Below are 56,454 nucleotides of genomic sequence, written 5' to 3'. Positions count from 1 at the left end.
CGCCCGCACGCAGCCGTCGCAGACGAAAACGCCCGGGCCGGCGATCAGCCGCTCGACCTCCTCCGCGGTCGCGCCGCAGAACGAGCAGTCGCCGACCTTGAGCCGTGGCTTCCAGCCCTCGGTGCCGCCGGCCTCGTCGATCATCTGGTGCACCCGCTGGTGGCTGATGTCCAGCGCCTCGGCGATCTCGCGCAGCGAGGCCCCGGCCAGGTGCAGCCGCCGCACCGCGTGGTGGTAGTCGGCCTTGGCGAGTTCGGTACGCTCCTGCGCCTCGGCCCACTGGTCGGCGGCCGCGCGGGCGTCCCGCAACAGATCCCGGTCTACCGGCATCTGTCTACCGTATCTAGACGACGTGAATTCGTCTAGCATGACTGGACATGTGGGGGAAGATCGCGGCGTGCTGGTGCGCGCTGTTCGCGGCACTGCACGTGTACTGGGCCCTCGGCGGCGACATCGGGCTGGCCGCCTCGGCCGGCCCGGACCTCGCGGCACAGCGCCCACTCTGGTTCGTCCTGTTCGGACTGTGGGGCGTGGCCCTGCTGTTGGCTGCCGGAGCCGCGTTCTGCCTGCTCCGGCACCCGTGGCAGCGGGTCGGTCAGTTCGCCGGGGCCATTCTGTTCGCCCGCGGCGTGCTGATCGAGTTCCTGCTGCTGACCGGCATCGCCGAGGTCAGCGCCGAGGAACGGTTCTGGAGCCTGGTGCTGTGGAACCCGTGGTTCGCGCTGGGCGGCGTGCTGTGGCTGCTGGCGTTCAACCGATCGCCTCGACGGCGTCGGCGAGCGCGAGCAGCCGGCGGGCGTCGTCGACGTGCAGGTTCTCGATCATCCGACCATCCACGGTGACCACGCCGTCGCCGCGCCTGGCGGCCTCCTCGAACGCCTCGATGATCCGGCGGGACCGCTCGATCTCGGCCTCGGACGGCGCGAACGCCCGGTTGCACGGATCCAGCTGGCCGGGGTGGATCAGCGTCTTGCCGTCGAAGCCGAACTCGCGGCCCTGCCGGCACTCGGCGGCGAACCCGTCGAGATCCTTCACGTCGTTGTAGACGCCGTCGAGGATCTGCTTGCCGTACGCCCGCGCGGCCAGCAGGCAGAACGACAGGCTGGCCAGCAGCGGGGCGCGGCCCGGAACGTGCTGCGCCTGCAACTCCTTGGCCAGGTCGTTGGTGCCCATGACCAGCACGGTCAGCCGGCTGCTGGCGGCGGCGATCTCCTTGGCGTGCAGGATCGCGACCGGCGACTCCACCATCGCCCAGATCTTCGTGCGGTCCGCAGCGCCCTCCTGCTCCAGCAGGCGTTCGACCACATGCACGTCGGCGGCGGAGTTGACCTTCGGCACCACCACCGCGTCCGGGCCCACCTTGGCGGCGGCGCGCACATCGTCGTCGTGCCAGGGCGTGTCGCAGCCGTTGACCCGGATCGTCAGCTCGCGGTGGCCGTACTCGCCGGAGGCGACCGCGGCGCAGACCCGCTCGCGGGCGGCCGGCTTGGCCTCCGGCGCGACGGCGTCCTCCAGGTCGAGGATCAGCGCGTCGGCCGGCAGCGTCTTGGCCTTCTCCAGGGCACGCTCGTTGGCGCCCGGCATGTAGAGCGCCGACCGGCGCGGTCGCAGGTCAGTCATCGGTCGCCTCCGCGTACGCCTTCGCCAGCTCCGGGTCCTTCGCCGCCAACGCGTCGGCCAGCTCCGCGACCACACGGCACTGTTTGACGGTGGCGTCGTCCTGCATCTTGCCGTCGATCATGACCGCGCCGGTGCCGTCGCCCATCGCGGCGATCACCTTGCGGGCCCACGCCACCTCGTCCGGCGCCGGCGAGAACACCCGGCGGGCGATGTCGATCTGCGCCGGGTGCAGGCTCCACGCGCCGACACAGCCGAGCAGGAAGGCGTTGCGGAACTGGTCCTCGCAGGCGACGACGTCGCGGATGTCGCCGAACGGCCCGTAGTACGGCAGGATCCCGTGCGCCGCGCAGGCGTCCACCATGCGCGCGACCGTGTAGTGCCACAGATCCTGCTGGTAGGTCTGCCGACCGGCGGTCAGGTCGTCACCCACCGGATCCGTGCGCACCAGGTAGCCGGGGTGGCCGCCGCCGACCCGGGTGGTCTTCATCCGGCGGCTCGCCGCCAGGTCGGCCGGGCCCAGCGACATGCCCTGCATGCGGGGGCTAGCGCCGGCGATCTCCTCCACGTTGGCCACGCCGCGGGCCGTCTCCAGGATGGCGTGCACCAGGATCGGCCGGGTCAGGCCGGCCTTGGCCTCCAGCTGGGCGAGCAGCCGGTCGACGTAGTGGATGTCCTCGGCGCCCTCCACCTTCGGCACCATGATCACGTCCAGCTTGTCGCCGATCTCGGTGACCAGGGTGAGCAGGTCGTCCAGGCCCCACGGCGAGTCCAGGCTGTTCACCCGCGTCCACAGCTGGGTGTCGCCGAAGTCGGTGGCCCTGGCCACGGCGACCAGGCCGGCCCGGGACGCCTCCTTGCGGTCGGCCCGGACCGCGTCCTCCAGGTTGCCGAGCAGCACGTCCACCTTGGGTGCGAGGTCGGGCACCTTGGCGGCCATCTTCTCGTTGCCCGGGTCGAAGAAGTGGATCATCCGGGACGGCCGGAACGGGATCTCCCGCAGCGGCTGCGGCGCGCCGACCGCGAGCGGTCGGAAGAAGTCCTTGGCGGAGCGCATGGCCGATCATCGCTCCGGACGGTCGCCGGTGTACACGCCGAGTGGTCGAAACCTCAGTCCCGGTTCCCGGTACTCCTCGATGGCGTGGGCCAGCCAGCCGGCCGTGCGGGCCAGCGCGAAGATCGTCTCGCCGGCGTCGGGCCGCAGGTCGTAGGCGTGCATCAGGGCGGCCAGGGCCAGGTCGACGTTGGGGAACGAGTCGGCGGCGATGATCACCGTGTCCACCGTCGGCATCACCGCCGCCGCGTCCGGATGCCCGCGCAGCAGCCCCAGCAGCACGTCGGCCCGGGGGTCGTGCTGCTGGTAGATCCGGTGCCCGAAGCCCGGGATGCCGCCGGCCCGCTGTCTTTCGGCGATCGCCCGCAGCGGGTTGTCCATCGCCTCGGCCAGGAACCGGTAGGCCAGCGTGCTCTGCACACCGTGATACCGGCCGTCGACCGCGCCGAGCCCCGCCGACACCACCGCGTACGGGTGGGCCCGGGCACTGGCCGCGACCCTGGCCGCCACCGTCGACGCCGCCAGGTCATGGTCGGCCAGCAGCACCAGGGCGATGTTGAGCAGCGCGATGTCGATGGGGCGACCCCCGAGCTTCCCGGCCAGTCGCTCGGCGATGAGCACGCCGTCGTCCTGGTCATCGCCGGTCCGACCAGCTCCGCCACCGGCATCGTCCCGGTCACTACCGGCCGGACCGATCTCGGTTCTCCCGGCTTCGCCGTCGCCGGCTGTACCCATCCCGCCGCGCGGCAGGGCGTCGACCAGCACGCTGATCAGCTTCTGGCCGACGCGGACGACGGCAGGGGTGGACAGGTCGAACCGGAGCGGATCGACGGCGCCGAGCACGGCGACGGCGACCTTCATCGCGTCGATCATCCCGGTTTCCGGCGGCAGTGCGGCCAGCGCCGTGCGGACGGTGTCGACGAGCTTGGGGTAGCGGTGGAACGCGCGGGTCCGGTCGAGTTCGCCGGTCCAGAGCAGTCCGGCGACGGCCTCGAAGCTGACGGTCAGGGCGAGTTCACCGACATTGAGACCGCGGTAGAAGAGCAGGTCGTCGTCGAGCATGGTGAGTTCGGTGCGGATCCGCTCGACGGCGCCGGAGGGCTGCCGGCCGTCGCGGCCGTTCGCGACGAACTCGTCGATCTCGTCCTGTTCGAAGAAGCTGCCGCGGCGGCCGGGCAACCGGGTGCTGCGCAGCATGCCACGGCTGGCGTAGGCGTAGACGGTCGCCGTCTTCACGCCCAGCCGCCGCGCGACCTCGGCGGTGGTCAGGTAACGCTCGTCACTCCCGCTCGCCACGACCTGCGGCTCCTCGCTTCATCTTGACTGTATCAACATTGACAATAGTTGATTGTCAAATCGACAGTGGACCAGTCGAGATGGAGGTTGTCATGGATGTACCGGCTGGTCTACGTGACGTCGTGGTCACCACGACCGAACTCGGCGACGTGCGCGGCGCCGAGGGCTTCTATCACTACCGCGGCTATTCGGCGATCGACCTGGCCAGGACTCGCACACTGGAGGACGTCTGGTTCCTGTTCGTCGAGGGCCGGCTGCCCGACGCCGACGAACGGCGGGAGTTCGCCGAACAGGTCGCCGCGCTCCGGCCGCTGCCCGACGAGGTCCGCGAAGTACTGCCGGCGATCGCCCGCGCCGGGTCGAGGTTCAACCCGCTAGCCGGACTGCGGACGGCGTTGTCGCTGATCGCCGCCGCCCGCGACCTGCCGCCCGTCTGGGATGCGACGCCGGGGCGTCGCCGGGCCGACGCACTGCTGGTCAGCGCGGTCACGCCGACGATCCTCGCCGCGCTGCACCGGCTGCGCGCCGGTCTGCAGCCGCTGGAACCCCGTGCGGACTTGTCGGCCGCGGCGAACTGGCTGTATTCCGTCACCGGCGAGATTCCCGACGAAAACCAGGTCTCCGCCGTCCAGAGCTATCTCGTCGCCACCGTCGACCACGGTTTCAACGCGTCCACGTTCACCGCCCGGGTCGTCGCGTCCACCGGCTCGGACGTCGTCTCGGCCGTCGCCGCCGCGATCGGCGCGTTCGTCGGCCCGCTGCACGGCGGCGCCCCGGACCGCGCGCTGGACAGCCTCGACGAGATCGGCTCCCCCGACAAGATCGACGCGTGGGCCCGGGCCAAGGTCGCGGCGGACGACCGGATCATGGGCTTCGGCCACGCCGTCTACCGCACCGAGGACCCGCGGGCCCGGATGCTCCGGGAGATCGCCCTTGACCTGGCGGCCCGGGGCTTCGCGCCGGAGCTGGCCGAGTTCGCCGTCACCGTGGAGCAGCGGATCGTCGACGTCCTGGCCGAGCTGAAGCCGGGCCGGCAGCTGTACGCCAACGTCGAGTTCTACGCCGGCGTCGTGATGGAGCAGTGCGGGATCCCGCGGTCGATGTTCACGCCGACGTTCGCCGCCAGCCGGGTCATCGGCTGGTCCGCGAACGTGTTGGAGCAGGCCGGCGGCGGCAAGGTCATCCGCCCCGCCGCCCGCTATGTCGGCCCGCCGGCACCGCTGCCGGTGCCGGCGGCCTGACCCTGGCCGCCAGCGGACCGGCCACCAGCGGACCGGCCGTCAGCGGGCGCGCTGGGTCAGCACCACGCAGCCAAGCACAACGGCCGCGACCACCACCGTGACGACGTCGACGTGTTCGCGCAGCAGGAACGCCGACCACGTCAGCGTCAGCACCGGCTGCACGGCCTGGACCTGGCCGATCCGGGCCACGCCGCCGCGCGCCAACCCCGCGTACCAGGCGAAGAAGCCGAGGAACTGCGAGATCACCGTGAGGTAGGCGAAGCACAGCCACGCGATCACGCCGGCGGCGGCCAGCCCGTGCGCCGTGATGACGGCGAGCGGAACAGTCACCGGCAACGCCAGGACGAGCGCCCAGCAGATCGTTCGCGCGCCACCCAGCTCGCGGGCGAGGGCGCCGCCCTCAGCGTAGCCGAGTGCGCACACCACAACCGCGGCGAGGAACCACAGGTCGGAGGCTCGGAAGCCGCCGACCATCCCGCCCGACACCGCGACGAACCCCAGCACCGCCGCGAATCCCGCGCCGGCGGCCAGCCAGAACCGTGCCGACGGCCGCTCGCCGCCCCGCACCACCGCGAAGACTGCGGTCGTGGCCGGCAACAGCGCGATGACCACCGCCCCGTGCGCCGCCGTCGCCTGGGTCAACGCGATCGACGTGAACAGCGGAAACCCGATCACCACGCCGACGGCGACCACGACCAGGCGCCTGAGCTGGGCAACCGTCGGCCACGCCCCACCTTCGACGGGGCTGGACCGCAGCGCTCCGGCCGCTTGCCGACGGCTGGATAACACCAGGTAGCCCGCCGAGAGGATGCCGGCACCGGCGGCGCGGCCGAACGCCACGAACCAGGGGTCGAGAGACTCGACGGCAAGCCTGGTCAACGGCAGCGAGAGGCTGAAGGCCAGCACACCCAGCGAGCCGAGCAGGACTCCGGCCGTTACTCGACTGGAGGCAGTAACGTTATCCTCTACTCTCATGAATGAGGATAACGCGGAGCAGGGTGTTATCCGGCTGCTTCGTGCCGCGGCTCACGGCGTGGGACCGGGCGGGCGGCTGCCGTCGGTGCGGGCGATCATGCAGGAGCTGCGGGTGTCGCCGGTGACGGTGCAGCACGCGATGCGCCGGCTGGAGGCCGAGGGCGTCATCGAGGTCCGGGCCAGCAAGGGTGCCTTCGCCGGCCGCAGGCAGCCGACGCCCGAAGTCCCGGATCTGGAGTGGCAGGCCGTGGCGCTGGGGGCGAAGCCTGCGGGCGAGGAGTCGCTGCGGGACCTGATGGCCATGCCCAGCCCGGAAATGGTGCCGTTGAGCGGTGGTTACCTGGATCCGGAGCTGCAACCGGTGGCGGCCCTCGGGGCGGCGCTGGGCCGTGCGTCACGCAGGCCGGAGGCGTGGGCTCGGGGTCCGGTAGAAGGTCGGGAGGAACTCCGGGCGTGGTTCGCCCGCCAGGCGGGCGGCGCTTTCCGGGCGGCGGACATGGTGGTGTGCCCGGGCGGGCAGGCGGCGTTGTCGACCGCGTTCCGAGCACTGACCGCGCCGGGCGACGTCGTGCTGGCCGAGGCCCCCACCTATCTCGGCGCGATCGCCACCGCCCGCAGCTCCGGCCTACAGGTCGTCGCCGTTCCGGCCGATGCGGACGGCGTTCGTCCCGATCTGCTCGACGCCGCCTTCACCCGCACCGACGCGAAGGTCTTCTACTGCCAGCCGCTCTACGCCAACCCCCACGGCGCAGTGCTGTCGCCCGAGCGCCGGCCAGAAGTCCTAGCAGTGCTAGCGAAACACGGCGCGTTCCTGATCGAGGACGACTTCGCCCGCGACATGGTCATCGACGGCACTCCACCGCCGCCGCTGGCCGCCGACGACATCCATGGCCATGTGATCTACCTGCGCTCACTGACCAAGTCCGCCGCACCGGGCCTTCGCGTCGCCGCCATCGGCGCCCGCGGCGCCGCCGGCGCCCGTCTCCGCAGCGCCCGGGTCCTCGACGACTTCTTCGTCGCCGGCCCGCTCCAGCTAGCAGCGCTAGAACTTCTGTCCTCGCCAGCCTGGCAGCGCCACCTCAAGGCCCTCCGCCCCGCGCTCAAGGCCCGCCGGGACGCCCTGCTCACCGCCCTGGCCACCGAGCTCCCCCAGCTCCGGCCCGTCACCGTGCCCTCCGGCGGCATGCAGGCCTGGGTCCGCCTCCCCGACGGCGTCGACGACCTCGCCCTCACCGCCTCCGCCGCCGCCCACGGCGTCGTCGTCTCCGCAGGCCGCCCCTGGTACGCCACCGATCCGCCCGCCGCCCACCTCCGCCTCACCTTCGCCGGCGCACCCCCCGAGGTCCTGATCGACGGCATCCACCGCCTCGCCAACGCCGCCACCGCCATCGGCCTGCGCCCCGCATAGCCGGCCTCGCCCGAGATACCGATCAGCGGCCCACGCCGGGTGGCTGGCGCCATCGGCCCATCGGACGCACCGGAGATTCGAAGGTGTCGAAAGCAATCGAGTCGTCCCGCATCGTCCGACATATCCGAATGTTTCCCCTGCACACCGGTGAACCGGGAGGTGGAGTCGCCACGTAGTGCTCACAGGAAACTACCAGGGAGGATCCGGCGATGACAGCAGCGGACACCAGGGACGGATTTGCGGTCGTGCGGGCGGGCGGAGAATTCAGGCTCGTTGCGTTGCGGGAATTCGCGGCCGGGAGTCGTCTATTCGCGGTGGACGGCCAAGTCACCGAACGGCCCACACGCTATTCGGTGCAGGTGGGCTCCGGAATTCACCTCGACCTGCCGGGCGGGCACGCGCCGGAGGAGATGATGGACCGCTTCTTCTGGCGGTTCACCAACCACAGCTGCGCGCCGAACGCGCAGCTCCGGGGCCGGGAGTTCTTCGCGCTCAAGGCGATCGAGCCGTGGCAGGAGATCACCTTCCACTACGACACGACCGAGTACGAGATGGCGGAGCCGTTCGACTGCCGGTGCGGGACGGCCAACTGCTTCGGGCGCATTCAGGGATTCCGGTTCCGCACGGTGGAGGAGCGGGAGTCGCTGCGCCCACTGCTGGCCGATCACCTGCAGGCAATGGTCAATGTCGTCCACCGCTGACCCGACGGTCCTACCGGAGTTCCTGGCGCGGGCGGCGGAGCGCTGGCCGGACGCGGTGGCGGTGGACGTGCCGCCGTCGGCGAGCCGGCCCAACCGCGACACGCTGACGTACGCGGAGCTCAAGCACGAGTCGGAGCTGCTGGCGGGGGTGGTGCACCTGGCGGTGGGCCGGGGCGCGGTGGCGGCCATCATGTTGGGCCGCACCACGCCCCGCCTGTACGTGGCCCAGATGGCGGTGCTGCGGGCGGCCGCGGCCTACGTGTGCGTCGACCCGGCGTTCCCGGACGACCAGGTGACGCACATCCTCAGCGACTCGAAGGCGCGGGCGCTGCTGACCGACGCGGCGGGGGCGGAGCGGGCGGCCCAGATCGGCTACCCGGGCCCGATCATCCGCGTCGACCTGCCGCTGACCACGCCAGCCCTGCCGCTGCCCGAGCCACCGGGCCCGGACGCCGTCGCGTACATCATCTACACGTCGGGCAGCACGGGCCGACCGAAGGGGGTGATGATCCCCCACCGGGGCGCGGCGAACCTGGTCGGCGGCGACGTCCGGGAGTTCGACCTCGGGCCCGGAGACCGGGTGGCACAGGGGTCTTCGCCGGCCTACGACTCCTCGGTGGAGGAGATCTGGATGGCGCTGGCCACCGGCGCCACGGTGGTGTCGATGGACGACGAGACGGCCCGGCTGGGTCCGGATCTGGTGCCATGGCTGCGAAACGAACGCATCACGGTGCTGTGCCCGCCGCCGACGTTGTTGCGGGCCACGGGATGCGATGACCCGCGCACGGAGCTCCTGCACCTGCGGCTGCTGTATGTCGGCGGTGAGGCGTTGCCGAACGACGTCGCCGAGCGCTGGTCGCTGGGCCGTCGCATGGTCAACGGTTACGGGCCGACGGAGTGCACGGTCACCTGCATGCGCCAGGACATCGTGCCCGGCGAGCCGGTGGCGATCGGCAGGCCGGTGCCGGGCATGCGGGCCTGGGCGCTGGACGACAAGCTGGAACCTGTTGCCCCGGGGGAAAAGGGCGAGCTGTGCATGGGCGGGGCCGGGCTGGCAGCGGGGTATCTGAACCAGCCGGAGCTGACGGCGGCGAAGTTCGTCGAGCACCCGAAGCTGGGCCGGATCTACCGCACCGGCGATCTCGTGCACGCCGAGCCGGACGGAACTTTCTTCTATCACGGCCGAATCGACTCGCAGGTGAAGCTGCGGGGCTACCGCATCGAACTGGAGGCGATCGAGGCGGTGCTGGCCCGCTGCCCGGGAATTCGCGAGGCGGCCTGCCGGGTGCAGGGCGAGGGCGCGACGGAAATGCTGGCCGCGCACGTGGTTCCGGTCGACCCGCGGAAACCGCCGCGGGTCGACCAGCTCAAAGCCGAGCTGCGCAAGGCACTTCCGACCTACATGATGCCGGGCGCATTCGGCATCATCGAGGAGCTTCCCCGCACCGCGGGCGGAAAACTGCGCCGTAGTGAACTCCCCATCCTCAGGTCGCAGCGTTCACGCAAGCAGGGCCCGGGTTCCGCGCCGACGGACCCGATCGCGTTGTTCATCGCGGAATCCGTGCAGGCGGTGTTGCAACTGCCCGAACTTCCGGGCGCGCAGGACGACTTCTTCACCGATCTGGGCGGCAGCTCGCTCAACGGCGCGATGCTGATCACCAAGCTGCGCACGAATCCGGCCACCGCGTCGATCACCGTCCGGGACCTCTACGAGACACGCACGGTCGGCCAGCTGCTGCTACGGGCCGTGCCGGACACCGGATCCACCGGTAAGCAACGGGAACGGCACGCCGTCGAGGTTTTCGGCGCGACCGTGGCCCAGGCGCTGTGGCTGGCGCTGGAGCTGTTCCTCGGCTCGATCGCCGCCTACGTCGGCGTGTTCTGGGTGATCCCGTGGCTGTCCGACCACATCGGACTGACCGGGCTGATCTTCATTACGCCGGTGGCGCTGAGCATCATCCGGCTGGCGATCACGCCGCTGTCCATCGAGGTCGCCGTACGCGCCAAGAAAATGCTGATCGGGCAGTACACCGCGGTGCGCACGCCGGTGTGGAGTCCCTTCCACGTGCGGATCTGGATCGTCCGACAGTTCATGCGGTTCATCCCGTGGGGCACGATCGCCGGCACCGAGTACACCTCGGTCGTGCTGCGCAAGCTCGGCGCGCGGATCGGCGAGCGGGTGCACATCCATCGCGGCGTCAATCTCCAGCAGGGCGGCTGGGATCTGCTGGACATCGGCGACGACGTGACGGTGAGCCAGGACGCCTCGCTCGGCCTGGTGCACCTGGAGCAGGGCCAGGTGGTGATCGGCCCGGTGACGATCGACAGCGGCGCGACCGTCGACATCCGGGCCGGCGTCGGCCCGCACGCGCGGGTCGGCCGCAACTCCTGGCTGTCCGCGTTGTCCCATCTGTCCACGGGCAGCACCATGCCCGAGGGCGAGCGCTGGGACGGCGCGCCGGCACGACCAGCCGGCCACGCCCAGGATCCGCCGGCCCTGACGGTCAAGGGCATGGTGCTCTCGCCCAAGGCGCACGGACTGGCGATGATTGTCAGCCGCAACCTGGTGAGCCTGGTGCAGTCGCTGCCGTTCGCCGTCGTCGCCGCCTTCGTGGTGAACAAGCTGAACCTGACCTACGACAGTCTCCTCACCGCGCTGTCGAATCCGCTGGACCACCTGGCGCTGCTGACGGTTCTCGGCCTCTGCGCCTGTCTCGCGCTGGTGTACGAGGTCGCGTTGGAGGCCATCACTTGTCGGGTGCTCGGACCGGTGCAGCCGGGCGTGATCAACCGGTACAGCCTGGGCTACATCCGGGTGTGGCTGAAGACCGGGCTGGTCGACTCGGCCGGAAAGTGGCTGTCCGGCGGCATCTTCTGGCCGGTGTGGCTACGCGCCGCCGGCATGAGCCTCGGACCGGACTGCGAGATCAGCACGATCATCGACGTGGTGCCGGAGCTGATCCGGATCGACGGCGACACCTTCTTCGCCGACGGCATCTATCTCGGCGGGCCGCGAGTGCAGCGCGGCACCGTGACGCTCACCGAGGTCTCGTTGGGCACCAACACGTTCCTGGGCAATCACGCGGTGATCGCCGCCGGCCAGCGGCTGCCGTCGGACATCCTGATCGGCATTTCCACGGTGGCCGACGACCGGCTGGTCCGGCCGGGCACGTCCTGGTTCGGGCACCCGCCGTTCGAGCTGCCGCAGCGGGAGATCGTCAGCGTCGACCGGTCGCTGACCCACGAGCCATCGCTGATCCGGGTGATCAACCGGAACTTCTGGGAATGGCTCCGGTTCACGCTGCCGATCGTGCCGCTGATCGCCGTGTCGCTGTGGACCTACGGAGTGGAGAAGGCCGACGAGTACCTGGACGTGCCGGCGCTGCTGCTGCTCGGCGTGCCCGCGGTCAGCTTCCTCACCGGCGCGTTCCTGTGCCTGGTGATCCTGGTGATGAAGTGGGGCCTGCTGGGCCGGGTCCGGGAGGGCATCCACCCGCTGTGGTCCTGCTGGGCCAGCCGCTGGGACTTCCTCTACGTGGCCTGGGGTTTCATCGCCGGCAAGCCGCTGTCGGCGCTGGAGGGCACGCTGCTGCTGCCGATCTACCTGCGCTGGATCGGCGTGAAGATCGGCAAGCGGGTGGCGCTGGGCGAGGGTTTCGCCCAGATCGTCGACCCGGACATGCTGGAGTTCGGCGACGGCTCGACGGTGAACGCGATGTTCCAGGCGCACACCTTCGAGGACCGGGTGCTCAAAATCGGTCACGTCAAGGTGGGCGCGCACTCCACGCTGGGCGACGCCACGGTCCCGCTGTACGGCGCGGTGGTCGGCGAGCACACCACGGTCGCGCCGCACAGCGTGATCATGAAGCACGAGCACCTGTTGCCCGGCCTGCGCTACGAGGGCGCGCCGACCCGGCGGCGCGGCGACGAGGAAGCCGAGCCGGTGGGCATCGGCCGCCACGAACTGGAGGGTCCACTGTGGACTGTCCAGCCGGTGCTGGTCGGCGTGGCCCGACACCGGATTCCCCGCGCCAAACCGAACAAATCAGCCCAGAGGTGAGGCGCGGGGAAAGGAAGCAGCGGAAAGGAGCTGGCCAGGCCGAGCGGGTCAGCTCATCGGCGTGGAGCTGTCACCGGCCAGCACCAGTTGCGGCACCTGGCTGAACGCCCAGCCGGAGCCGCTGCGGGTGAACACCCACACCATGTCGAAGCGACTGTCGGCCCAGGCCGACGGCGGCGTCGGCGTGACCGGGCCGAGGTTCGAGACGATGTCCGGGATCGCGCTGTGCTCCCAGCAGATCAGCGTGGTCCCGGTCCGCTTGGCGACCTCGGCGGCCAGGCCGGCCTCATTGCCTTCGGAATAGGCGGTGTTGAGCGGAATGCCCAGTTTCCCGGACAGCGGCGTGACCGTCTGGGCCATCCGCAGGTGCTTGCCGCCACTGTTGTCCACGGCGTAGATCGCGTCGGGCACGCGGACCTTGGCCCCACTGCTGAAGAATCCGGCCAGCGCGCCGGCGCGCTGCCAGCCCTGGACGATCAGCGAGGAGGTGTCCTTCGTGCCGTCGGCGGTGACACCGTAGGGCTTTCCGGAGTCCGGCGGCTTCTCGCCGTGGCGAATGATCATCACGACGTCGGGTTGGGCGGCGCCGACGGTGGCCGGCAGGGCGGCCGCCGCGCCGCCGACGGTCAACAACCGCAGCAGGGTTCGACGAGTTGTCTCCACGTTGATCAACGGTATTTGCCTTCCCCGGCAATACCAAGACGCGTGTCCGGTGTACGAACTAAAGTCACGATGTGTCGCAACGGAGAACTCTGGGCGTTTTGGTGGCCGCGCAGATCGCCGGCAGCATCGGGATCGGCGCGTCGGTGTCGGTCGGCGCGGTGCTGGCCGCGGACCTGTCCGGCTCGGCCGCGTGGTCCGGCAGCGCGTCCACGATGAGCACGCTCGGTGCGGCGCTGTGGGCGTTGCCGCTGGCCAGGGTCGCCGCCGCGCGCGGGCGGCGGCTGGCGCTGAGCCTGGGCTGGGCGGTGTCGCTGTTGGGAGCGGTGCTCGTGATCGCCGCGGCCATGGCGCGCTCGTTTCCGTTGACACTGCCGGCGATGCTGTTAATGGGGGCCGGCAACGCGGCCAATCTCCAGTCCCGGTTCGCCGCCACGGACCTGGCCGAGCCACGCCACCGCGGCCGATCGCTGGCCCTGGTCGTGTGGTCGTCGACGATCGGCGCGGTGGCTGGGCCGAACCTGACCCGACCGGGCGCTTCCGTCGCGGAGTTCCTCGGCATTCCCCCGCTGGCCGGCCCGTTCGTGTTCTCCGCGGTCGCCGCCGCCGTCGCCACCGTGGTGCTGTTCGTCGCGCTGCGTCCGGATCCCTTGGCCAGCAACGGGTCTCGCGGCCGCAACCTGCGCATCGGCTGGGAGGTCGTCAAATCCTCGCCGCAGGCCCGGTTCGGCGTGGCCACCGTGGCCTTCTCGCACACCGTGATGGTGTCGCTGATGGCCATGACTCCCGTGCACATGCAGGAACACGGGGCCACGCTGACCATCGTCGGCCTCACGATCAGCCTGCACATCGCCGGCATGTACGCGCTTTCCCCGGTGATGGGCTGGATTTCCGACCGCTGGGGCCGGGTCCGCACCGCCCTGACCGGCCAGGCGATCCTCGTGCTGGCCGTGCTGCTCGCCGCCGTCTCCGGCGATTCCATGACCGTGGTCACCATCGCCCTGATCGTGCTCGGGACGGGCTGGTCGATGTCCACCGTCGCCGGCTCCACCCTCGTCGCCGACTCGGTCGAACTGGCCCGCCGCCCGGCCGTGCAGGGCGTCTCCGATCTGCTGATGAGCCTCACCGGCGCGATCGGAGCCGCCCTGTCCGGCGTGGTGCTGACGCTGATCACCTACACCGGCCTCAGCCTGGCCGCCGGCCTGCTGGTGCTGCCGGTGATCGTGTTCAGCCTGACCGTGCCGGCCCGTCAGAACCAGGGGTTGGACCAGCCGAGGTAGTGGCCGCCCCACTTGCTCTCGATGGTGGCGATGGTGGTCTGGCTCAGCTTGCCGGCGGACACGATGTCGTTGGAGACGAACTCCCCGCCGCCGATGGAGATCATCACGTGGCCGTAGCTGCTGCCGGGGATGCTGAAGAAGGCCAGGCCGCCGGCGGGCACGGTGGTGCCGGTGTGCTTGTACTGCGCCGGCATGGAGCTCCAGTGCTGGGCGGCGCTGGCGTGGCCGCTGGCCGAGCGGCCGTAGGCCAGGGCGACGACGTGGTCGCAGCGGTGGTCGTAGTCGGAGCTGGTGGCGCCGATGTGGGCCTTGGCCCAGGACACGGCCTGGGCGCAGGTCTTCGGGTTGCTGGTGGCGGGGCTGGCGCAGGTGGCGGCGGCGGGCGCGGCGACAGCCGGCGCCGCGAGCGCGACGGGGGCGCCGAGGGCCAGGAGCGCGGCGGCGACCAACAGAGCCTTCATGGTTATCCTCCCAGTTTCGCGGCAACGTCCTTGCGGAGCTGCGGCAGCATCTTGTAGAGCACGTCGCCGGGGCAGTCGGTGTTGGAGTAGTCCCGGTGGCCCTGGATGGCGTTGGGCGAGATCGAGTACTGGTGGCAGACGTACGCGCACAGCGTCACCAGCGAGTCCCACAGCTTCGCCGGCGGCTGGGCGGTCATGTAGTTGCCCTCGTTCTCGATGCCGATGGCGATGTCGTTCTGGCCCGGACAGTGCGCGGCCCGCACGATCTCGGTGCCGCCGCGCAGGGTGGACAGGCTGTTGTGCCGGCCCTCCAACACGAAACCGCCGCGGGTGTTGGTGAAGTGCTGGCCGGTGTCGCTCCAGTGGTTGTCGTCCATGTGGTGGTTCTGGATCGACCGGGCCAGCTCGTAGGCGTGCGCCTGCGAGTAGTCGGTGCTGTTGGGCGTGTCGGTGTGGTGCACGAGGATCCGCACCGGCTTGTGCGGCAGCACGGTGAGCGGGTCGGCCGGCGGCCGCGCGCCCCAGGTCGCGCAGCCGGTGATGGCGGGCACGGTGACGGCGGCCGCGGAGCCGACGCCCAGCGCCAAACCGCCGAGCGCGATACCGGAGAGTGCGGCCGTCCGCAGCAGGGTTCGCCGGTCCAGGAAGTCCAAGGGGGAGCTCCGTTCGTCAGGTGCTCACAGACTTCTGGCCGTCGCCGCCAAAGGTCAACGAAAGGTCCCGAAAAGTCCCGGTCGGTCAACTGTGAAACCAGCGGCGACCAGCGGTGAATGGCACCATTCGCCCATGACGGAGCAGCTCACCCGCCACCGGTTGCCGGTCCGGGTGCTGGTCGCGGCCAGCGTCGGCAACGCCATCGAGTGGTACGACTGGACGATCTACGCGACGTTCAGCATCTACTTCGCGAAGGTGTTCTTCCCGGCCGGCAACGACGTGCTGGCCCAGATCAACACGGCCGCGACGTACGCGCTGGCGTTCTTCTTCCGCCCGCTGGGCGGATACCTGCTCGGGCGGTGGGCGGACGTGCGCGGGCGCAAGCCCGCGATGATCGGCACGATCCTGCTGATGGCCGGCGGGTCGCTGCTGATCGCCGTGCTGCCGGGCTTCGAGCAGGCGGGCTGGCTGGCGCCGGTGCTGTTGCTGCTGGCCCGAATCGCCCAGGGGTTGTCACTGGGCGGTGAAGTGTCGAACGCCTCGGCCTACCTCGGCGAGATCGCGCCGCCGGACCGGCGCGGCCGCTACTCGTCGTTCTTCTACATATCAACGGGTTCGGCCGTGCTGCTGGCGTCGGTCCTCGGCTATCTGTTGGCGCACACCATGTCGACACAGGCGCTGACCGACTACGGCTGGCGGATCCCGTTCGTGGTCGGCGGCGTGCTCGGCCTGGTCGGCCTGGTGCTGCGCAGCACGCTGCACGAGACGGAACCGTTCAGACAGAACAAAACCAGGGTCCAGCACCCGCTGCGCACGACCCTGCGCGACCACCCGAAGTCGGTGGCCTGGTTGGTGGGCACGACGGCGGTGTCGACGCTGGTCTACTACACGTACTTCAGCGCGCTGACGCCGTTCGCGGTGACGAGCCGGCACGCGGCGGCGCAGGACGTGTTCCTGGCGCTGTCCATCGGCACGGCGCTGTTCGTCGCACTCCAGTACCCGGTCGGCGCACTGGCTGATCGGTTCGGCCGAAGACCGCAACTGCTCGTCTTCACGGCGGCGACGGCACTGCTCAGCGTCCCGCTGTCCATGCTGATCGGCCCGGGGCTGGTCGGCCTGACCGTGGTGTTCTGCGTGGGACTCGGCCTGTACACGGCGCAGACCTCGATCGCACCGGCGCTGCTGAGCGAGCTGTTCCCGACCGCGGTCCGGGCCCTGGGCATCGGCGCCTGGTACAACGTCACGGTCGCGCTGCTGGGCGGCACGGCGCCGCTGGTGATCAACGCGCTGGCCGCGGCCGGGCTGTCGACGCTGTTCTTCTGGTATCTCACCGCGGTCGCGGCGATCGGCTTCCTGGTGGTGCTGACGCTGCCCGAGACGAAAGGCAAGACCCTCACGTAGTTTTCACTCTGGCGTCGGGGTTTGAGATGCGCGCGGTAGCCGGCCGTGACACGTCCGTGTTGCAACACAACGGTATCAGCCAGCGGAGATGACCGGCCGTGGGCCGTTTGGGGCATTGCCGGCAAAATCACCCGGACAGCCGCTGGGCCCCCGGGCGGACCAACGGTTGCCGCCGTTTCGGCTACCGTGCGCAGCGCGCGGCGGCGATCATCGCGGCAACCAGGACCGGCGCTGTGCCGGTCGGGTCGCCGAACTCCGTCGGTTCAAGAGGATTTCGCGTGAAAGTCGCCTCTTCCCGCCCCGGGTACGCTGCCGGGCGGGTGGATCGTCGGCACGAGGAGGCTCACCATGGGAAGTGTTCCTGCATTTCCCCACGGTAGGCCGCTGACGCGGGCGGACCTGGAGGCGATGCCAGATGATGGGCACCGCTACGAACTCGTGGACGGGACGCTCGTCATGAGCCCGTCGCCCCGTCCACTGCATCAGCGCATCGTCGCGCGACTGTTGATCGCGCTGACGATGAACTGCCCGGAGCACCTGGAGGTGCTGCCGGCCCCCGTCGATGTCGTGCTGTCCGACAACACCGTGTTCATCCCGGACGTGGTGGTCGGCCGGCGCGAGGACTTCACCCCCACGCATCTGGCCGGCGTGCCGGAGCTGGTGGTGGAGGTGCTGTCGCCGAGCACCCGGCTGGTCGACCTGAAACTCAAGCGGGCCAAGTACCAGGAGGCCGGCTGCCCGAACTACTGGCTGGTGGATCCGGGTCTGCCAGAGCTGCGCTGCCTGGCCCTGCGGGACGGCGTGTACGTCCAGGTCCTGTCGGCCGTCGGCGACGAGATCGTCGAGGTGCACGAGCCGTTCGCGACGCTGCTCAGCCCCGGTCAGCTGGTGGCGCCGTACGGTCGCTGACCGTCTCCGGCTCTTCGGCGCGGCGCGGTTGCCTGGGTTGCCTGCGGTCGAACAGGCGGTGCAGGTAGATCGTCTTGCGGGTCGGTTTCTCGGCGTCTTGCGGTGCTGCCATCGCTCCATGATGCCCGTGTCGATCTTGGCTTCGGCCCGGATCGTGACGCTCGGCGACGACCGGCCCGCGACCGTCGCCGAGCGGCCGGGCGCCGATTCAGTCGAGCCGATCAGGACGAACGGCCATATCTGCCCCAGGGAACCCGGCTCCGACTTGACGGGCCGGCGCCGCCTCTCGTAGAAGAGAGGGCGGCTCGCCAGCGGCTCCGCCCCGCCCGAGCGGTTACGACACCGCCCCAGGACGGAGTGCACGCGTGCGCCTCACCGAACGCCGGCTGACAGCCGGCTTTGCCGTCGCCCCATTGGTTTTCGCGGCCTTGGCCGCGCCGGCCGCCCAAGCCCAGGCCGCCGCCGCGCCCGATGTGCGGCCGGGCGTCTACGCCCTGCCCACTGGCGATCACGTGCGGATTCAGGGCGAACGGGCCGACTTCATCCCCGCTCCGGGGCACAGCCCGGCCGCCATCACGACGTGGCTGGACGGCCGCCCGACCGTGGTGCCGGTCAGCGCCATCGGGCACATCGACTCGCTGGACGCCTTCCAGGTCGGCGGCGCGCGGCCGGCGGCCGCGCGGCCGAACTACGCGATGGCCCCGCTGCACGTCACGGCGCTGGACCACGAGGGCAAGCCGGTGTCGGCGGCGGAGATCGTGGTGATCAACACCGACGACCCGGCCCGTGCGCAGTGGGACGGCCTGATGTTCGACGGCGACTCGCGGATCTCCGTGCCGGCCGGGCACTACAGCGTCGCCGTCGCCGCGTTCGAGACGGACGCCAAGGACAACCCCACCGAAACGGAACTACTGTCAGTCACCGACGTCACGGTGCCGGCCACCGGCACCGGCGTCGCCCTCGACGGCCGCACCGCCGCGCCGGTGTCGTTCACAACCCCGTTGCCCAGCGTGGAAAGCGCCACCGTGGTCGGCTGGAGCCGGGGCGTGGGCACGAAGTTGGCCACCCTGGACATCGGCGCGATGGCCGGCACCCGGTTCTACGTCGGTCAGGCGGCCAAGCCGAAGTACGGGGTGCTCCAGTACTCCGTCGCCGGCCGCCGGGTCTCCCCCGCCGCCGCGGTCGCCCCGTACAGCTACGCGCTGGTGGTGCCGAAGACGGACTCCATCGCGGCGAAACAGACATATGCCGTCGCCGCGTCGAGCCTGGCCACGATCGACAACACCTTCGTCACCGACCAGCCCAGCCAGGACGCCTACACCTGGGACTCCTTCACGCTGCACAACCAGGGTGCGAGCAACCCGGCGCTGCCCGAGGTGCCGTATGTGCCGGTGCACGCGCCGTCGTCCGACCGGCGTTACGTGTCGACCGACGCCTCGTTCGACTACGACGGCCTCTTCGATCCCAACGGCAGCTACGTCGACAACCTCGAACGCACCGTGCCGCTGAAGGCCGGCCAGCATGTGGCGCTGACCTGGCGTGGCGGCGTGATCACGCCGGCGCCGGCCACCACCGACGGACCGTGTTTCCTCTGCCGGGACGGCGACACGCTGCACGGCATCGGCGTGATGGACACCGACGCCTCAGGCGACATCGGCCAGTGGAGCGACGGCCCGACCACGATTTCCCAGGACGGCAAGCAGATCTACAGCGGCGGCACCATGGGCTACGAGTTCGACCAGAAGCTGGCCGCCGGCAAGCACCGCTACGTCTACTCGATCGACGCCACGCATGACACCAGCGTCAGCGCGCTGTCCACGCACAGCCAGATCGCCTGGGGCTTCGACTCGACCACGTCGACCGGCCCGGTGCCGATCCTGTTCGCCGGCGCGGGTTTCAGCGAGGACAGCCACGACAACATCGCGCCCGGCAAGGCGACCGTCGCCCTGACGTTCCACCACCAGGCCGGCGCGGCCGACCCTGACGTCACCACGGCCACGGCCGATGTCTCTTACGACGACGGCAAAACCTGGCAGCCGACGACCGTCACGCTGACCGACGGCCACCACGCGACCGGCGCCTTCACCGTGCCGGCCGACACCAAGCCCGGGTATCTGGCGCTGCGGTTCCACGGTGTCGACAAGGCCGGCAGCACGGTGGACGAGACCGTGCACAACGCCGCCCTGGTCAACGCCCCCAAGGGCATCGCGACGGCGTCGTCCGGCGGTAGCGACACGCCTTCCACCGAGGCACGTCCGGTCTGCGCCACCGCCGAACGTGGTCACGCCCGCTGCCTCGCGCTGGCCACGCCGGCCAAGTGGCAGCCGTCGGCGGGCAAGCTGCCGGACGGCCTGGGGCCCAAGGACCTCCAGGCTGCCTACAACCTGCCGGCCACCGCCAAGAACGGCACGGTGGCAATCGTCGACGCCGGCGGCGACAAGACCGCCGAGGCCGACCTGGCCGTCTACCGCAAGACCTACGGCCTGCCGGCCTGCACCACCGCCAACGGCTGCCTGACGATCCTGAACCAGAGCGGCAAGACCTCGCCGCTGCCGCCGGTGAACCCGGACGACGACTGGACCGACGAGATCTCGCTGGACCTGGACATGGTCAGCGCGACCTGCCCGGCCTGCCACATCGTGCTGGTGGAGGCCGACAGCTCCGCGACCGAGGACCTGTCCAAGGCCGAGACGGTCGCGACGGCGTCCGGCGCGGTCGCGGTGTCGAACAGCTTCGGCGGCGACGAGGACACCACGTCCATGGCCCACGCCAAGGACTTCAGCAAGGCGGGCGTCGCGATCACCGCCTCGACCGGTGACCACGGCTTCATCGAGGCCAGCTGGCCGGCGTCGCTGAGCACGGTGATCGCCGTCGGCGGCACCAGCCTGGCCAAGGCGAGCAACGCCCGCGGCTGGACCGAGACCGCGTGGAGCGGCGCGGGCTCCGGCTGTTCCGGTTACGTGGCCAAGCCTTCGTGGCAGAAGGACCAGGACTGTCCGATGCGGACGATCGCCGACATCTCCGCGGTGGCCGACCCGGCAACCGGTCCGGCCGTCTACGCCAGCGGCGACTGGGGCGTCGCCGGCGGCACCAGCGCGTCCTCGCCGATCATCGCGGCCATGGTCGCGCTGGCCGGCAACGCGGCCAAGCTGCCCACCGCCCAGTACATCTACCAGCACGCCACGGCGTTGAACGACGTGACGTCGGGCAGCAACAAGCACTGGGACTGCGGCGGCGACTACCTGTGCACCGCCGGCAAGGGCTACGACGGCCCGACCGGCCTCGGCACCCCGAACGGACTCGGGGCCCTGTAAGGAAAAAAGCTGTGAGAAAACGCGGGTGGCGCGCTGTCAGCGCCACCCGCGTTTCTCATCACCGCACGACCTGAACCACGTCACCCGGTTGCAGGGTGGCATAGAACTTGGCGGCCGCGGTGTGCGACAGGTGCACGCATCCGTGCGAGGGCACCGACAAGCTGCCCTCGTGGAACGCGTCACCACCGTTGAAGAACACCGAATACGGCATCGGCGCGTTGTTGAAGATGGTGCTGCGGTGGTGCAGATCCTTGAACGTCACACGGAACGTGCCCGGATCCGTCGGCGCGCTCGCCCTGCCGGGCATCGCCGGCACCGGTCCATAGGTCACGGCTCCGCCGCGCATCAGCCACGCCTGGTGCGTCGACAGGCGGACACAGGCCCGCGTGGCCGCGGAACACGGGGCCGACGGCGCGGCCTGAGCCGGCGCCGCCAGCGCCCAGACGGCACACCCAGCGGCGATCGTCGCGCCCACAGCCAACTTCGCTGTACTGGTCATCAGTTTCTCGCCTCCGTCCTCAACGGAGGAGCTACCCGCCGGCCCGACGGCCCAAACGCAAGGACATGGCCGCGCGCCCCCGACCTGCGCGCGGCCACACCCTTGACCCGCATCGGATCCGGGATGCCCACACCGGGCAGCGGATAAACCACGAAGAAATTTCCCGCTGCCGTCAAGTGCTTTGACCACCGGGGTTCAGACGTCCATAAAGGACACAGCCGGCCTACGCACTGCACGGTCGGGAACACGGCGCTAGCGTGGCTGACTCAACTCCAACGACGTCGAACGGAGATTTCCATGCTCACGCTCACGCCGACCGCCGTGGAGGTCGTGCGCAGTCTGACCAGCGACGACGGCGTGCCCGAGGGAACCGGGCTGCGCATCGCCAACCAAGACGGCCGACTCGCGCTCGCCCTGGTCCCCCAGCCGGACGACGCCGACCGCGTGATCTCTGGTGAGGGCGCGCGACTGTTCCTCGACGACTCAGCCGCCGCCTACCTGGACGACAAGATCCTCGACGCTGCCGTGGACGACCAGGGCAACCCGACGTTCACGCTGGCCACCCAGCAGCCGCCGACCGCGACGATGTAGCGGCCGGTGCCCCGGACACACGAACGCCACGTGCGCGGCCCGAGGGCCGTGACACGTGGCGTTCGTGTGTCCGGGGGTCAGTGCCGGTCGGAGCCCATGTACGGGGCGGCCACCATCAGCGCGCACATGGCGCTGATGCTCAGCACCACGATGTGCAGGATGTGGTCGCCGATGTTCAGGCCCAGCGAGTCCGGGATCGCCACGCCGTAGCAGAACAGGCCGGAGAACACCGCGAACTGGAGCATCGCCCAGATCGCGGTCAGCTGGCGCACGAACGAGGTGAGCACCCCGACGACCCCGAAGATCACCAGCAGCAGGCTGTGCAGCGGGCTGAGCTGCAGGCCGATGAAGCTCGCGGTCGGCGTGGTGTCGCCGAGCGAGCCGCCGTGCCCGAGCACCAGCCCAGCGACGCCGATGACGGCGACGAGCACGCCCACCACCGCGAAGATCAGTCGCGGCACGCGCGAGTGGTCGACCATCTCCTCCGCCTTTCGGGACATCAGTGGATCTCAGTCGGGGATCCTCGCACAGTCCACATGGCCACTTGTGCCGACCCCGCCATCCACCGATCGGTTGACCCCGGTCTGATCACCCGGTCGATCCCGCGGCAGCGCCGGGAAAGCGACGCTTGTCCCATGGACGTCATCGAGGTCGAGCACCTCCACAAGCGTTACCGGGATCACGTCGCCGTGCAGGACGTGTCGTTCGCCGTCCAGAAGGGCGAGATCTTCGGCGTGCTCGGGCCGAACGGCGCCGGCAAGACCACCACCGTGGAATGCGTCTCCGGCCTGCGGGTGGCCGACGGCGGCACGCTGCGGGTGCTCGGGCTCGACCCGCACCGCGACCACGACAAGCTGACCGGCCGGGTCGGCGTGCAGCTGCAGGAGAGCCAGCTGCCGGACAAGATGCGGGTCAAGGAGGCACTGCAGCTCTACGGCTCGTTCTACCCCGATCCGATGGACTGGCGGCAACTGCTGGACGACTGGGGCCTGGTCGAGAAGGCCAACGCCCAGTTCGGCAAGCTCTCCGGCGGCCAGAAGCAGCGGCTGTTCATCGCGCTGTCGCTGATCGGCAGGCCCGAGATCGCCATCCTCGACGAGCTGACCACCGGCCTGGACCCGGCCGCCCGCCGGGACACCTGGGGGCTGGTCGAGGACATCCGGGCCCGGGGCGTCACCGTGTTGCTCGTCACGCACTTCATGGCCGAGGCCGAGCGGCTGTGCGACCGGGTCGCCGTCATCGACCGCGGCCGGGTGGTCGCCCTGGACAGCCCGGCCGGGCTGGTCTCCTCGATCGCCGCCGAGCAGCGCATCCGGTTCAAGCCGAGCGTGCCCGTGCCCGACGGCCTGCTCAGCGACCTGCCCGAGGTCACCTCGATCCGCCAGGTCGGCCCGCAGCTGGAGGTGTCCGGCACCGGCGACGTGCTGCAGGCCGTCACCTCCGTGCTGGCCCGGCACCGGATCGTGGCCGCCGACCTGCGGGTGGAGCAGGCCAGCCTGGACGACGCCTTCGTCGCGCTGACCGGCCAGAAGCTGGAGGAGACGCACTGATGGGCCCGCTGCTGGCCGCCACCCCACGACCGACTTGCGAGGAGACCTGCCGATGAGCGCCCAGCTGCGCATCGCCACCACCGAACTGCGCCTGTACCTGCGGGAGCCGTTCGCCGTCGTGACCACCCTGATCGTGCCGCTGATGATCATCGTGGCCTTCGGCTCGATCATCACGCCGGGCGACTCGGACCCGATCCTCACCTACTTCCCCGCGCTGGCGATCTCGTTCTCGCTGGCCATCCTGTCCATGAACCTGATGCCGTCGATCCTGGCCGGCTACCGGGAGAAGGGCATCCTGCGCCGGCTCTACACCACACCGGTGCACCCGTCCAAGGTCCTGATCGGACAGTTGCTGGTCGGCGGCGCGGTGGCCGTGACGCTGGCCGCCATCGTGATCGGCGCGGCCGCCGTCATCGGCTTCCCGATGCCCGGACAGCCCCTCGGTTTCGCGCTCGCCTTCGTGCTCGGCTGCCTGTCGCTGTTCTCGCTCGGTCTGCTGGTGGCGGCCATCGCGCCGACCGGCCGGGTCGCCAGCGGCGTCGGCAGCTTCCTGTTCTTCGTCAGCATGTTCCTCGGCGGCGTGTTCACCCCACGCGAGGTGCTGCCCGGATTCCTGGGCCAGCTCGGCGACTACACGCCGCTGGGCGCGAGCATGGCGGCCATGCGCGACGCGTGGGGCGGCCACTTCCCACAGCCGCTGCACCTGGTCGTGATGGCTACCATCACGGTGGTGTTCGGGCTGGCCTCGGCCCGGCTGTTCCGCTGGGAGTAGCACGGCATGACCGAGAAGGACCGGCTGATCTTCTGGGCCAGCGGCTACGTGCTGCTGGCCCTGTCCACCGTGCTGGCGCTGGCCGTGCCGCTCGGCGCCCACCAGGCGGCCTGGGTCACGCTGGTCCTGGCCGGGGTGACCGCGGTGTGGCTGCTGCGGACCCGGCTGGGCCTGCCGCGGTGGCCGATCCTTCAGTACGTCGTGCTGCTGGCGCTGACCCTCGCGCTGCAGTGGAGCAACTCCTGGTTCTCGATCTTCGGCGCGATCTGCTTCGGCCAGGCCATCAACCTGCTGCCGACCCGCTGGATCGCGGTCGGCGTCGGCGCCCAGACCGTGCTGTCGGTGCTGTTGCAGCAGTCCGAGAGTCCGATGTGGTCGGTGCTGGCCAGCGTGATGCTGCCGATGATCTACGCCGGGGTGATGATCGGCCGGCAGAGCGAGAAGCACCGGCGCACCAGCGAGGAGCTGGCCGGGGCGCTGGCCGAGAACAGCGGCCTGCACGAGCAGCTGCTGGTGCAGGCCCGGGAGGCCGGCGTGCTGGACGAGCGGCAGCGGATGGCCCGGGAGATCCACGACACGCTGGCCCAGGGCCTGGCCGGCATCGTCACCCAGCTCCAGGCGGCCGAGCAGACCGGCGACCAGGAGCACCTGGACAAGGCCGCCCGGCTGGCCCGGGAGAGCCTGGCCCAGGCCCGCCGGTCGGTGCAGGCGCTGCGGCCGGAGCCGTTGGAGGACAACAGATTGGTCGACGCGGTGGCGGAGCTGGCGGAGAACTGGTCGCGGGAGGCCGGCGTGCCGGCGACGATGTCGACCGACGGGCCGCCACGGCCGGTGACGCCCGACCAGGAGGTGGCGCTGTACCGGGTGGCGCAGGAGGCGCTGGCCAACATCGCCAAGCACGCCGACGCGTCCCGAGTGGGCGTCACCTTGTCCTATTTGGACGACCAGGTGGTGTTGGATGTGCGGGACGACGGCCGGGGCTTCTCCCGTGGCCGGGACGGGGGATTCGGGTTGACCGTGATGCGCCAGCGGATGGACGGCGTCGGCGGCACCCTGGCCGTCGAGTCGGAGCCGGGGACCGGCACCGCGATCTCGGCGAGCGTGCCCGGTGAGTGACCCGATCCGGCTGCTCATCGTCGACGACCACCCGGTCGTGCGCAACGGCCTGCACGGCATGTTCGCCGGGGACCCGGAGTTCGAGGTGGTGGGCGAGGCCGCCGACGGCGCCGAGGCCGTCGCCTACGCGCAATCGCTTGCGCCCGACGTCGTGCTGATGGATCTGCGCATGCCCGGCATGGACGGCGTAGCGGCGATACGGAAGCTAGCAACGCTAGCGATCCGGTCCAAGGTCCTGGTCCTCACCACCTACGACACCGACAGCGACGTCCTCCCGGCCATCGAGGCCGGCGCCACCGGCTACCTGCTCAAGGACACCCCCCGCGCCGAGCTGCTGCGCGCCGTCCGCGCCGCCGCCCGGGGCGAAGCCGTGCTGTCCCCCACCGTCGCCACCAAGCTGCTCGGCCAGGTCCGCGCGCCGGCCAAGGACGACCTGAGCAAGCGGGAGCTGGAAGTGCTGGCGCTGATAGCCAAGGGCGCGACCAACCGCGAGGCCGCCGCCCAGCTGTTCATCAGCGAGGCCACGGTCAAGACCCACCTGCTGCACCTGTACGCCAAGCTCGGCGTCTCCGACCGCGCCGCCGCGGTCGCCACCGCCTTCGCTCGGGGGTTGCTGCGGTAGCCCTCCGCTAGGGTGAGTCACACCTGTAACACGTGAGGAGAGCTTCACCATGGCGCTGGAAAAGCCCATTGTCGACCCGCACGACGGCCCGGCCCCGGCCGACCTGGTCATCGAGGACATCACCGTTGGCGAGGGCCCGGAGGCCACGGCCGGCCAGCTGGTGAACGTGCACTACGTGGGTGTCGCGCACTCGACCGGTGAGCAGTTCGACGCCTCCTGGGACCGCGGCCAGGCCTTCCAGTTCCCGCTCGGCGGCGGCCGGGTCATCCAGGGCTGGGACCGCGGCGTGGCCGGCATGAAGGTCGGCGGCCGGCGCAAGCTGGTCATCCCGCCGCACCTGGGCTACGGCGACCGCGGCGCCGGCGGCGTCATCAAGCCGGGCGAGACCCTGATCTTCGTGGTGGACCTGCTCGGCGTGAACTAGGGCGCGTGCTGGGCGGCCTTCTGTCCGGCCGCCCAGCGGGCCAGGGTGTCGAAGTCCTCGTCGCGGAGCCCGAGGCGCGGGTCGACCCAGTGCAGCAGGGCCGGACCGTCGTGGTGGGCGGCGACGAACTCCCGGTCGGCCGGCCCGATCTCGTCGTCCACCCAGGCGAACGGCCGCCCGCCGGTCCACTCCACGATGTGCCGGGTCTTCCAGTGGATGCCGTCCGGATCGGCGATGTGCTCCTGGGGCCAGTCCAGCCACGGCAGTTCGGGCAGGTGCAGCGGTGGCCCGATCCACTCGTTGGCCTCGTCCTTCCACGTGGTGGCCCACACCAGCTCGTAGGGCAGCGACAGCAGCCGGGCCCCGTGCGCGACGTTCAGCCACACCCGCAGCGGCCGCACGAAGGCCTCGGGCCGGTGCGAGTTGGCGGCGATCCACGATCTGGGTTTGGTCCGATACGTGCTGTAACCGTCGGGTCTGCGGTGCGGCTTGGCCATGTACGGGTTCAGCGGCCCGTCCACGTCCAGCAGCAAGACCGGCCGGCTGGCGCCCACCCCGACGACCCTAGGCATCCCGTCACCGGATGCCTAGGGCTGAGCGTGGGTCACGCCTGCTGTTGCTGGTCGGCCGGCTCGCTGGTGTCGTAGTCCAGGTAGGCGGCGATCAGGTTGAGCAGCAGGTCGGTGTCCACCGGCTTGGTCACGTAGTCGTTGGCCCCGGAGGCCAGGCTCTTCTCCCGGTCCCCCTTCATCGCCTTGGCGGTCACGGCGATCACCGGCAGGTCCGCGTGCGCGGACATGTCGCGGATGGCGGCCATGGTGGCGTTGCCGTCCAGCTCCGGCATCATGATGTCCATCAGCACCAGGGCGATGTCGTCGTACTGCTCCAGCGCCCGGATGCCGGCCACGCCGTTGTCGGCGAACACCACGTGCAGCCCGTGCAGCTCCAGCACGGTGCTCAGGGCGAACACGTTGCGCAGGTCGTCGTCGACGATGAGCACCTTCTCACCGTGGAACCGCGGCGCGGACGAGCTGAGCGCGACCACCGCCGGCAGCGGGTCCTCGACCAGCACGGCCTCCTCCAGCTCGTCCACCTCCGGCAGGTCGGGGGCGGCGGCCAGCAGGGCCGGCGGCGGGTTCACCGGCAGGCACAGCACGAAGGCACTGCCCTGGCCGGGGGCGCTGCGCACCTGGAGCTCGCCGCCGAGCAGGTGGGTGAGCTCCCGGCTGATGGACAGGCCCAGCCCGGTGCCGCCGTACTTGCGGCTGGTGGTGCCGTCGGCCTGCTGGAACGCCTCGAAGATGACGCCGAGCTTGTCGGCCGGAATGCCGATGCCGGTGTCCTCGACCGAGAACGCGATGCGGGCCGGCGCCCCACGCAGCGTGGCCCGGCGGACCTGCCCGGGCTCTACCTGCCGGATGGTCAGCCGGATGCTGCCCTCCTGGGTGAACTTCATCGCGTTGGACAGCAGGTTGCGCAGGATCTGCTGCAGCCGCTGCACGTCGGTGTGCACCTCGTCGGGCACGTCGGCGTCGACCACGACCGAGAAGTCCAGGCCCTTCTGCCCGATCAGCGGCCGGCACAGCTTCTCCACGTAGTCCACGAGGTCGACGACCGACACCGTGGTCTGCTCCAGCTGCAGGTGCCCGGCCTCGACCTTGGCCAGGTCGAGGATGTCGTTGATCAGCTGGAGCAGGTCGCTGCCGGCGGCGTGGATGGTGCGGGCGAACTCGACCTGCTTGTCGGAGAGGTTGCCCTCCAGGTTGTCGGACATCAGCTTGGCCAGGATGAGCAGGCTGTTGAGCGGCGTGCGCAGCTCGTGGGACATGTTGGCCATGAACTCGGACTTGTAGCGGGAGGCCAGGGCCAGCTGCTGGGCCCGCTCCTCCAGCTCCTGCCGCCCCTGCTCGATCTCGGTGTTCTTCAGCTCGATGTCGCTGTTCTGGCGGGCCAGCAGGGCGGCCTTCTCGGCCAGCTCGGCGTTGGACCGCTGCAGCTCCTCCTGCTGGGCCTGCAGTTGCTCGGACCGGGCCCGCAGCTCCTGGGCCAGCCGCTGGGACTCGGCCAGCAGCGCGTCGGTGCGGGAGCTGGCCTGGATGGTGTTGACGGTGACGCCGATGGTCTCCCGCAGCTGCTCCAGCAGGTCGCGGTGGACCTCGGTGAACCGGCCGACCGAGGCCAGCTCGATCACGCCGAGCACCTTGCCCTCGAACTGCACCGGCAGCACGATCACGTCCGACGGCGGCGCGACGCCCAGCCCCGAGGTGATCCTGATGTAGCCGGGCGGGGCGGCCGACATGCGGATCGTCTTCTTCTCCACGGCCGCCTGCCCGACCAGCGACTCGCCGAACCGGAACCGCGGGCTGCCGCCGTCGCCGGTGGGCACGCCGTAGCCGGCGGCCATGGCCAGCTCCTCCTCGTCGAGCAGGAAGAACAGGCCCTGCTGGGCCGACACCAGCGGGGCCAGCTCGCTCATCATCAGCGAGGCCAGCTCGGCCACGTCCCGCTGGCCCTGCATCAGGCCGGACAGCCGGGCCAGGTTGGTCTTGAGCCAGTCCTGTTCCCGGTTGGCGGTGGTGGTCTCCATCAGGTTGCCGATCATTCGGTTGATGTTGTCCTTCAGATCGGCCATCTCGCCGCGGGCCTGCACGGTGATCTGCCGGGTCAGGTCGCCCGCGGTCACCGCCGTGGCCACCGCCGCGATGGCCCGCACCTGCGTGGTCAGGTTGCCGGCCAGCTCGTTCACGCTCTCGGTGAGCCGCTTCCACGCGCCGGTCACGCCGACGACCTCGGCCTGGCCACCCAGCTGCCCCTCGGTGCCGACCTCACGGGCCACGCGGGTCACCTCGTCGGCGAAGCCGGACAGCTGGTCCACCATGGTGTTCACGGTGTTCTTCAGCTCCAGGATCTCGCCCCGGGCGTCGACGTCGATCTTCTTCGACAGGTCGCCGCGGGCCACCGCGGTGGTGACCTGGGCGATGTTGCGGACCTGGGACGTCAGGTTGTCGGCCATGAAATTGACGTTGTCGGTCAGGTCCTTCCACGTGCCGGCCACGCCGGGCACCCGGGCCTGGCCGCCGAGCATGCCCTCGGTGCCGACCTCGCGAGCCACGCGGGTCACCTCGTCGGCGAACGCGCGCAGCGTGTCCACCATGCCGTTGATCGTCGCGGCCAGCGCCGCGACCTCGCCGGCCGCCTCGACCACGATCTTCTTGGACAGGTCGCCGTCGGCCACCGCCGTGGCCACCCGGGCGATCGAGCGCACCTGGCCGGTCAGGTTGTGGGCCATGACGTTGACGTTGTCGGTCAGGTCCTTCCACGTGCCGGCCACGCCGCGCACGGTCGCCTGACCGCCCAGCTTTCCTTCCGTGCCAACCTCTCGGGCGACACGGGTGACCTCGTCGGCGAAGGCGGAGAGCTGGTCGACCATCGTGTTGATGGTGTTCTTCAGCTCCAGGATCTCGCCGCGGGCGTCGACGGTGATCTTCTGCGACAGATCGCCCTTGGCCACCGCCGTGGTCACCTGCGCGATGGACCGCACCTGCGAAGTCAGGTTGCCGGCCATGAAGTTCACCGAGTCGGTGAGGTCGCGCCAGGTGCCGGCGACGCCGGGAACCGTGGCCTGGCCACCCAATCGGCCCTCGCCGCCGACCTCCCTGGCGACCAGGGTGACCTCCGCCGCGAACGAGGAAAGCTGGTCCACCATGGTGTTCACGGTGTTCTTCAGCTCCAGGATCTCGCCGCGCGCGTCCACATTGATCTTCTGCGACAGATCGCCCTTGGCCACCGCCGTGGTCACCTGCGCGATGGACCGCACCTGCGAAGTCAGGTTGGCCGCCATGAAGTTCACGTTCGCGGTGAGGTCGCGCCAGATGCCCGCGACGCCGGGAACCGTGGCCTGGCCACCGAGAATGCCCTCGGTGCCGACCTCCCTGGCGACGCGGGTGACTTCGTCGGCCAGCGCGGAGAGCTGGTCCACCATGGTGTTCACGGTGTTCTTGAGACCGAGCATCTCCCCGGAGACCTCGACCGTGATCTTCCGGCTCAGATCGCCGTCGGCCACCGCCGTGGTCACCTGCGCGATATCCCGAACCTGGGCGGTCAGGTTGCCCGCCATCAGGTTCACGTTGTCGGTCAGATCCCTCCAGATGCCAGCGACTCCGGGCACGACAGCCTGGCCACCGAGCTTGCCCTCGGTGCCCACTTCACGGGCTACCCGCGTCACCTGCTCGGCAAACACTGAAAGTTGTTCGAGCAGTCCGTTGACCGTTCCGCACAGCTGCGCCGCCTCGCCGCGCAGCGGTTGTCCGTTGCGGTGCGAGGCCATTCGCGGCGACAGGTCGCCCTCGGCCACGGCCGCGAGCACGCGGCTCAGCTCCGTGGTCGGGTGCAGGAGGTCCTCCAGCACCAGGTTCACCGACTGGCGGGCCACCGCCCAGCCGCCGGTGAACGGCTCCGTCGACAGCCGCTCCCCCACGCCGCCCCGCAGCGTGGACAGCTCGCCGACCAGGTCCTGGTTGCGTTCCACGATCTCGTTGAACACCTCGGCGACGCGGGCGGCCGTGCCGTCGCCGACCGGCGTCAGCCGGCGCCGGAAATTGCCGTCCCGCACATCGCGCATGGCGCTGAGCAGGCGGTCTAGGAACGCGTCTTCGCCGGCGGACTGCCTGGTCCCGACCGGCAGCGAGGTTGCGTCCACGTCGGCCTCCCTCGAATCGGCTGCCATCGAATAGCGTGTCGGTGACAGTTAGCCTGCCACGAGACGAGTGATGGTGAGCAGTCGAGTGTGCCGGGCTAGTCTGAAAGCTCATCCGGCCAGGAGTCTGGAGGTGCCGCGGTGGTCGACCGACGCTCCGCACCTGGGATTCCCGTGCCGACCAGATCGGGATCGACCGGAACGGAGTTGAGCGGAGTACCGCTGAGCAGGCAGGAAACCGTCGGCGCCGCCGTGTGGCAGGCGCTGCTGGACGCTGCCGACCGGGCGGTGGTGGTGCGGGACGGCCGCGGCCTGGTGCGCGTGGTGAGCCGTCGTGCCACCGAGCTCTTCCCCGAGCTGCGGCCCGGCGACCAGCTCGCCGGTGTGGCCGGTTTCACTGGTTCGGAGCAGGGCCCGGTGGAAACCACCTGCCAGGGACTGCCCTGGCTGTGGACACCCACTCAGTTGGACGCGGACCACGTGGCGTGGCATGGTGATCCGGCCGAGCCGGAGGAGCCGTGGTGCGAGAAGTGCGCGCAGTCACGGTTTCTGGCCAACAGCAGCCGGCTGCTGGGCAGTTCTCTGCGCCGTGACGAGACTCTGCGCAGCATCGTCCAGCTGGCCGTGCCGACGCTGGCCGACTGCTGCGCCGTGGTGCTGCCCTCGCGGCGGGGCCGCGTCGAGTGGTGGCGGTACACCCGCGGCGGCGACACCGAGCACGGCCGGGTCGGTCAGCACGTGCTGCGGTCGGTCACCACGCTGGCCGAGGCCTTCTCTGGTTCGACCACCCGGCCGCTGCCCGGGCAGCCGGTCCCCGGCGCGCGGCTGGATTGGTTGGTGGCGGCCAACTCCGCCGTCCCCGACGCGGTGACCGTGGTGCCGCTGCGGCACGAGGGCCTGGACGCGGGCGCGTTGGTGTTGGCCGGCAACGGTTCCCACAGTGTCGATTCCCATGGGGCCGATTCCCATGGGGCCGATTCCCATGGGGCCGATTCCCGTGGGGCCGATTCCCGTGGGGCCGATTCCCGTGGGGCCGATTCCCGTGGGGCCGATTCCCGTGGGGCCGATTCCCGTGGGGCCGATTCCCGTGGGGACCAGCTCGACGTCGTGCGCGACTACGCCAGCCGGGCGGCGGCCGCGCTGAGCTCCGCCCACTCCTACAGTGAGCAGGCCCGGGCCACCGAGGTGCTGGAGGCCAGCCTGCTGCCCGCCGAACTGCCCGAGACGCCCGGCGTGGCCTGGTCGGCCTGCTACCGGCCGGCGCAGAGCAGCATCCGCGTCGGCGGCGATTTCTACGACGTGTACCCGGAATCCGACGGCCGGGCCCTGTTCCTGCTCGGCGACGTCTGCGGCAACGGCGTCGAGGCCGCCACCCTGGCCGGCCGGATCCGCCACACCGTCGAGGCGCTGCGGCTGGTCGAGACCGAGCCGACCAAGCTGCTGCACCTGTTGAACAAGGCCATTCTCACCAGCGCCGACAACCGCTTCGCCACCCTGGTCGTCGGCGCCCTGGAACGCCTCGACTCCGGCGCCGTCCGCATCCGGCTCGCCTCCGGCGGCCACCCCTCCCCCGTCGTGCTGCGGGCCTCCGGCGCCGTCGAGGAGGTCGCCGTGCCCGGCACCCTCGTCGGCGTGCTGCCCGATCCCCACTTCGGCGAGGCCACCGTCACCCTCTCCGCCGGCGACGTCTGCCTGCTCTACAGCGACGGCGTCACCGAGGCCCGCGGCGGCTCCGACGGCAGCGAGCAGTTCGGCGCCCACCGCCTCACCGATGCCCTCGGCTCCGGCGCCGGCCTGCCCGCCGACCACCTCACCCACCACGTCGAGCGCCTCCTCGACGCCTGGCTCGCCGGCCGCGACCACGACGACGTGGCCCTCCTGGCGTTGCAGGCTGTCTGAAAAGATTCAATGGCCAGCATCGGCCAGCCACTCGTCGGCGCGTCCCGCGCTGCTGCGAGCGGCTCAGGTTTACGCCTGAACGATGAGGATGTCCACGCGCACAGTTGTCCTGACGGCGGTGGCAGTGTCTGCCACGATCTTGGGAATGTCGGTGCCCGCGGCCGCGGCCGCGTCGCCCGCTCCCCCGCACACCAACATCATCGGTGGTCGCAACGCCACCGAGCCTTACTCCTTCATCGTCGCGCTGAGCAACAGCTGCGGCGGCAGCCTGGTCGCGCCGCAGTGGATCGTCACGGCCAACCACTGTGGTAGAGCCTCCACCGGTCGGATCGGATCGATGGACAGCAACTCCGGTGGCGAGGTCGGCAAAATCGACAAGGTCGTCAGCAAGCCCGGCACCGACCTGGCGATGATGCGTCTGAGCAAGGCGGCGCACTCCACCCCGGTCAAGTTGCCACAGAGCAACCCCGCGGCGGGTACCGCGGTGCGCTTGCTCGGCTGGGGCTGCACGAGTTGGCCGGCATGCGCGACGCCGCACACCCTGCAACAGATCGACTTGACGGTGCTGTCGAGCAGCAAATGCCTGGCGGGCGGTGGCGGTATGGGCGATGTGTGCGTCTCCGGTGACCGGACGCACTCGGCGTGTCACGGTGACTCGGGCGGCCCGGCACTCGTCGGCAGCACCGGTGACTGGACACTGGTCGGTGAGACGACCGGCCCTGGCGACAATGGCGGCGAGTGCGCGACAAGCACACTGTCCACCGGTATCGCCCAGCACCTGTCCTGGATCGAGCAGCAGATAGGCAGCCAACGAAGTTGACGGCGGGGCACCACGACGAGTCCCGCCCGGCCGAAGTCGAGCGAACCTCACAAACCAGTGGCATGGTCGGCCGAGGGCGGGACTCGCGGGTCACTGCTGGGCCGAGGACATTGCCGAGGCCCACTGCCACGGGGCCGCGGCGCCTCCGGGCTGGGAGTTGAAGTACTCCCAGCCCGCGACGCCGCCGAAGTCGGAGTGCGAGGACACCAGGCTGCGCACGGTGCTCTGCACGGTCTCGACCGGCACGAAGCCGCTGCCGTTGTCGGAACTGGTGAGCGTGCCGGCGACGAGTTTGCTCGCGGGCACCAGGCCGCGGCCGAGGATCGACTCGTAGTCGTCGGTCGTCGCCATGCTGCCGAAGCCGCTGTAGAACTGGGCATTGAGGAAGGAGATGGACGAACCCCGGTCCTGCATCAGGGAGTCGTAGCTGAAGCCGGACAGGTTGCCGCCGCCGTTCAGCGCGCTGGCGACCGGCGCGAGCGCGATGTCGAAACCCGAGCCGAAGTCGGAGCGCAGTTGGTCGACCAACCGCTCCATGCCGGCGAGCGACATGTCCTCCTCGACGTCGAGATCGACACCGTCGAGGTGGTACGTGGTGATCAGGTTGTGCAGCAACGGGTAGTAGGTGTCGAACTGGGTGTCCAGCCGCTGGAAGCTACCCTGCGCGGCGCCGCCGACCATGGCGAGCACGTGCACGCCCTGGGCCTGCATCGTGGCCAGGTCCTGCCACATCTGGGTGAACTTGGCCGCGTCGGGCGGATCGTCGTTGAGGTGCACGACACTGTTGTCGTCGAGGTGGATCGCCGCGACCTCGACGTCGGTGACACCGGTGTTGTTGGTGAGCAACGGCAGCGGCGACACATACGCGCCGTTGCTGTACTGGGTCTGGTAGTAGACGACAACGCGCTTGTCGGTGGTCGCCGCGGCCGCCGGCAGGGCGAACGCCACGGACAACAGAGCAGCGAGCAGGATCGACAGACTCCGCATTGACGGAGCGTAGGAATGCCGCTACGGAAGACTCAAGCGAACTGGCGGCTTTTGTCATTGACCCTTGACTGCTGGTGATGCGTGGCAGGTGCCGATACCGGCGTTTCGAGTGGACGTCTAGCTGGCGCGGCGGCGGCGGATGCCGATGTAGATGACGGCGGCGAGGACGACGAGCAGGGCCAGCACGGCGAGGGCCGCGGTGAGGGAGAAGCCCGGTTCGGACTGGCCGGAGGCCAGGACGTGCTGGGACTGGGCGGGCGGAGCGGGGGTGGTGGTGAGGGCGGGCTTCACGGCGGTCGGGTCGGCGTCGACGAGTTGACCGACGGGCTGCGCGCCGGTGGCCTTGAGGGCGAAGCCGTAGTCCATCATCGGCTGGGACTGGGCGTACATCTGGGTCACCGGGCTCATGGTGCCGCGCATGCCGACGAAGACGATGCGGGTGCCGTCCCGCTGGGCGGCGTTGATGTAGGTGTGCAGGGCGTCGTCGGTGTAGCCGGTCTTGCCGCCCAGGTCGCCGGGGTAGTTGTAGAGCAGCGGGTTGTCGTTGGCGACGATGAAGCCGGGCTTGTTGCCCCAGCCGGGGAACTGCAACTGCTGGGTGCCCACGGCGTCCGCGAAACGCTTGTCCTGCATGGCAACCCGGAACAGCACGGCCAGGTCGTAGGCGGAGGAGACCATGCCGGGCCCGTCGAGGCCGGCCGGCGAGGCGGTGCGGGTGTCCAGTGCCCCAAGGCTTTTGGCCAGGGCGTTCATCTTGGCCACGGTCTGCTCGACGCCGCCGAGCTGCGTGGCCAGGGCGTGCGCGCAGTCGTTGCCGGAGTGCATGAGCAGGGCGTGGAAGATCTGGTCGTTGGTGTACTTGCCGTCCGGCCCGATGCCGACCCGGGTGCCGTCCTGGTTGGCGTCGTCCGTGGTGCCGGTGACCACGGTGTCCATCTTCAGCTCACGCATGGCCACCAGCGACAGCAGCACCTTGATCAGCGACGCCGGGCGCTGCCGGGCGTGCGGGTCCTGGGCGGCCAGCACCTTGCCGGTGTCGAGGTCGGCCAGCACCCACGACTCGAACTGGTTGGCCGGCGGCTTCCCGGCCCCGGTCGGGATCACCGGCCCGCACTCGGCCATCCGGGAACCGCCGACGGGCGTGGCCGGCACCGGCAGCGGGGCCGGCGGCTGCTGGCCCGGGGCCGGCTTTTCGGACGCGTCGACGGCCGGCGGCGGCGCGGACCGGAACTCGCAGCCGGCCGGGTCGGCCGCCGCTCTCGGGGCGCCTGTCGTGCAGATGAGGACGAACAGGGCAACCAACAGGCGCAGCAGTCGTCGGGGCACACAGCAGGGTAGCCGGAAATCCGGTCAGCCCGGTGTCAAGACCGCTCGTATGTACGCCGCCAGCCGACCCGCGGCGGCCCCTCGGCGCGCACGCGCAGCAGCACGGTCGGCTCACTGACGTGGGGAACCGTGGACTCCTCGACGTCGGTCACGGCGACGGTCGCCGGATCGGCCCCGGCGTGCACGGCGGCGGCCCGCGCCTGCTCTTTCACCCGATGGCGGATGTCGTCGCCGTGCGGGCTGGTGGCGCTGAACATCCGCACCGCCTCCCCGCCGACGGGGGCGAGGGCGACACCGACCGCAACGGCGGCGTCCGCCCGCGGCGGGCAGCACACCAGCGTGGTGCCGGGCAGCGGCCCGGGCAGGGTGTCCACGAGCTTCTCCGCGCCCGGCCCGATCACCAGCAGTGGCAGGTCCCGCGGCGAGCCCTTGGCCCGGTCCACGGCCTCGGCCAGCTGCGGCAGCCCGCGCCCGGTGCCGCCGATCGGCGGATGCGTGGGCACGAGGGCGACGGTGCGCAACCCGGTCCGCAGGCCACCGATCATTGTGGAGCTGGCGGCGAGCTGCGCCGAGCCGGCGGTCACCGAGCACACGGCCGTCGGCGCGCCGTCGACGTCGGTGAACGCGACCAGCGCCTCCGGCTCGCCGGCCAGCAGGGCCGCGCCCCGGGCGCCGGTCGCCGCTGTGGCACCGTGCAGCAGCAGCGGCCGGGTCAGGGCGTAGTCGACGGTCATGATCGAGCCGTCGTTGCGGGCCAGGAACGGCTCCGCGTGGGCCAGGCCGCAGTCCACGAGTGAGCGGCGCAGCCGGTGCGCCGCACCCCAGGCCCGGCGGATCAGCGCGGCCTGCAACACGGTGGCGTTCTCCCGCTCCAGCAGCCCGGAGCCGCCCATCTCGTGGGAGAGCAGGATCGGCACGGAGTCGCCGAGCTCGGCCCGCAGCAGCCCGGCGGCGGCCAGCTCGTGCCCGGGGGCGACGGAGGCGAACACGCTGCTCACCGCGACGGCGTTGACCCGGCCGGCGATCTTGCGGGCGAACGCCACCAGCCCGGCGGTGTCCAGCGGCTCGAAGTCGCTGCCGTCCAGGCGGGCCCCTCCGGCCAGGCAGGTCTCGGCGATCGAGACCGTGGCCCGCAGCGAGTCCGGCCAGCCGGCCAGCGGCGGCATGGAGGTCGTCGCCGCCCCGAGCCGCACCACCGCGACCGGCCCCAGCTGCCCGGGCCAGCGCCGCCAGGCGGGGTCGGCGCCGGGCAGGCCGGCCAGGCCGTCGACCTCGCTGACGCCGATCATCACCTGCTGGATGTGCTCCAGGTCGACGCCGCGCGGCCCGGCCTGGGCCATCAGCTCCTCGAGCAGCACCGGCAGCACGGCGGTGACGGCCGCGGTCGGCGTCGGCCGCTCGACCGAGGCCAGCACGGTGCCGTCGCTCTCCACCACGGCGGCCGCGAACCGGTCGCGCTCCATGGAGATGCCGATGCGGCAGCTGCGGTCCGGGGTCATGACGCGACCACCGGCCGGTACGGCAGGTCCAGCCCGAACGCCGCCGGGCCGGCCAGGTCCAGCCCGGCCGGTGTGCGCCACACCTCCGGGCACGGCAGCGCCAGCGCCACCACCCGCTGGCCGTAGCGCAGCTCGCCGGCGCCGAGCGTTTCGCCGGTGTACGTGTCGAAGACGGTGATGATGTCCGGCACCGTGGCGATGGCCTGGCCGTCCTCGATGACGGCCAGGTGCTCGTCGCCGACCTCCAGCCGTAGCCGGCGGCCGAGGTCCGAGCCGGTGCCCTCGATGGTCGCGGAGGTGTGCCGCCCCGGTTCCGGCAGCGCGGCGGTGACTTTGCCCTCGGCGATCAGCACGCCGTCGAACTCGGCGGCGATGGCCCGCGCCGCGTCGGCAACCGACGCGGCTTGGCCGATCAGCTCGCCGATGCGCAGCGCCTTGCTGACGGAGCCTTCGATGACCGCGCCGGCGACCTGGTCCACCGTCATCACGTACTCGCTGCTCACGCCCCGGTCGCCGAAGCCGACGACCACCGAGCGGGCCATCCGCTCCGCCCAGACGCCGCCGGCGTGCACCGCCACCACGCGATCGTGCTCGTCGGCCAGGAGCACCGGCTCCGGGGCGACGCCGGCCAGGTGCATCGACACCAGGGACATGCCGGGGAAGGCCCGCCCCATGCCGTCGGCGTCCAGCAGGGGCAGCCCGGCGTGGGCGGCCAGCACGACCGAGATGCCGCCGTGGATGCCGCCGATTCCGTTGCACAACATGGCCACGACCGGTTGCCCGAAGTGCCGCTCCAGGTGGCCGCGGAGGGTGGCGGCCTCGCGGCCGGTGCCGATCCGCTCGGCCCCGATCGCCGGCGCGCCGAGGAACGAGCACGGCATCACCAGGCCTTCGGACGGCAGCTCGCCGACCTCGACGACCTGCACCGGGCCGGTCTGCTCGATGGCGTGGGCGGCCAGCGGCAGCGCGTGCCGCGCCTGGCTTCCGCCCCCGCCACCGAGCACGTCGCAGCCCCGAGCGAAGTCGCGCAGGAGTCCCCCGGCCAGGTGCATGCCGCGATGGTAATCACCCGGCGACGCAGCGCCAGTGTCAGGCGGCCGATCGGGTGGCGATCGGGCGACGGCGCAACGAGGTCTCGCTGATCGCCCGCGGCGTGTAGAAGGAGTCGCCGGCGTTGATCGCGGTGCCCGGCGCGACCACTTCGTCGATCCGGTCCAGCACGTCGTCGTCCAGCCGCACCGCGGCGCCGGCGACCAGGTCGTCCAACTGCTCGCGGGTGCGCGGGCCGATGATCGCCGAGGTGACGCCCGGGTGCGCGACGGCGAAGGCCATCGCCAGGTGGACCAGCGAGACACCGGCGTCGGCGGCGATCTTGACCAGCTGTTCGACCGCGGCCACCTTGGGCGCGTTGCCCGGCAGCGACGGGTCGAACTGGCTCGGCACCATCGCGGCCCGGCCCTTGGTCAGGTCGACGTCCTTGTGGTACTTGCCGGACAGCCAGCCCATGGCCAGCGGGCTCCACACCAGCACGCCCATGCCGTAGCGCTGGGTCGTGGGCAGCACCGCGGACTCGATGGCGCGGTTGAGGATCGAGTACGGCGGCTGCTCGGTGCGCAGCCGCTCGTAGCCGCGCTTCTCCGAGGCCCAGTGGGCCTCGACGATCTGCTCGGCCGGGAACGTCGAGGAGCCGAAGGCCCGGATCTTGCCGGCCCGCACCAGGTCGGTCAGCGCGGACAGGGTCTCCTCGATGTCGGTGTCCGGGTCCGGCCGGTGGGCCTGGTAGACGTCGATGTAGTCGGTGTCCAGCCGGCGCAGGCTGTCCTCGACCGCCCGCGTGATCCAGTGGCGCGAGTTGCCCCGCCGGTTGACGCCCTCGCCCATCGGGTTGTGGAACTTGGTGGCCAGCACGACGTCCTCGCGCCGGCTCTTGATCGCCTTGCCGACGATCCGCTCCGACTCGCCGGCCGAGTACACGTCGGCGGTGTCGATGAAGTTGATCCCGGCGTCCAGCGCGGCGTTGATGATGCCGGCCGCGTCGTCGTGGTCGGTGTTGGCCCAGTTGCCGAAGTTCATGGCGCCGAAGCAGTACGCACTGACCTTGATGCCAGTGCCACCCAGAACACGCATCTGCATCGCGTAAGTCCCCACTAAGGTTGGAGTTGCAACACCAATGTAGCCACTTTGACGGAATGCGCAACCGTGATGTCGCCAACTACCATGGTCACGTGACCCGATCGCTGCGCGCCGACTCCGAACGGACGGTGCGCGCCATCCTCGACGCCGCCAGGCGGGCGCTGGCGCGGGATCCGGCGGCCACGCTCCAGCAGATCGCCGACGAGGCCGGCGTCGCCCGCACCACCGTGCACCGGCGCTTCGCCAGCCGCGAGGCGCTGCTGGACGCCCTGATGCAGGACATGCTGGAGCAGATGGAAGCGGTCCTCGACGACAGCCGGCCGCAGACCGCGCCGCCACTGGTCGCGCTGCACGAGATGACCGCCGGCTACATCCGCGTCAAGGCCGCCTGGCGGTTCCACGACATCGGGCCCTCGGCCGCGCACGAGGACGTGATCGGTCGGCTCATGGCCAAGAACCGGGCGATGTTCCAGCGGCTGGCCGACTCCGGCACGATCGCGCCCGACACCGACCTGGACTGGGCCGTGCGGGTCTACTTCGCGCTGCTGCACGAGGCGATCGAGCGCCGGGCCGACACCGGCAACGAGCCGGACACGCTGGCCGCGCTGGTGACCCAGACTTTGGTCGGCGGACTGCGCGGCATGTGACCGCCGCCGTACAGTGCACCCAGGTCGGGGGACGAATTCTCGTCTAGGGGGCTCTACGTGCGGATCATCTCCGTTGTCGCCTGCGCGCTGTTAGCGGGCCTGGCTCTCCCGCCGGTGACGGCGTCGGCGGCGCCGGCATCCGGAACCGGCAACGGTTTCACGGCCGTCACGCCGAACCGGGTGCTCGACACCCGCGTCACCGGCGGTCCGGTGCAGTCCGACTCGACGCGGGTGCTGGACCTGTCCGGCAGCGTGCCGGCGGACGCCACCGCCGTGCTGCTGAACGTGACGGCCACCGACGTCACCGCCAACACCTTCGTCACGGCGTGGCCGGACGGAGGCCAGCGGCCGATCACCTCGAACCTCAACCTGGTGCCGGGCCGGGACATCCCCAACGCCGTCACCGTCGAACTGCGGGCCGGCCACAAGATCGATCTGTACAACCACTCCGGCTCCGTGGACCTCGTCGCCGACCTGGAGGGCTACTACTCGCCGTCGGCCAGCACCGGGCTGGCCGCGCAGAGCCCGGCGCGGGTGCTCGACACCCGCAACGGCATCGGCGTCGTCGGCGACAACGCGACGTACACGCTCGACCTTTCGGGCAGCGTGCCGGCCAACGCGACCGCCGTGGTGCTCAACCTGACCGGCACCAACGCTTCCACCAACACCTTCGTCACCGCCTGGCCGCACGGCGTGGCGCGGCCCAACTCCTCCAGCCTCAACCTGACTCCCGGCGTGGACACCCCCAACGGCGTCACGGTTCCGTTGGGCGCGGGCGGCAAGATCGACCTGTACAACGCGCACGGCTCCGTCGACCTGATCGCCGACCTCGCCGGCTACTACGCGCCCACCGCCCCGGCGACGTTCAGCACGATCTCGTCGTCCCGGGCGCTCGACACCCGGTCGTCGGTCCCCGTCGGCCCCGTCGCGACCACCGTCGACCTGTCCGGGCTGATCCCGCCGACCGCGACCGCCGTGGTGCTCAACCTGACCGGCACCGACGCCACCACCAACACCTTCGTCACCGTCGCCCCGCACGGCGCGTCGCGGCCCAACGCCTCCACCCTCAACCTCGTCGCCGGCCAGACCGTGTCCAACTCGGCCACCGTCGCCGTCAGCCCCGACGCCAAGATCGACCTCTACAACGCCCACGGCACAACGGATGTCATCGTGGACGTCTTCGCCTACTTCGCCCCGCCCTTCACCTGCGCCCAGGGCTGCGTGTACGGCTGGGGCAGCGGCTACCTGGGCACCCGGCGCAACACCACCAGTGCTGCCCCGACCCCCACTCCGGTCTTCGGCCTGGACAACATCGTGGCCACTGACAGCATCGCCGGCTTCGGCGGCACCTTTGCCCTGCGTAATGACGGCACTGTCTGGGCATGGGGCCCGAACCCGTATGGGGAACTCGGCAACAACGCCAGTTGCGCCGCGACGGCCAACTACCCTGGCAGCGACTGCTACTCGGACGTTCCGGTGCACGTGCTCGGCCTCGACCACGTCACCGCTCTCTCCACCGACGGATACTCCGGGTTCGCGCTGCGCGACGACGGCACTGTCTGGGAGATCGGCCCGTCGACCGCCCAGGTGCCCGGAATCTCCGGCGTCACCGCGATCGCCGGCAGCGGCATGACCGACTACGCGCTCAAGTCCGACGGCACTGTGTGGGCGTGGGGTTCCAACTCCAGCGGCGAACTGGGCATCGGCACCACGACCGCGGACGGCACCACCACTCCGGTGCAGGTGCACAATCTGACCGGCGTGACGGCGATCTCCGCCTATACCGGCGGCGAGGCGCTCCGCGGCGACGGGACGGTGTGGGTGTGGGGCCCGAACGCCAAGGTCTACAACACCGGCGACCAGCTCGCGGGAGATTCAGCTCTGCCGGTGCAGGTGGCCGGGCTCACCGGTGTCACCGCGCTGTCCGGTCAGCACGCGCTCAAGTCGGACGGCACGGTCTGGTCCTGGGGCACGAACAACAGCGGCGACGTCGGCAACGGCTCACACAGCACCGATCTCCAGCCGACGCCCGTGCAGACCACGGTCACCGGGACCGCCGCGCTGGCCCGGCACATCCCGGCCGTTGTGCTGGGCGACGGCACCGCCCGGATCTGGGGCGACAACCTGTTCGGACGGCTCGGCACCGGCCACACCGGAGGTGAGGCGGACTCGCCGATACCGCTCGCGGGCTTGACCGGCGTGACCGCGCTGTCCGGCAACTACGAGCAGGCGTACGCCCTGACCGCCCACTGACCCGTTCACCCCAGAGTCGCGAGGCCCCGCCGGTGCCTGGACTGTCGCCGGATTTCGATCGCCGCACCCCGACGCAACCCACCACCTGCGCCGACGCGGCGATCGAAGTCCGGCTAAGGAAGGCACCGGTCACGAGGGGCCGAGCCCCGCGCGGAACGCGCGGCAAAAAAACCTCAGCCCTGGGTGATGTACTGCTCCAGCTGGGCCTGCTCCTCCTGGAGCTTGCTGATCTGGCGCTTCACCACGTCGCCGATGCTGACGATGCCGACCAGCCGGCCGTTGTCCACCACCGGCACGTGCCGGATGCGGCGTTCGGTCATCAGCACCGACAGGGTCTCCACGGTGTCGTTGGACGTGCAGGTGAACACCGAGGTGGTCATGATCTCCGAGACCGGCCGGGCCAGCAGCTCCGCGCCGCGCTCGGCCAGCCGGCGCACCACGTCGCGTTCGGACACGATGCCGGTCACGCCCTCGGGCGTCAGCACGACCACCGCCCCGATATTGTGTTTGGCCAGCTCGGCGACCAGTTCGGTGATCGTGGTCCACGGTGGCACGGTGGCCACGCTCGACCCTTTGCTCCGCAGGACGTCCGCGATACGCATCGTGCTCGCCTCCGATCGGTGCAGGGGCAGCCTGAAATGCCCAGGCTAGTGGCACACGTCACAAATCGCGCGGGGCTGCCAGCCATGTTTCGATCAAGTGGGCGCCGATCGAGTCCTTGAAGCGGGGCAGGTGATGGGCCCTGACCTGCTCGGGAGTGAGCCAGACGGCCTCGGACAGCTCGTCGCCGTCGACATCGATGACATCGGACAGCGCCTGCGCCCGGAACGCCACCATCAGGCCGGCCGGGAACGGCCACGGCTGCGAGCCGACGTAGCGCACGTCGCCGACGGCCACGCCGGCCTCCTCGGCGACCTCCCGCCGCACCGCGTCCTCCAGGCTCTCGCCGAGGTCGACGAAGCCGGCCAGGGTGGAGAACCGGTCCGACCGGACGTGCCGGCCGAACAGCGCCCGGCCCTCGTGCTCGACGAGCACGATGACCGCCGGCTCGATCCGCGGGAACAGCTCCTTGCCGCAGCCGAGGCAGTCTCGGACGTTGCCGCCGTGCCGCGGCCGGGTGCCGCCGCCGCAGGCGCCGCAGAACTGCTGGTTGCGGTTCCAGTGCAGCAATGCCTTGGCGTACACCAAAGTGGCCGACTCCTGGGCGCTGATGTCACCGAACAGCGACCGCACGTCCACAGTGGATGCCGGTTCCTCGGCCAGCTCCACCGCGAACACGCCCTCGCCGTCCGCGACGCCCAGCAGCACCTCGTCGCCGACCGGTTCGCTGTCGGGGGCATAGCGGTCCCGCCAGAACGGCAGCAGCCGCGCGCCCGGGCTGGCCCGCAGCGAAGCGATCCAGTCCGGGTCGGAACGGCGGTCACTGGCGCGGTCGAGCCGCAGCCCGCTGTAGGGGATCACTCGTCCGATCGTATGGTCAGGGGCATGCAGCTGAGCACACGCGTGCAGACCATCGCGGAGATCCTCGTGAGCCGTCGTGGCCGGGTCTGTTTTCTCGACGTTCTGCTGGAGCTCGGCTGGGTGCACCAACGCAACGTCGACCGCTGGCAGCGCGGGGAGCTCGACCCGCTCGCCACGGCCATCTCCGTGGACGACGACAAGCTGCTGGAGGCGGTGGACGCCTTTCGGCGCTGGGGCGGCCAGCGGTTCGCGCTGAGGACCGACCCCCACCTGTCGGCCACCCGCGACCGCCGCCCGCTCCGCTTCACCGCCGATCGCGACAACCGGTGGGTCAACCTCTCCTTCACCAAGGTCGGCCTCGACCCGGCCACCATCGACAAGAAGGTGCCGGACCTCGTCGTGCTGGAGGCGCGCGAGGAGTTCGAGTGCGAGGAATGCGGCGACGGCGACAAGTGGCTGATGATGGACGCCGGCTCGGCGATCTGCATGAGCTGCGCCGACCTGGACCACCTGGTGTTCCTCAAGGCCGGCAACGCGACGCTGAGCCGCCGTGCCCGCAAGGAGAGCGGCCTCACCGCGATCGCGGTGCGGCCGGATCCGGGTCGCCGCGGCCGGACCTGGCGGCTGGGCATCCTGGTCGAGCCGGACGCCCTCGACCGGGCCGAGCAGCAGTGCTTCGACGACGAGGAGCTGCGGGCCCGCCGTCGGGTCAAGGACGCCGAGCGCCGGGCCCAGTGGGACGAGAACTTCGTGGGGCAGTTCACGACCGAGATCCGGTTGCTGTTCCCCAGGATTCCGGCCGAGCGGGCCGAGGCGATCGCCCGGCACACGGCGTTGCGGGGCAGCGGCCGGGTCGGGCGGTCGGCCGCCGGCCGGGCCCTGGACGAGCGGGCGGTCCGGCACGCCGTCGTCGCTTCCGTACGCCACGAGGACACCGACTACGACGCCCTGCTGATGAAGGGCGTGCCCCGTCAGGAGGCCCGGGACCAGATCTGGCAGCGCATCGACGAGATGCTCACAAGCTGGTCATGAAGGTCCTGGTCACCTCGTCGGCCGGGAAGAACGACTCGATGACCAGCTCGGCCACGGTCACGTCCAGCGGCGTGCCGAAGGTGGCGATGGTGCTGAAGAACGACAGTTCCACGTCGCAGCGCCGGATCCGCAGCGGCACCACCAGATTGTCGCCGGCCGGCATCAGCTCGATGTCCGGCCACGCGTCGGCGCACGGATAGTCCCGCAACTCCTCGTACAGCGCGGTCAGCTCCGGATCGGCGACCGATTCGAGCTGCCGCCGCAGCTGGCCGAGCACGTGCGACCGCCACTCCCCGTGGTTGATGATCTGCGGCGCCATGCCCTCCGGGTGCAGTGCCAGCCGCAGCACGTTCGTCGAGGGCCCGGTCAGGTGCTCGGCCGCGCCGGCGGTCAGGAACGACGCGCTGGAATTGGCGTCCAACAGGTTCCAGTGCCGGTCCACCACCACCGCCGGGTACGGGTCGTGCCCGGTCAGGATCTGCCGGACCGCCTCCCGCACCTGCGCCATCTCCGGCGAGTCCAGCGCCGTCCTGGTGTAGACCGGGGCGTAGCCGGCGGAGACCAGCAGCGTGTTCCGCTCCCGCAGCGGCACCTCCAGCCGGTCGGCCAGGTGCAGCACCATGTCCCGGCTCGGCGTGGACCGGCCGGTCTCCAGGAAGCTCAGGTGCCGGGTCGACACCTCGGCCTTGTTGGACAGCTCCAGCTGGCTCAGCCGGCGGTGCTCCCGCCACTGCCGCAGCAGCTCGCCGACCGGCCGCTGCCTGATCTCCGCCGTGGTCATGCCGCCGACGCTACCCACGCTTCGGCGGCTGCTCCATTACCTTGGACGTAAGGGTCACGCGTTCGCCCAGGTCACGCAGCCAGGCCTCGCCCTCGACCAGGCGCTTGAGCTCTGGACCGGGATCGACCACCTCGCTGAAGCCGCGCTCCCGGTACCAGGGCTCGTTCCAGGGAATGTGCCGGAACGTGGTGAGCGTGACCGCCCGGCCGGCGGCGCGTGCGAACACGGCCGCCAGCAGGGCGGTCCCCAGGCCTCGGCGCCCGTGATCCGGGTGCACGGCCAGTTGGTGCAGGTGCAGGCCGTCGTCGACGTCCCCCACGTATGCGAAGCCGACCGCCGGCCGGCCGACGACCAGCACGTCGTCCGGGTCCGCGACCTCGTCGATGTCCGAACTCGCCGGGAACACGATCCCGTACGCCCCGAACAGCCCGTCGGCGGCGTCCTCGACGGCCACGAGACCGGCCAGCTCGCCGGCCTCGGCCACCCGCACCTCGATCACTTAACCCTCCACTTGGGACTCCACGATGTCGGCCGCCCGCTGAACCCCGCCACTGGCCAGGATTTCCCGCCGGATGGCGTCGAGGTTGGCCGCGATCTTCTCGTCCGTGCTGACGTGGTGCAGCGCGGCCCGCAGCCGTTCCACGGTGACCTCGTCACGGGGAATGTGCTGCCCCAGGCCGAGTTCCTCGATCCGCGGCCCGGTGAGCAGCTGGTCGACCGCCTGCGGAACGGCGATCAGCGGCACCCCCTGGGCGAGTGCCTCCATCACGCCGCCCATGCCGGCGTGGGTGATGAAGGCGTTGGCCCGCGTGAGAATCGACGCCTGCGGCACCCACCGGCTGACCGTGAAGTTGCTCGGCACGGGCCCGAGATCGGCCGGGTCGACGAAGTTCCCGATCGCCAGCTCCACGTGCCAGCCGTTGTCCGCGTACGCGGTCAGGCAGTCGCGGAAGAAGTCCGGCCGGTCCGTGTAGGAGGAGCCGAGGGAGATCAGCAGCACCGGTCGGTCGTCCGGCGCCGTCCATGGCTCCGGCGTGCCCATCGGCCCGACGAACGTGAAGGTGCCGTCGATGGTCGGGGCGTCGAACTGGAACGAACGCGGCATCGCCACCAGGCACGGCCTCGGCGTCAACAGCGCGTCCGGAATCCCGTTCTCGGCAACGAACTTCGGGAAGTCGTCGGCGTCGCTGCCGGGGATCGCGATGTAACTGGCCGACAGCTGCACCACCGGGACGCCCCACCGGTCGGCCAGCACCGTCCCCTGGAACGCGCCGATGTCGCAGACGATCACGTCCGGCCGGTCGTTGTCGTACAGCGCCTCGATCTGCGGCGTGGCCGACCGGAACTCGTCGACGAACATCCGCGTGCCGGCTTCGCCGTCCTCGGGCATGCGCTCCGGGAACGTCGTGGTGTAGAGCGAGGGCGTCGCGCCGGCCGCGGCGACGTGGTCCGCGAACTTCTCGGTGATCGCGTAGCTGACCCGGTGTCCACGGGCGACCAGCTCGGTCACCAGGGGCAGTCCGGGGTTGAGATGGCCGTGCTCGGGCACGGCCATGAACACGATGTGCATGGCAGAACTCCTGCTGAGTCGAACGAGTGGGTACGCGAGATCCACTCGGGACTTAGAAGTACAGGGGCAGGTGTCCGAAGCACATGCTCGTGAAGCTAGCAGTGACAGCGATCAAGGCGCGAACGGTTTTTCAGCCGACCCAGTCCGGCAACGGCTCGCGGGCCGCCAGCCAGTCCGCCGGCACGTCGGCGACCACCGAGACGATGCCGCCGACGATCGCACTGGTGGTGTCGATGTCGCCGCCGACCTCGACGCAGGTCAGCACGGCCTGGCGATAGTCGCCCAGCTGGGTGGCGGCGGCCCAGATCGTGAACGGCACGGTGTCCTGGGCCAGCACCCGCGAGCCGTTGCCGAGCTCGAAGGCGACCTCGGCGGCCGACCGGCCCAGCAGCTCCCGGGCCCGCTCCACCCGACGGCGAACCTCGCTGTCCGGCAACCGGTCCAGCACGAACGCGAACAGCCCGTCGGCGGTCGGCGGCTGGGCTGCGAGCCGGCAGCCGCCGGTGTAGGCGGCGGCCAGCGCGACGGCGATCCCGCCGGCGACGCCCTCCGGGTGCAGGTGCGTCACCTGGCAGGCCCGCGTGGCCTGTTCGACCACCCGGTCCGGGTCGTCCGCGAAGAACGCACCGAGCGGCGCGATGCGCATCGCGCCGCCGTTGCCGCAGGAGCCGGTGCCACCGAAGGCGGCGCCGGCCGCGGTCTGCCACGGCACGCCGTCGCGGATCCGGTGCAGGATCACCACCGCGCCGGGGCCGTAGCCCCGGTACGGCTCGCACCGGTCCGCGAACAGGCCCGCCAGCTCGTCCTGGTCGATCTCGCCGCGATCCCGCAGTGCGGTGACCACCGAGCAGGCCATCTCGGTGTCGTCCGTCCACTCCCAGGGCCCCGCCGGAATGCGCGGCAGGGCGTTGCCGGGAACGAAGTACTGCGCGCCGAGGGCGTCCCCGACCGACAGGCCGGCCAGGGCGTCACGGGCGAGGTCGAGCCGCGTCATCCCCCGCTGCGACGGTTGGAGTACTGGCGCTGATGGCCGGTGCTCGCCGTCTTGATGTGCGGGTTGTAGGACACGCCGTTGGTCTTGGCGACGCCCTTGCCCTTGTTGCGGCGTTCCGCGCGGTTGGGGCGGACGGTGGGCTCCTCGCCCACGGCGTTCGACTCGGCGGCCTGATCGGCCGGGTTCTGGTCGGCATGCTGCTCGGGCATAGCTGTCCTCCTGAGGGTTCGTCACGTACCTGGGGATGAAGTCGCACGAAGGCGCGCTCAGAGGATCATGCCGACGACGGTACCAGCCAAAACCGCTCCCGGCACCTGCTTTTTATCCGGCCAGGAACTCCTCGAAGGTGCGCCCGCCGACCGCGTGCTCCGGGGCCAGGTGGTGGCCCTCCCGGTAGCCGCGGGCCACCGCGCCCGGGATCGGCACCGACCACAGCGGCCGGCGCTTGCCCGTCAGCATCAGATAGGTGCTGGCCAGCTGCCGCACGTCCAGCACCTGCGGGCCGCCCATGTCCGCCACCCGGCCCGCCGGCGCTCCCAGCGCCAGCCGCGCCAGCCGGTCGGCCACGTCGCCGGTGTCGATCGGCTGGAACCGGAAACCCGCGGGCAGCGGCATCACCGGCAGCCGCGCCGCCAGGCCCAGGATCTGGGCCACCAGCTCGTGGAACTGGGTGGTGCGCAGGATCGTCCACGGCAGCCCCGACTCGACGATCTCCCGCTCCACCGCCAGCTTCGCCCGGTAGTAGGGCATCGGCACCCGCTCGATGCCCACGATCGAGATGTGGACCAGGTGCGGGCCGCCGGCCCGTTTCGCCGCCTCGATCAGGTTCCGGGTCGCCGGGATGTCCCCGCGCCCGTTGGTCGTCGCGCAGTGCACGATCGCCCTGGCGCCGGCGATGGCCTGGTCGATGTTCGTGCCCTTGCGCAGATCCACCGACACGGTGGTGTTGCGCCGGCTGATCGACTGCACCTCGCAGCCCCGCTCGGCCAGCCGCTCCACCACCACCTGGCCCAGCCGCCCGGTCCCGCCGGTGACCACGATCTTGGCCCTCATGACAGCAACCCCCTGACGCCCGCTCCCCTCATGACAGCAGCCGCGTGACGAGCAGGTCGACCCGGGCTTCGTGTTGCCCGTCGGAGAGGCGGCCGGCACGAGTCAGGGTGGCCAGGCCGTGCAGGGCGGCCCAGGCGACCTCGGTGAAGGTGCCGATCTCGGCCGGGTCGTCGACCAGCGCCTCGAAGGTCCGCACGAGCTGGTCGAAGCCGTCGAGCAGGGCCGGCGGGGAGTCGGGCTGGGCGAACCGCAGGCCGACGTCGAGGGTGAACATCGCGTCGTAGAGGACGGGGTTGGCCTCGGCGAAGCCCAGGTAGGCGTCGACGACGGCACGGAGCAGGCCCTGCGGCTCGACCTCCTGGCGGCGCGCCGCGGCCATGGCGGCCGCCAGTTCGGCGAAGCCCTGCTCGGCGACGGCCGCGACGATGGCGTCCTTGTTGGCGAAGTGGCTGTACAGCACCGGCTGGCTGTACTCGATCCGCTGGGACAGGCGGCGCGTGGTCACCGCGTCCCAGCCCTCGGCCTCGGCCAGCTCGCGAGCCGTCCGGAGGATCAGGTCATGGCGCTCCGCGCGTTCCCGCTCGCGCCGCTGCTGCACGGTCACACCCGAAATCCTAGCACCGCTAGCTTTTCAAGCGCGGCTATGTCTAGCATTGCTACAAGACCTAGCAGCGCTAGATTCCCGAGGGGTGGCAGCAGATGTACACAGCGACAGTGATCCTGGCGGCGGTGCTCGGCGTGGCGGTGATCGCGATGGGGGCCGTCTACCTGATCGGACCCGCCGCCAACGCCAAGGGCTTCGGCCTGCCGGAGTGGCCGGAGGGCGCCCTCGCGGCGTGGTTGAACATCAAGGGCATCCGGGATCTGGCCATGGGCGTGGCCGTCCTGGTCATGCTGGCCGCGGCCGGCCCGCACGCCCTGGGGTGGTATCTGCTCGTCGCCGCCGTCGTGCCCATCGGCGACGCCGTCATCGTGCTCCGCAACGGCGGCTCGAAGGTGCTGGCCTGGGCCATGCACGGCGGCACGGCGGCCGTTGTCGTCGCGGTGGCCGCCGTGCTGCTGCTAGCCGGGTGACGGCTACTTGTTCGTCGAGTACGAGTGGGCGCCCGCGCCGGCGAGCTTGCCGCCGTCGACGATCAGGTACTCGTCGCGGATCGCCTCGCCGGCGAACCAGTTCTCCAGGATCTCCCGGGTCCCGGCGGCGTAGCGGGCCTGGGCCGACAGGGTGGAGCCGGAGATGTGCGGGGTCATGCCGTGGTGCGGCATGGTCCGCCACGGGTGGTCGGCCGGGGCCGGCTGCGGGAACCAGACGTCGCCGGCGTAGCCGGCCAACTGCCCGCTCTCCAGGGCCCGCACCACGGCGTCCCGGTCGGCGATCTTGCCGCGGGCGGTGTTGATCAGGTACGCCCCGCGCTTCATGCTGCCGATGAGCTTGTCGCCGAACAGGCCCTCGGTCTCCGGGTGCAGCGGGGCGTTGATCGTCACGACGTCGCAGAACGGGACCATGTCGGCGGCGCTCTCGTGGAAGGTGAGCCCGAGTTCCTCCTCCACCTCCTGGGGCAGCCGGTGCCGGTCGGTGTAGTGCAGGTGCACGTCGAACGGCTTGAGCCGGCGCAGCACCGCGGCGCCGATGCGGCCGGCGGCGACGGTGCCGACGTGCATGCCCTCGACGTCGTAGGCCCGAGCCACGCAGTCGGCGATGTTCCAGCCGCCGTCCAGCACCACCTGGTGCGAGGGCAAGTAGTTGCGCACCAACGACAGGATCATCATCACCACGTGCTCGGCGACGCTGATGCTGTTGCTGTAGGTGACCTCGGCGACGGTGACGCCGTGCTCGATGGCGGCGTCCAGGTCCACGTGGTCGGAGCCGATGCCGGCGGTCACCGCGAGCTTCAGCTTCGGGGCGCGGGCGATGCGCTCGGCGGTCAGGTAGGCCGGCCAGAACGGTTGGGAGATCACGATGTCCGCGTCGGCCAGCTCCCGGTCGAACTCGGAGCCCTCCCGGTCCTTGTCGGACGTGACGACCAGCGTGTGCCCCTGGCTCTCCAGGAACTCCCGCAGCCCCAGCGCGCCGGACACGCTGCCCAGCAGCTGGCCGGGCGTGAAGCCGAGTCCCTTGGGCGTCGGCAGCGTCTGCCCGCCGGGATAGCCGGGCACCGTCGGCAGGTCGTCCCGGGCGTAGGAGGTCGGGTACCCGGTGGTCGGGTCGTCGTACAGCACGCACAGCACCTTTGCCATGGCTGACCTCGATTTTCGACGTCGCGAGTAGATGCCTCCGACCATGCTCGCGTCCGCCGGGAGCCGTCAAAGCGTTCTTCGCTATCCCGGGATAGCCGGCTCCTATCGCAGGCTGCGTCCATCACAAGTGGCGAGCCAGCACCCGGTCCAGCTCGCCGCGCACGTCCACGTCACGGGCGATGTCCACCAGCGCCCGGGCCAGCATCGGCTCCGGGTCGTGCCCGGCCATCACCAGGCCGATCCGGGGCGAGCGCGGCGGATCGTCCAGCCGGACGACGCGCATCCCTTGCGGCACACCGAACATGTGCAGCCACGCGTGCGAGATCACGCTGGACCACTGGCGCGAGGCCACATGCGCGTAGAGCGCCGACACCGTGTCGGTCTCGATCGCCGGCACCACGCTCGCGCCGACCGCGGCGAACGTCTCGTCCAGGATCCGCCGGTTGCGCATCTGCCGCGACAGCAGGCACAGCGGCACCGTCGCCGCCTCGGCCCAGCGCAGGCTCTCCCGGTCCGCGAACTCGCCGTCGCTCGGCGTCAGCAGCAGATACCGTTCCTGGTAAAGGGGAACCACCTGCCGGTCGGGCTCGTCACCATCCACATAGGTCATCGCGATGTCCAGTTCGAACTCCGCCAGCCGGCGGGTGATCTCCCTGGAGGGCAACGACTCCAGCGTGATCCGCGCGTGCGGGTGCCGCTGGCAGAACGGCGTCGTCAGCAGCGGCGCCACCGTCAGCGCGGTCGGGATCGCGCCGATGCGCAGCACCCCGGACAGGCTGCCGCGCATGGTCGACAGGTCCTGGCGCAGCGCGTCGCACTCGGCCAGGATCCGGTTGGCCCACAGCAGCACCCGCTCCCCCTCCGGGGTCAGGCCCTCGTACCGCTGGCCCCGCTGCACGATGGGCACGTCCAGCTCATGCTCCAGCTTGCGGATCGCCGCCGACAGCGACGGCTGCGACACATGGCACGCCGCCGCGGCCCGGGCGAAATGCCGCTCCCGGGCCAGCGCGACCAGGTATTCCAACTGACGCAACAGCACGGCACAGCATGCCCCGAATCGGGCAGCTGGTGCTACTCCAACGGAGTAGCGTCGGCGGCATGGAATACCTCCGGTTGGGCAAGAGCGGGCTGTCGATCTCCAAGGTCGTGCTGGGCTGCATGAGCTTCGGCGACCCGGCCCGCGGCACCCATCAGTGGTCCTTCGGCATCGACGAGTCCCGGCCGTACTTCAAGCAGGCCATCGAGTCCGGTGTCACCACCTTCGACACCGCCAACGTCTACAGCCTGGGGGCCAGCGAGGAGATCACCGGCCAGCTGCTGCGGGAGTTCGCGAAACGGGACGAGGTGGTCATCGCCACCAAGGTGCGCGGCATGATGGGCCCCGGCCCCAAGGGCGTGGGCCTGTCCCGGGCGGCGATCCTCACCCAGGTGGACGAGAGCCTGCGCCGCCTCGGCACCGACTACATCGACCTGTACCAGATCCACCGGTTCGACGCGGACGTGCCGATCGAGGAGACCATGGAGGCGCTGCACGACGTGGTGAAGGCCGGCAAGGCCCGCTACCTCGGCGCGTCCTCGATGTGGACCTGGCAGTTCGCCCAGATGCAGCACGCGGCCGACCTCAACGGCTGGACCCGGTTCGTGTCCATGCAGAACCAGTACAACCTGCTCCAGCGCGAGGAGGAGCGGGAGATGCTGCCGTACTGCCTGGACCAGGGCGTCGGCGTGATCCCGTGGAGCCCGCTGGCCCGCGGCCGGCTGACCCGGCCGGCCGGTGTCGAGGGCACCGCCCGCGCCGAGACCGACGCGTTCACCAAGCTCCTGTACGACCACACCGCCGAGGCCGACCGGGGCATCATCGACGCGGTCGGGGCCATCGCCGAGGAACGCGGCGTGAGCCGGGCGCAGGTGGCGCTGGCGTGGTTGATGCGCCGGCCGGCGGTGACCGCGCCGATCGTCGGCACGACCAAGCCGCACCACCTCACCGACGCCGTCGCCGCGGTGGAGCTCAAGCTCAGCGACGAGGAGGTCACCCGGCTGGCGGAGCCCTACCTGGCCCGCCCGGTCACCGCGTTCTGAGCCGTCCCCGCTGGACTGTGCCCGCTGGGATTGGCCAGGCCATCCGGCCGGAGTTCCCAGCGGGCCGTCGGCGGCGGGCCGATACTGGACGCATGTCGGAGTACAGCCGCGATTCGCGGTACATCACCACCCGGATCACCGCCGACGGCCGGGACGGCTACCCGGTCGAACCTGGCCGCTACCGACTCGTGGTGGCGCGGGCCTGCCCGTGGGCCAACCGGATGATCATCGTGCGCCGGCTGCTCGGCCTGGAGGACGTGCTGTCCATGGGCATCTGCGGGCCGACGCACGACGAGCGCAGCTGGACGTTCGACCTCGACCCGGACGGCCGGGACCCGGTGCTGGGCATCGAACGCTTGCAGGAGGCCTACTTCAAGCGGTTCCCCGGCTACGAGCGGGGCATCACCGTGCCGGCCATCGTGGAGATCGCCACCGGCCAGGTCGTCACCAACGACTTCGCGCAGATGACCATCGACCTGTCCCTGGAATGGACCGCCCACCACCGCGAGGGCGCGCCACAGCTGTATCCGGCGGCGCTGCGGGCCGAGATCGACGAGGTCAACGACTTCGTGTACCGGGACGTCAACAACGGCGTGTACCGGGCCGGGTTCAGCAGCGACCAGGACTCGTACGAGAAGGCGTACCGGCGGCTGTTCGACCGGCTCGACTGGCTCAGCGACCGGCTCGCCGGGCAGCGCTACCTGGTCGGCGACACCATCACCGAGGCCGATGTCCGGCTGTTCACCACGCTGGCCCGGTTCGATTCCGTGTACCACAACCACTTCAAGTGCAACCGGAGCAAGCTGTCGGAGATGCCGGTGCTGTGGGCTTATGCCCGGGACCTGTTCCAGACGCCTGGATTCGGCGACACCACCGACTTCGTGCAGATCAAGCGGCACTACTACGAGGTGCACCGCACGATCAACCCCACCGGCGTCGTGCCGGCCGGGCCCGACCTGCGGAACTGGCTGACGCCGCACGGGCGGGAAACCCTGGGTGGCCGCCCGTTCGGCGACGGCACCCCGCCCGGGCCGCCGTCGGCCGCCGAGACCGTGCCGGCGGCCAACGGTCCGGTCGCCGCTTGATCAGCTGACCGCCGCACGCAGGCAGTTCAGCGGATCGGCCGCGTGGTACGGCCGTTCCGACGGCTCGATGCCGGCCAGGAACGTGTCGTAGATCGCGGCGCCCCGCAACGCGCCGAGCGGGCGCTTGAGCTCAAGCGCCCGCTCCGGCTCGCAACCAGGAATCTCCTTGCGCCACAGGCTGATCCAGCGCTCTTGCAGCTCCGGTACGTCGCGCACGTCCAGCGCCGGGTGGCCGATCACGCTGTCCGGCCAGTCGAGGATCACCCGGCGCACGCCGTCGGATCGAACGTTGCCCGGGTGGAAGTCCCCGTGCACCAGGCTGTCCGGGATGCCGCAGTCCGCCAACTCCGCGAACCGCTCCGGCAGTCCGCCCACCAGCTTCGCCAGCCTCTGCCGCTCATCGGCCGTCAGCTGATCGGCGTACGCGTCGGCCGTCGCGGAAGCCCTTTCGGTGAAGGGGTTTCCACGCCAGTCCGGCACGCCCAGCGCCAGCAGCTCGTCGACGTGCCCGGCGGCCAGTGACTGGATCTCGAACAGATCCGCCACCATCTCGACGACCTCCGCCGGCTCCGCGTCGTAGCGATCCGTACCAGGCACATCGGCCAGGAGCATTCTCGACCCGTCCGCCTTGAGCACCCCAGGCACCAGATCCGGCAGCCGTTTTCCCAGCCACTCCAACACGATCGCCTCGTGCCGCAGGAACGGCGGCGCTTCCTTCAACCACGCCCCGTTCAGCTTCCACACCGAGGACAGGTTCCAGGTCCGTTGCTGCACACCGGTTTTCACCCCCGCCCACCGCAATGACGCTGCCGGGCCACCGGGTTGCGCCCACGTCATCCGCAGCGGATGCGGCGTCAGCCAACTCCGCTCGAACGGCCCCAGTTCCAGCGGCGGGCCGTCGTACTCGGCCAGATACGTGACTCCCCCACCGTGCGGCGCCGCCTTTTCCGCCGCCACCAGGCGAAGCACCACCACGTCGATGCCTAATTCCCTGCGCGCCCCCTGCACCACCGGCGCGACTTCCTGCCACCACTGCGTTTCCACATCGAACGGCCGCGTCGTGCCCAGCGGCTCCCCGTCCGGCTTCACCAACGCCAGCGTGACTGTGCGGCTCATGGCCCGATTTTCACATCCGGCGACAACCGATTATCCGGCTCATGGCCTGGCTACCGCTCAGCCACCGACAACGGGCGCGGTTTCGAAGTCGGGGAGCACCAGCGCCGTGTAGGCGGGCCGGTCCTCGTCGGCGGGCATGGTGGTGAGACCGCGCAGCGCTTCGTTGCGCTGGGCCAGGGC

General features: G+C 70.7%; 53 protein-coding genes (2 of these 53 only partly in view). 23 read left to right on the top strand and 30 right to left on the bottom strand.

Going from position 1 to position 56,454, the window contains the following annotated elements:
* On the bottom strand, positions 1-330 hold the 5' portion of the coding sequence (locus JJ691_RS52815) for a ClpX C4-type zinc finger protein (RefSeq protein ID WP_249227548.1). It extends 156 nt beyond the left edge of the window; 330 of the gene's 486 nt are visible here — the first part of the coding sequence; its start codon is at positions 328-330; the stop codon falls past the left edge of the window.
* A gap of 47 nt (positions 331-377) precedes the next feature.
* Between JJ691_RS52815 and JJ691_RS49885 the strand changes: the two genes are divergently transcribed.
* On the top strand, positions 378-842 hold the full coding sequence (locus JJ691_RS49885) for a DUF3995 domain-containing protein (RefSeq protein ID WP_211766354.1): 465 nt from the start codon (positions 378-380) through the stop codon (positions 840-842).
* Here JJ691_RS49885 and JJ691_RS49880 read toward each other — a convergent pair.
* The 3 genes from JJ691_RS49880 to JJ691_RS49870 are packed head-to-tail and all read right to left on the bottom strand — an operon-like array spanning position 751 to position 3,967.
* Positions 751-1,620, bottom strand: coding sequence for an HpcH/HpaI aldolase/citrate lyase family protein (locus JJ691_RS49880; RefSeq protein ID WP_211766353.1), 870 nt, complete (start codon positions 1,618-1,620; stop codon positions 751-753). The genes JJ691_RS49885 and JJ691_RS49880 overlap by 92 nt on opposite strands.
* Positions 1,613-2,674, bottom strand: coding sequence for an HpcH/HpaI aldolase/citrate lyase family protein (locus tag JJ691_RS49875; RefSeq protein WP_211766352.1), 1,062 nt, complete (start codon positions 2,672-2,674; stop codon positions 1,613-1,615). Before JJ691_RS49875 ends, JJ691_RS49880 begins: the two co-directional genes overlap by 8 nt.
* A gap of 6 nt (positions 2,675-2,680) precedes the next feature.
* Positions 2,681-3,967, bottom strand: coding sequence for a citrate synthase (locus JJ691_RS49870; protein WP_249227547.1), 1,287 nt, complete (start codon positions 3,965-3,967; stop codon positions 2,681-2,683).
* 92 nt (positions 3,968-4,059) lie between these two features.
* On the opposite strand from JJ691_RS49870, the gene JJ691_RS49865 reads away from it, so the two are divergent.
* Positions 4,060-5,208, top strand: coding sequence for a citrate/2-methylcitrate synthase (locus JJ691_RS49865; protein ID WP_249227546.1), 1,149 nt, complete (start codon positions 4,060-4,062; stop codon positions 5,206-5,208).
* A gap of 39 nt (positions 5,209-5,247) precedes the next feature.
* Here JJ691_RS49865 and JJ691_RS49860 read toward each other — a convergent pair whose 3' ends face one another.
* Positions 5,248-6,183 (bottom strand): DMT family transporter, encoded by a 936-nt coding sequence (locus JJ691_RS49860; RefSeq protein WP_211766350.1) that lies wholly within the window; start codon positions 6,181-6,183, stop codon positions 5,248-5,250.
* Between JJ691_RS49860 and JJ691_RS49855 the strand changes: the two genes are divergently transcribed.
* The 3 genes from JJ691_RS49855 (at position 6,182) to JJ691_RS49845 (ending at position 12,352) form a co-directional block, all read left to right on the top strand.
* Positions 6,182-7,591, top strand: a complete 1,410-nt coding sequence (locus tag JJ691_RS49855; protein WP_211766349.1) for an aminotransferase-like domain-containing protein — start codon at positions 6,182-6,184, stop codon at positions 7,589-7,591. The two genes, JJ691_RS49860 and JJ691_RS49855, sit on opposite strands and share 2 nt — an antisense overlap.
* Positions 7,592-7,950: 359 nt before the next feature.
* A complete protein-coding gene (locus JJ691_RS49850) occupies positions 7,951-8,292 on the top strand; it encodes an SET domain-containing protein-lysine N-methyltransferase (RefSeq protein ID WP_249227544.1) in 342 nt (113 codons plus the stop codon).
* Complete coding sequence (locus JJ691_RS49845) at positions 8,276-12,352, top strand: non-ribosomal peptide synthetase (RefSeq protein ID WP_211766347.1); 4,077 nt, start codon at positions 8,276-8,278, stop codon at positions 12,350-12,352. Before JJ691_RS49850 ends, JJ691_RS49845 begins: the two co-directional genes overlap by 17 nt.
* A gap of 48 nt (positions 12,353-12,400) precedes the next feature.
* On the opposite strand, the gene JJ691_RS49840 is transcribed toward JJ691_RS49845, so the two are convergent.
* Positions 12,401-13,015: a hypothetical protein gene (locus tag JJ691_RS49840; RefSeq protein ID WP_211766346.1), complete on the bottom strand. Its 615-nt coding sequence runs from the start codon at positions 13,013-13,015 to the stop codon at positions 12,401-12,403.
* Positions 13,016-13,086: 71 nt separating this feature from the next.
* Here JJ691_RS49840 and JJ691_RS49835 point away from each other — a divergent pair, with 71 nt between their 5' ends.
* Entirely contained in the window at positions 13,087-14,292 is a 1,206-nt protein-coding gene (locus JJ691_RS49835; protein ID WP_211766345.1) for an MFS transporter, read from the top strand.
* Here the strand turns inward: JJ691_RS49835 and JJ691_RS49830 are convergent.
* Together JJ691_RS49830 and JJ691_RS49825 are read right to left on the bottom strand one after the other, a co-directional pair.
* Positions 14,262-14,753, bottom strand: a complete 492-nt coding sequence (locus tag JJ691_RS49830) for a hypothetical protein (RefSeq protein ID WP_211766344.1) — start codon at positions 14,751-14,753, stop codon at positions 14,262-14,264. The genes JJ691_RS49835 and JJ691_RS49830 overlap by 31 nt on opposite strands.
* Before the next feature lie 2 nt (positions 14,754-14,755).
* Positions 14,756-15,406, bottom strand: coding sequence for a peptidoglycan recognition protein family protein (locus tag JJ691_RS49825; RefSeq protein WP_211766343.1), 651 nt, complete (start codon positions 15,404-15,406; stop codon positions 14,756-14,758).
* A 133-nt stretch (positions 15,407-15,539) separates the two neighbouring features.
* Between JJ691_RS49825 and JJ691_RS49820 the strand changes: the two genes are divergently transcribed.
* The 3 genes from JJ691_RS49820 to JJ691_RS52810 all read left to right on the top strand — a co-directional run bounded on the left by JJ691_RS49820 (position 15,540) and on the right by JJ691_RS52810 (position 21,031).
* The gene (locus tag JJ691_RS49820; protein ID WP_211766342.1) at positions 15,540-16,808 is read left to right on the top strand and encodes an MFS transporter; all 1,269 of its coding nucleotides are present in this window, start codon (positions 15,540-15,542) and stop codon (positions 16,806-16,808) included.
* 408 nt (positions 16,809-17,216) lie between these two features.
* Complete coding sequence (locus JJ691_RS49815) at positions 17,217-17,717, top strand: Uma2 family endonuclease (RefSeq protein WP_249227543.1); 501 nt, start codon at positions 17,217-17,219, stop codon at positions 17,715-17,717.
* Between the two features lie 365 nt (positions 17,718-18,082).
* Positions 18,083-21,031: a S53 family peptidase gene (locus tag JJ691_RS52810; protein WP_249227542.1), complete on the top strand. Its 2,949-nt coding sequence runs from the start codon at positions 18,083-18,085 to the stop codon at positions 21,029-21,031.
* A gap of 58 nt (positions 21,032-21,089) precedes the next feature.
* Here JJ691_RS52810 and JJ691_RS49805 read toward each other — a convergent pair whose 3' ends face one another.
* A complete protein-coding gene (locus tag JJ691_RS49805; protein ID WP_211766340.1) occupies positions 21,090-21,530 on the bottom strand; it encodes a L,D-transpeptidase in 441 nt (146 codons plus the stop codon).
* Positions 21,531-21,827: 297 nt separating this feature from the next.
* Between JJ691_RS49805 and JJ691_RS49800 the strand changes: the two genes are divergently transcribed.
* Positions 21,828-22,121 carry an iron-sulfur cluster biosynthesis protein gene (locus JJ691_RS49800; RefSeq protein ID WP_211766339.1) on the top strand — a complete coding sequence of 98 codons (294 nt, stop codon included), beginning with the start codon at positions 21,828-21,830 and terminating at the stop codon, positions 22,119-22,121.
* 77 nt (positions 22,122-22,198) lie between these two features.
* Here the strand turns inward: JJ691_RS49800 and JJ691_RS49795 are convergent, their stop codons facing one another.
* Positions 22,199-22,621, bottom strand: coding sequence for a DUF4383 domain-containing protein (locus tag JJ691_RS49795; RefSeq protein ID WP_211766338.1), 423 nt, complete (start codon positions 22,619-22,621; stop codon positions 22,199-22,201).
* Between the two features lie 135 nt (positions 22,622-22,756).
* On the opposite strand from JJ691_RS49795, the gene JJ691_RS49790 reads away from it, so the two are divergent.
* From JJ691_RS49790 to JJ691_RS49770, 5 genes are read left to right on the top strand one after another with little or no spacing between them, the layout of a single operon-like run.
* Positions 22,757-23,671, top strand: coding sequence for an ABC transporter ATP-binding protein (locus JJ691_RS49790; protein ID WP_211766337.1), 915 nt, complete (start codon positions 22,757-22,759; stop codon positions 23,669-23,671).
* A gap of 52 nt (positions 23,672-23,723) precedes the next feature.
* The gene (locus tag JJ691_RS49785) at positions 23,724-24,443 is read left to right on the top strand and encodes an ABC transporter permease (protein ID WP_211766336.1); all 720 of its coding nucleotides are present in this window, start codon (positions 23,724-23,726) and stop codon (positions 24,441-24,443) included.
* Between the two features lie 6 nt (positions 24,444-24,449).
* A complete protein-coding gene (locus JJ691_RS49780; RefSeq protein ID WP_211766335.1) occupies positions 24,450-25,559 on the top strand; it encodes a sensor histidine kinase in 1,110 nt (369 codons plus the stop codon).
* Entirely contained in the window at positions 25,552-26,181 is a 630-nt protein-coding gene (locus JJ691_RS49775; protein WP_256449339.1) for a response regulator, read from the top strand. The genes JJ691_RS49780 and JJ691_RS49775 overlap by 8 nt, the downstream gene beginning before the upstream one ends.
* A 49-nt stretch (positions 26,182-26,230) precedes the next feature.
* Complete coding sequence (locus JJ691_RS49770; protein WP_305874542.1) at positions 26,231-26,605, top strand: FKBP-type peptidyl-prolyl cis-trans isomerase; 375 nt, start codon at positions 26,231-26,233, stop codon at positions 26,603-26,605.
* On the opposite strand, the gene JJ691_RS49765 is transcribed toward JJ691_RS49770, so the two are convergent.
* Both JJ691_RS49765 and JJ691_RS49760 read right to left on the bottom strand, forming a co-directional pair.
* Positions 26,602-27,159 carry a hypothetical protein gene (locus JJ691_RS49765; protein WP_211766334.1) on the bottom strand — a complete coding sequence of 186 codons (558 nt, stop codon included), beginning with the start codon at positions 27,157-27,159 and terminating at the stop codon, positions 26,602-26,604. The two genes, JJ691_RS49770 and JJ691_RS49765, sit on opposite strands and share 4 nt — an antisense overlap.
* A gap of 50 nt (positions 27,160-27,209) precedes the next feature.
* Entirely contained in the window at positions 27,210-31,331 is a 4,122-nt protein-coding gene (locus tag JJ691_RS49760; RefSeq protein WP_211766333.1) for a HAMP domain-containing protein, read from the bottom strand.
* A 177-nt stretch (positions 31,332-31,508) separates the two neighbouring features.
* Here JJ691_RS49760 and JJ691_RS49755 point away from each other — a divergent pair, with 177 nt between their 5' ends.
* Both JJ691_RS49755 and JJ691_RS49750 read left to right on the top strand, forming a co-directional pair.
* Positions 31,509-33,200 (top strand): PP2C family protein-serine/threonine phosphatase, encoded by a 1,692-nt coding sequence (locus tag JJ691_RS49755; RefSeq protein WP_211766332.1) that lies wholly within the window; start codon positions 31,509-31,511, stop codon positions 33,198-33,200.
* Positions 33,201-33,345: 145 nt separating this feature from the next.
* Positions 33,346-34,020, top strand: a complete 675-nt coding sequence (locus JJ691_RS49750) for a S1 family peptidase (RefSeq protein WP_249227541.1) — start codon at positions 33,346-33,348, stop codon at positions 34,018-34,020.
* 90 nt (positions 34,021-34,110) lie between these two features.
* On the opposite strand, the gene JJ691_RS49745 is transcribed toward JJ691_RS49750, so the two are convergent.
* The 5 genes from JJ691_RS49745 to JJ691_RS49725 all read right to left on the bottom strand — a co-directional run bounded on the left by JJ691_RS49745 (position 34,111) and on the right by JJ691_RS49725 (position 39,965).
* Positions 34,111-35,007 carry a glycosyl hydrolase family 18 protein gene (locus tag JJ691_RS49745; RefSeq protein ID WP_211766331.1) on the bottom strand — a complete coding sequence of 299 codons (897 nt, stop codon included), beginning with the start codon at positions 35,005-35,007 and terminating at the stop codon, positions 34,111-34,113.
* A gap of 117 nt (positions 35,008-35,124) precedes the next feature.
* Complete coding sequence (locus JJ691_RS49740) at positions 35,125-36,333, bottom strand: D-alanyl-D-alanine carboxypeptidase family protein (protein ID WP_211766330.1); 1,209 nt, start codon at positions 36,331-36,333, stop codon at positions 35,125-35,127.
* Positions 36,334-36,368: 35 nt separating this feature from the next.
* Positions 36,369-37,832 (bottom strand): hypothetical protein, encoded by a 1,464-nt coding sequence (locus tag JJ691_RS49735; RefSeq protein WP_211766329.1) that lies wholly within the window; start codon positions 37,830-37,832, stop codon positions 36,369-36,371.
* A complete protein-coding gene (locus JJ691_RS49730; RefSeq protein ID WP_211766328.1) occupies positions 37,829-38,884 on the bottom strand; it encodes a DUF917 domain-containing protein in 1,056 nt (351 codons plus the stop codon). The genes JJ691_RS49735 and JJ691_RS49730 overlap by 4 nt, the downstream gene beginning before the upstream one ends.
* Before the next feature lie 37 nt (positions 38,885-38,921).
* Complete coding sequence (locus JJ691_RS49725) at positions 38,922-39,965, bottom strand: aldo/keto reductase (protein WP_211766327.1); 1,044 nt, start codon at positions 39,963-39,965, stop codon at positions 38,922-38,924.
* A 92-nt stretch (positions 39,966-40,057) separates the two neighbouring features.
* Between JJ691_RS49725 and JJ691_RS49720 the strand changes: the two genes are divergently transcribed.
* Both JJ691_RS49720 and JJ691_RS49715 read left to right on the top strand, forming a co-directional pair.
* Entirely contained in the window at positions 40,058-40,612 is a 555-nt protein-coding gene (locus tag JJ691_RS49720) for a TetR/AcrR family transcriptional regulator (RefSeq protein WP_211766326.1), read from the top strand.
* Positions 40,613-40,669: 57 nt separating this feature from the next.
* Entirely contained in the window at positions 40,670-42,865 is a 2,196-nt protein-coding gene (locus tag JJ691_RS49715; RefSeq protein ID WP_211766325.1) for a hypothetical protein, read from the top strand.
* 173 nt (positions 42,866-43,038) lie between these two features.
* Here JJ691_RS49715 and JJ691_RS49710 read toward each other — a convergent pair whose 3' ends face one another.
* Together JJ691_RS49710 and nudC are read right to left on the bottom strand one after the other, a co-directional pair.
* On the bottom strand, positions 43,039-43,467 hold the full coding sequence (locus JJ691_RS49710; protein ID WP_211766324.1) for a CBS domain-containing protein: 429 nt from the start codon (positions 43,465-43,467) through the stop codon (positions 43,039-43,041).
* Positions 43,468-43,525: 58 nt separating this feature from the next.
* The gene (gene nudC, locus JJ691_RS49705; protein ID WP_211766323.1) at positions 43,526-44,326 is read right to left on the bottom strand and encodes an NAD(+) diphosphatase; all 801 of its coding nucleotides are present in this window, start codon (positions 44,324-44,326) and stop codon (positions 43,526-43,528) included.
* 24 nt (positions 44,327-44,350) lie between these two features.
* On the opposite strand from nudC, the gene JJ691_RS49700 reads away from it, so the two are divergent.
* Positions 44,351-45,358 carry a DUF2293 domain-containing protein gene (locus JJ691_RS49700; protein WP_211766322.1) on the top strand — a complete coding sequence of 336 codons (1,008 nt, stop codon included), beginning with the start codon at positions 44,351-44,353 and terminating at the stop codon, positions 45,356-45,358.
* Here JJ691_RS49700 and JJ691_RS49695 read toward each other — a convergent pair.
* The 7 genes from JJ691_RS49695 to JJ691_RS49665 all read right to left on the bottom strand — a co-directional run bounded on the left by JJ691_RS49695 (position 45,342) and on the right by JJ691_RS49665 (position 50,360).
* Positions 45,342-46,139 (bottom strand): helix-turn-helix domain-containing protein, encoded by a 798-nt coding sequence (locus tag JJ691_RS49695; protein WP_211766321.1) that lies wholly within the window; start codon positions 46,137-46,139, stop codon positions 45,342-45,344. The two genes, JJ691_RS49700 and JJ691_RS49695, sit on opposite strands and share 17 nt — an antisense overlap.
* 10 nt (positions 46,140-46,149) lie before the next feature.
* On the bottom strand, positions 46,150-46,638 hold the full coding sequence (locus tag JJ691_RS49690; protein ID WP_211766320.1) for a GNAT family N-acetyltransferase: 489 nt from the start codon (positions 46,636-46,638) through the stop codon (positions 46,150-46,152).
* On the bottom strand, positions 46,639-47,709 hold the full coding sequence (locus tag JJ691_RS49685; protein ID WP_211766319.1) for a nucleotide disphospho-sugar-binding domain-containing protein: 1,071 nt from the start codon (positions 47,707-47,709) through the stop codon (positions 46,639-46,641).
* A 130-nt stretch (positions 47,710-47,839) separates the two neighbouring features.
* On the bottom strand, positions 47,840-48,703 hold the full coding sequence (locus JJ691_RS49680) for an ADP-ribosylglycohydrolase family protein (protein ID WP_211766318.1): 864 nt from the start codon (positions 48,701-48,703) through the stop codon (positions 47,840-47,842).
* Positions 48,700-48,912 (bottom strand): hypothetical protein, encoded by a 213-nt coding sequence (locus JJ691_RS49675; RefSeq protein WP_211766317.1) that lies wholly within the window; start codon positions 48,910-48,912, stop codon positions 48,700-48,702. Before JJ691_RS49675 ends, JJ691_RS49680 begins: the two co-directional genes overlap by 4 nt.
* A gap of 112 nt (positions 48,913-49,024) precedes the next feature.
* A complete protein-coding gene (locus JJ691_RS49670; protein ID WP_211766316.1) occupies positions 49,025-49,756 on the bottom strand; it encodes an SDR family oxidoreductase in 732 nt (243 codons plus the stop codon).
* Positions 49,757-49,784: 28 nt separating this feature from the next.
* Positions 49,785-50,360: a TetR/AcrR family transcriptional regulator gene (locus JJ691_RS49665; protein WP_211766315.1), complete on the bottom strand. Its 576-nt coding sequence runs from the start codon at positions 50,358-50,360 to the stop codon at positions 49,785-49,787.
* 95 nt (positions 50,361-50,455) lie between these two features.
* Here JJ691_RS49665 and JJ691_RS49660 point away from each other — a divergent pair, with 95 nt between their 5' ends.
* Complete coding sequence (locus JJ691_RS49660) at positions 50,456-50,830, top strand: DUF4267 domain-containing protein (protein ID WP_211766314.1); 375 nt, start codon at positions 50,456-50,458, stop codon at positions 50,828-50,830.
* A 3-nt stretch (positions 50,831-50,833) separates the two neighbouring features.
* Here JJ691_RS49660 and JJ691_RS49655 read toward each other — a convergent pair whose 3' ends face one another.
* Positions 50,834-51,994: an NAD-dependent formate dehydrogenase gene (locus JJ691_RS49655; RefSeq protein WP_211766313.1), complete on the bottom strand. Its 1,161-nt coding sequence runs from the start codon at positions 51,992-51,994 to the stop codon at positions 50,834-50,836.
* 121 nt (positions 51,995-52,115) lie between these two features.
* A complete protein-coding gene (locus JJ691_RS49650) occupies positions 52,116-53,033 on the bottom strand; it encodes a LysR family transcriptional regulator (protein WP_211766312.1) in 918 nt (305 codons plus the stop codon).
* 59 nt (positions 53,034-53,092) lie between these two features.
* Between JJ691_RS49650 and JJ691_RS49645 the strand changes: the two genes are divergently transcribed.
* Together JJ691_RS49645 and JJ691_RS49640 are read left to right on the top strand one after the other, a co-directional pair.
* Positions 53,093-54,073, top strand: a complete 981-nt coding sequence (locus JJ691_RS49645) for an aldo/keto reductase (RefSeq protein ID WP_211766311.1) — start codon at positions 53,093-53,095, stop codon at positions 54,071-54,073.
* Between the two features lie 92 nt (positions 54,074-54,165).
* Complete coding sequence (locus JJ691_RS49640) at positions 54,166-55,158, top strand: glutathione S-transferase family protein (protein ID WP_211766310.1); 993 nt, start codon at positions 54,166-54,168, stop codon at positions 55,156-55,158.
* Here the strand turns inward: JJ691_RS49640 and JJ691_RS49635 are convergent, their stop codons facing one another.
* Positions 55,159-56,274 (bottom strand): aminoglycoside phosphotransferase family protein, encoded by a 1,116-nt coding sequence (locus tag JJ691_RS49635; RefSeq protein WP_211766309.1) that lies wholly within the window; start codon positions 56,272-56,274, stop codon positions 55,159-55,161. It lies immediately after the preceding gene.
* A 57-nt stretch (positions 56,275-56,331) separates the two neighbouring features.
* Positions 56,332-56,454 carry the 3' end of an FAD-dependent monooxygenase gene (locus JJ691_RS49630; RefSeq protein ID WP_211766308.1) on the bottom strand. 1,074 nt of this gene lie beyond the right edge of the window, so only the last 123 of its 1,197 coding nucleotides appear in the window; the start codon falls outside the window, past its right edge; it ends in the stop codon at positions 56,332-56,334.

The sequence above is a fragment of the Kutzneria sp. CA-103260 genome, from assembly GCF_018263855.1.
Taxonomy (GTDB): domain Bacteria; phylum Actinomycetota; class Actinomycetes; order Mycobacteriales; family Pseudonocardiaceae; genus Kutzneria.
The sequence above is the reverse complement of the archived record's forward strand: the minus strand, read 5'-3'. Positions and strand labels throughout refer to the sequence as shown.

Bases quoted from the DNA above. Each gene is read 5' to 3' on its own strand.
- JJ691_RS49655 (WP_211766313.1), bottom strand. From the start codon at position 51,994: ATGGCAAAGGTGCTGTGCGTGCTGTACGACGACCCGACCACCGGGTAC.
- JJ691_RS49805 (WP_211766340.1), bottom strand. From the start codon at position 21,530: ATGACCAGTACAGCGAAGTTGGCTGTGGGCGCGACGATCGCCGCTGGG.
- JJ691_RS49780 (WP_211766335.1), top strand. From the start codon at position 24,450: ATGACCGAGAAGGACCGGCTGATCTTCTGGGCCAGCGGCTACGTGCTG.
- JJ691_RS49760 (WP_211766333.1), bottom strand. From the start codon at position 31,331: ATGGCAGCCGATTCGAGGGAGGCCGACGTGGACGCAACCTCGCTGCCG.
- JJ691_RS49750 (WP_249227541.1), top strand. From the start codon at position 33,346: ATGTCGGTGCCCGCGGCCGCGGCCGCGTCGCCCGCTCCCCCGCACACC.
- JJ691_RS49885 (WP_211766354.1), top strand. From the start codon at position 378: ATGTGGGGGAAGATCGCGGCGTGCTGGTGCGCGCTGTTCGCGGCACTG.
- JJ691_RS49785 (WP_211766336.1), top strand. From the start codon at position 23,724: ATGAGCGCCCAGCTGCGCATCGCCACCACCGAACTGCGCCTGTACCTG.
- JJ691_RS49645 (WP_211766311.1), top strand. From the start codon at position 53,093: ATGGAATACCTCCGGTTGGGCAAGAGCGGGCTGTCGATCTCCAAGGTC.
- JJ691_RS49735 (WP_211766329.1), bottom strand. From the start codon at position 37,832: ATGACCCCGGACCGCAGCTGCCGCATCGGCATCTCCATGGAGCGCGAC.
- JJ691_RS49745 (WP_211766331.1), bottom strand. From the start codon at position 35,007: ATGCGGAGTCTGTCGATCCTGCTCGCTGCTCTGTTGTCCGTGGCGTTC.
- JJ691_RS49660 (WP_211766314.1), top strand. From the start codon at position 50,456: ATGTACACAGCGACAGTGATCCTGGCGGCGGTGCTCGGCGTGGCGGTG.
- JJ691_RS49795 (WP_211766338.1), bottom strand. From the start codon at position 22,621: ATGTCCCGAAAGGCGGAGGAGATGGTCGACCACTCGCGCGTGCCGCGA.
- JJ691_RS49640 (WP_211766310.1), top strand. From the start codon at position 54,166: ATGTCGGAGTACAGCCGCGATTCGCGGTACATCACCACCCGGATCACC.
- JJ691_RS49695 (WP_211766321.1), bottom strand. From the start codon at position 46,139: ATGACCACGGCGGAGATCAGGCAGCGGCCGGTCGGCGAGCTGCTGCGG.
- JJ691_RS49865 (WP_249227546.1), top strand. From the start codon at position 4,060: ATGGATGTACCGGCTGGTCTACGTGACGTCGTGGTCACCACGACCGAA.
- JJ691_RS49710 (WP_211766324.1), bottom strand. From the start codon at position 43,467: ATGCGTATCGCGGACGTCCTGCGGAGCAAAGGGTCGAGCGTGGCCACC.
- JJ691_RS49725 (WP_211766327.1), bottom strand. From the start codon at position 39,965: ATGCAGATGCGTGTTCTGGGTGGCACTGGCATCAAGGTCAGTGCGTAC.
- JJ691_RS49730 (WP_211766328.1), bottom strand. From the start codon at position 38,884: ATGCACCTGGCCGGGGGACTCCTGCGCGACTTCGCTCGGGGCTGCGAC.
- JJ691_RS49680 (WP_211766318.1), bottom strand. From the start codon at position 48,703: ATGACGCGGCTCGACCTCGCCCGTGACGCCCTGGCCGGCCTGTCGGTC.
- JJ691_RS49700 (WP_211766322.1), top strand. From the start codon at position 44,351: ATGCAGCTGAGCACACGCGTGCAGACCATCGCGGAGATCCTCGTGAGC.
- JJ691_RS49860 (WP_211766350.1), bottom strand. From the start codon at position 6,183: ATGAGAGTAGAGGATAACGTTACTGCCTCCAGTCGAGTAACGGCCGGA.
- JJ691_RS49830 (WP_211766344.1), bottom strand. From the start codon at position 14,753: ATGAAGGCTCTGTTGGTCGCCGCCGCGCTCCTGGCCCTCGGCGCCCCC.
- JJ691_RS49685 (WP_211766319.1), bottom strand. From the start codon at position 47,709: ATGCACATCGTGTTCATGGCCGTGCCCGAGCACGGCCATCTCAACCCC.
- JJ691_RS49875 (WP_211766352.1), bottom strand. From the start codon at position 2,674: ATGCGCTCCGCCAAGGACTTCTTCCGACCGCTCGCGGTCGGCGCGCCG.
- JJ691_RS49880 (WP_211766353.1), bottom strand. From the start codon at position 1,620: ATGACTGACCTGCGACCGCGCCGGTCGGCGCTCTACATGCCGGGCGCC.
- JJ691_RS49815 (WP_249227543.1), top strand. From the start codon at position 17,217: ATGCCAGATGATGGGCACCGCTACGAACTCGTGGACGGGACGCTCGTC.
- JJ691_RS49770 (WP_305874542.1), top strand. From the start codon at position 26,231: ATGGCGCTGGAAAAGCCCATTGTCGACCCGCACGACGGCCCGGCCCCG.
- JJ691_RS49670 (WP_211766316.1), bottom strand. From the start codon at position 49,756: ATGAGGGCCAAGATCGTGGTCACCGGCGGGACCGGGCGGCTGGGCCAG.
- JJ691_RS49845 (WP_211766347.1), top strand. From the start codon at position 8,276: ATGTCGTCCACCGCTGACCCGACGGTCCTACCGGAGTTCCTGGCGCGG.
- JJ691_RS49635 (WP_211766309.1), bottom strand. From the start codon at position 56,274: ATGAGCCGCACAGTCACGCTGGCGTTGGTGAAGCCGGACGGGGAGCCG.
- JJ691_RS49800 (WP_211766339.1), top strand. From the start codon at position 21,828: ATGCTCACGCTCACGCCGACCGCCGTGGAGGTCGTGCGCAGTCTGACC.
- JJ691_RS49820 (WP_211766342.1), top strand. From the start codon at position 15,540: ATGACGGAGCAGCTCACCCGCCACCGGTTGCCGGTCCGGGTGCTGGTC.
- JJ691_RS49675 (WP_211766317.1), bottom strand. From the start codon at position 48,912: ATGCCCGAGCAGCATGCCGACCAGAACCCGGCCGATCAGGCCGCCGAG.
- JJ691_RS49855 (WP_211766349.1), top strand. From the start codon at position 6,182: ATGAATGAGGATAACGCGGAGCAGGGTGTTATCCGGCTGCTTCGTGCC.
- JJ691_RS49790 (WP_211766337.1), top strand. From the start codon at position 22,757: ATGGACGTCATCGAGGTCGAGCACCTCCACAAGCGTTACCGGGATCAC.